The following is a 57,671-nucleotide window of genomic DNA, read 5'->3' as shown; positions in this document are numbered from 1 at the left end:
TGGAAACACGGACGAGTTCCTGCAGGTGACCGGCAACACCGGCGTGCTGTCGCAGGTGCGTTACGTGATCACCCTGGACACGGACACGCGCTTGCCGCGCGATGCGGCGCGCGAGTTCGCCGGCACGTTGTCGCACCCGCTCAACCAGGCGGCATTCGATCAGCATCATCGCCGCGTCGTGCGCGGCTACGGCATCCTGCAGCCCAGCGTCGGCACCAGCCTCAGCGGGCGGCCGAACTCGCGCTACGCGCGCATGTTCGGCAGCGAGCCCGGCATCGATCCGTACACGCGCACGGTCTCGGATGTGTACCAGGACCTGTTCGGCGAAGGCTCCTTCGTCGGCAAGGGCATCTACGACGTGGATGCGTTCGAGCACGCACTCGCCGACCGCTTCCCCGACAACCGCATCCTCAGCCATGACCTGCTCGAAGGCTGCTATGCGCGTGCCGGTCTGGTCAGCGACGTGCGCCTGTTCGAGGACTATCCGTCGCGCTACGCGGCCGACGTGAAACGGCGCTATCGCTGGATCCGCGGCGACTGGCAGTTGTTGCCATGGTTGCTGCCCTGGGTGCCGCGCCACGGGGGCGGGCGTGAGCGCAACCCGCTGTCGTGGCTGTCGCGCGGCAAGCTGCTCGACAACCTGCGCCGGAGCCTGGTGCCGGCGGCGACATCGGTGCTGCTGGTGCTGGGCTGGCTCTTCTCGCCCGATCCGCTCGTGTGGACGGCATGGCTGCTGAGTCTCTGGGCACTGCCCGTGCTGGTTCCCGCCCTCCGCGATGTCTTCGCCATCCCGGTGGACATGCCGCTGGAAACGCACCTGCTGCAGGTGGGCCGATCGAGCCTGCGGCAACTGCTGCGCGCCGCGGTGAACGTGGCCTGCCTGCCTTACGAAGCCTTCTTCAGCCTGGGCGCCATCGTACGCACGCTGTGGCGCCTGCTGGTCACGCGCAGGCATCTGCTGCAATGGAATCCGTCCAGCGAGGTGGAGCGCAGCCTGGGCAGCGGCATCAAGGCCGAACTGCTGAGCATGGCGCCGGCCCCTCTGATCGCCGCCGCCATCGCCGCGTTGCTGGCGTTGAAACAGCCGGCGGCGCTGTGGGTCGCAGCCCCGCTGCTGACGCTCTGGCTGGTGTCGCCGGCCATCATGGCGTGGCTGGGGCGCCCGCCCGGCCAGCGCGACGGGAAGCTGTCCGCCACGCAGCTGGTGTTCCTCGGGAAGCTGTCGCGCCGCACCTGGGCGTTCTTTGAAACCTATGTGCGCGCGGAGGATCACTGGCTCCCGCCCGACAACGTGCAGGAACATCCCACGCTGGTCGTGGCGCGGCGCACGTCACCCACCAACATCGGGCTGTCGCTGCTGGCCAACCTGGCCGCCCACGATTTCGGCTACCTGCAGACCGGCGGCGTGATGGCGCGTACGCGCCTGGTGTTCGACACACTGGATGCGCTGCCACGCCATCGCGGGCACTTCTACAACTGGTACGACACCGCGACGCTGCAACCCCTGCCGCCGGCGTACATCTCGACCGTCGACAGCGGCAATCTGGCAGGCCATCTGCTGACGCTGCGCCAGGGCCTGCTGGCCTTGGTCGACGCGCCGGTGCTGGCGCCCGGCACGTTCACCGGACTGGCCGATACCTTGGCCGTGCTGGACGACGCGCGCCAGGGCGTGCGTGAGGAAGGCGACACGCTGCCTGCTGCCCTGGACGCATTCCGTACGTCACTGGCGCAGGCGCAACGGGAACCGCCCGCGACCGTCGAGGAAGCCGAACGCGTGCTGGCCCGGCTGGCGGCGCATGCCGATGACATCGCGCTGGCATGGCCGATGCCCGACACCGACGGTGGGCATCCCCATCACTGGCCGACGGCACTGGTCGAAGGCTGCCGATCCGCGCATGCGGAACTGCAGTTCCTGCTTCCCGACGCCGGTACCAGCGATGGCCAGCGCATTCCGACCTTGCGCGAACTGCAGGACGGGTCCGCCAGCCCGCTGGCAGGCCGGCGCGCGCGCGAACGGATCCATCAGCTGGAACGCCTGGCGCATATCGCCGGGCAGTTCTCGCTGATGGAATACGACTTCCTCTACGACCGCGCGCGCCACCTGCTCGTGATCGGCTACAACCTGGACGAACACCGGCTCGACAGCGGCTTCTACGACCTGCTCGCCTCGGAGGCGCGCCTGTGCAGTTTCGTCGCGATCGCGCAGGGCCAGTTGCCGCAGGAAAGCTGGTTCGCGCTGGGCCGTCTGCTGACCGAGGTCAACGGCGACGCCACGCTGCTGTCGTGGAGCGGTTCGATGTTCGAATACCTGATGCCGCAGCTCGTCATGCCCAGCTACCCGGACACGCTGCTGGACCAGACGTCGCGACATGCCGTGGACGCGCAGATCGCGCACGGTGCGCGGCATGACGTGCCGTGGGGCATTTCGGAGTCGGGCTACAACACCGTCGACGCACGCATGAACTACCAGTACCGTGCGTTCGGCGTGCCGGGGCTGGGCCTGAAGCGGGGGCTGGGCCAGGACCTGGTCATCGCGCCGTACGCCAGCATGATGGCATTGATGGTGGCGCCGGAAGCCGCGTGCCAGAACCTGCAGCGGCTCGATGCGCTGGGGTTCGGTGGACACTTCGGACTGTACGAAGCCATCGACTACACGCCGGCCCGCGTTCCGCCCGGACAGGAGTGCGTGGTGGTGCGCTCCTTCATGGCCCATCACCAGGGCATGGGGTTCCTTTCGCTCGTCCACCTGCTGCGCCAGCAGCCGATGCAGCGGCGCTTCGTCGCCGATGCCGAGTTCCAGGCCACCCTGCTGTTGCTGCAGGAACGCATCCCGCATACGGGCGTGTTCCACCCGCACGAAGCCGAAACGCTCGGCACGCGCGCCGCGCCGACCGAGTCGGAAACCCAGCTGCGGATCTTCCGCGACCCGGGCACCTCGCGCCCCGCCGTGCAGTTGCTCTCCAACGGGCGCTACCACGGCCTGCTGACCAGTGCCGGCGGCGGGTACAGCCGCCATCGCGACATGGCGGTCACGCGCTGGCGCGAGGACGGCACGCGCGACAACTGGGGCAGCTTCTGCTACCTGCGCGACGTGGAGAGCAGCGAGTACTGGTCCACCTCGCTGCAACCCACGTGTGTGCCGGTCGACCAGTACGAAGCGATCTTCTCCGATGCCAAGGCCGAGTTCCGCGGACGCAAGCGCGGCTACGAAAGCCATCTGGAGATCGCCATTTCCGCCGAGGACGACATCGAACTACGCCGGTTGCGCCTGAGCAACCGCAGCCGGCGCACGCGCACCATCGAGATCACCACGTATGCCGAGGTGGTGCTGGCGCCCGCCATTGCCGACGAACTGCACCCGGCCTTCAGCAACCTGTTCGTGCAATCGGAGATCGTGCGCGAGAAGCAGGCACTGCTGTGCACGCGCCGGCCGCGCGCGCACGATGAAGTGCCGCCGTGGATGTTCCACCTAGTGGCGGTGCACGATGCCGACATCAGCACGATCTCGTACGAGACCGACCGCGCACGCTTCCTGGGCCGTGGCAACACACCCCGCTCGCCGCATGCGCTCACGGATCAGGAGGCGCTCTCGGACAGCGGAGGCTCGGTACTGGATCCCATCGTGGCGATCCGCTGCCGGATCGAACTCGCGCCGGGACAGACCGCCATGATCGACATGGTCCACGGCGTGGGCCTGGACCGCGATGCGTGCACAGACCTGATCGACAAGTACCGGGACCGCCGCCTGGCCGACCGCGTCTTCGACCTGGCATGGACCCACAGCCAGGTGGTGAGGCGCCAGATCAACGCCTCCCAGGCCGACGCGCAGCTTTACGAGCGGCTGGCCGGCCTCATCGTGTACGCACATCCGTTGCTGCGCGCCGATGCCGACGTGCTGCTGCAGAACCAGCGCGGCCAGTCCGGGCTGTGGGGCCACGCGATCTCCGGCGACCTGCCCATCGTGCTGCTGCAGATTTCCGATGCCGACAACATCGACCTGGTCCGCCAGATGGTGCAGGCGCACGCCTATTGGCGTCTGAAGGGCCTGCGCGCGGACCTGGTGATCTGGAACGAGAGCCAGGCCGGCTATCGCCAGCAGTTGCAGGACCAGATCCTGGGCATGATCTCGGCCGATCCGGAGGCGAACGTACTGGATCGACCGGGCGGCATCTTCGTGCGCCCCGGCCACCAGATGTCGCAGGAGGACCGCATCCTGCTGCAATCGGTGGCGCGGGTGATCGTCAGCGACCAGTCGGGCTCGCTGGCATCCCAGATCGGCCGTCGCGAACCGGCCGAACGCCTGATGCCGACGCTGTTGGCCGAAGGTCCGCGGGAAGAACGCGCAGCGCTTCCGGAACTGGAAGCCGCGACCGGACTGCCACCGCCCGCCGATGTCGACGAAGGCGACGATGCGTGGCCATTCGAAGCGGTGGCCACCGCCTTCCTGCACGACAACGGCACCGGCGCGTTCGCTGCCGATGGACGCGAGTACGTGATCGTCACGCGCGAAGGCAGTCCGACACCGGCACCGTGGTCCAACGTACTCGCCAACGACCGGTTGGGCACGGTCGTCAGCGAAAGCATGGCCGGCTACACGTGGTTCGAGAACGCCCACGAATTCCGTCTCACACCGTGGCACAACGATCCGGTCGCCGACAGCGGTGGCGAAGCGTTCTACCTGCGCGACGAGGACACCGGGCAGGTGTGGTCGCCGCTGCCGCTGCCATGCCGGGGGCGCGGTGCATACCGCACGCGCCATGGCTTCGGCTACAGCGTGTACGAGCATGTCGAGGACGGGATCGCCAGCGAACTGTGGGTGTACGTGGCGGTCGAGGATGCGGTCAAGTACTCGGTACTGAAGGTGCGCAACCTGTCCGGCCGCGCACGCCGGCTTTCCGCCACCGGTTTCGTGGAATGGGTGCTGGGCGACCTGCGCGTGAAGTCGCAGATGCACGTCATTACCGAACAGGATGCCGGCAGCGGCGTACTGACCGCGCGCAACCCTTACAACACGGAGTTCGGCGGCCGGGTCGCCTTCTTCGACACCGACGCCAGCGGCTGCAGCTTCACCGGCGACCGCACGGAGTTCCTCGGACGCAACGGCAGCATGGGCGCTCCGGCGGCGATGCAGCGCGAGCGCCTGTCCGGCCGCCTGGGCGTGGGGCTCGATCCTTGCGCCGCCATCCAGGTGCCGTTCTCCCTGCTCGATGGCGAAGCGTCGGAGACGGTGTTCCGGCTGGGCATGGGCAAGGACCACGAAGAAACCCTGCAACTCGCGCGGCGTGTGCAGGGCGTGCAGCGCGCACACGATGCCCTGGACGCCGTGCGTATCCACTGGCGCGGGCTGCTCACCTCGGTGCAGGTCAGCACGCCCGACCCCAGCGTGGATGCGCTGGTGAATGGCTGGCTGATGTACCAGACACTCGCATGCCGCTACGTGGCACGCAGCGGCTATTACCAGTCCGGCGGCGCGTTCGGCTTCCGCGACCAGCTGCAGGACACCATGGCGACGCTGCATGCCAGGCCCGCGTTGACCCGCGCGCACCTGCTGCTGTGCGCCGCCCACCAGTTTCCGCAGGGCGATGTGCTGCACTGGTGGCATCCCCCGCAGGGACGCGGCGTGCGAACGCGCTGTTCGGACGATTACCTGTGGCTGCCGTTCGCGATCTGCCGCTACCTGGAAGTGACGGGCGATGCCAGCGTGCTGGACGAGGACGTGGGCTTCGTCGACGGACGCCCGGTCAATCCCGACGAGGAGTCCTATTACGACATGCCCGCGACGTCGTATCTGCGGCAGTCGTTCTACCGGCATTGCGTGCTGGCGCTCCGGCGTGGCTGCAGCCTGCTCGGCGAGCGCGGCCTGCCCCTGATCGCGACCGGCGACTGGAACGATGGCATGAACCGCGTCGGCGAAGCGGGACGTGGCGAAAGCGTATGGCTGGGCTTCTTCCTGTACGACACGCTGCAGCGCTTCATCGCCGTTGCGCGCCTGCGCGGCGATGAGGCATTCGCCGACGAATGCGCGGAGCACGCCGAGCGCCTGCGCGGGAACCTGGAAGCGCATGCCTGGGACGGCGAGTGGTACCGGCGGGCCTGGTTCGACGATGGCACGCCGCTGGGCTCGCGCCAGAGCGATGAATGCAGGATCGATTCGATCTCGCAGAGCTGGTCGGTCCTGTCGGGTGCGGCGGATGCGGCCCGCGCCACGCAGGCCATGGCGTCGCTGGACCGCTACCTCGTGAAGCGCGAGGCGGGCCTGATCCAGCTGCTCGATCCTCCCTTCGACAAGACGCCGAAGGATCCCGGCTACATCCGCGGCTACGTGCCGGGCGTGCGCGAGAACGGCGGCCAGTACACCCACGCTGCGGTGTGGGCCGCGATGGCGTTCGCGCGCCAGGGCGACACGGAGCGCGCATGGGAACTGGCGCGCATGATCAACCCCATCAACCACGCGCAGGATCCCGCCTCGACCGCCCTCTACAAGGTGGAGCCGTACGTGCTGGCCGCCGATGTCTACGGCGTGGCGCCCCATGTGGGCCGCGGCGGCTGGACCTGGTACACCGGTTCCGCCGGCTGGATGTACCGCCTGCTGACCGAGTCGCTGCTGGGACTGCAGCGCATCGGTGGCGAGCTTGCACTCGCGCCCTGCCTGCCACGCGACTGGCCGGCGTACGAACTTCGCTACCGCTTCGGGAGCAGCCTGTACATCATCTCCGTGCAGCAGGTCGATGGCGGCATGGCGACGTTGCGGGTGGACGGCGCAGAGCAACCCGGTGTCCGGTTCGCGCTGGTGGACGACGGCACCGTGCATCGCGTGGAGGCGCGCTGGCCGCGCGCACCGGCATGAAATCGCGCGCGCAACTCGACGCGGACCTGGATCGCCTGGCGGCAATGCTGCCGCCCTGGCTGCAGCACCTCCGCCACGAGGCGCAGTTCTGGCCGCAGTTCGAAGCGCTGGCGCTTGACATCCTGGGCGACGCCACCCACCACGACCGCCACCATGTGCAGCAGCGACTGGATGCGATGCTTGTCGCCCACGGCAAGGCGACGCCCGATCGAGGCGCACGCGGAACATCGCCGCGGGAAGGGATACGGTAGGCGCCACGGCGCGAACGCCGCCAACGCGTGGCATCGCGCGGCAGCGGCTGCGACACTGTGCACCCCACGGTCGCGGAACCCCCGCCATGCGATGCCTGAGCAACCTCCTGCTCAACACCGACAGCTACAAGGCCAGCCACTGGCTGCAGTACCCGCCAGGCACCGACGCCACGTTCTTCTACGTGGAATCGCGCGGCGGCATCCATGACCGCATGGTGTTCTTCGGCCTGCAGGCAATCCTGAAGGAGTACCTGGCGCACCCCGTGACCCACGCCGACGTGGACCAGGCGCGCGACGTCTTCGCCGCGCACGGCGAGCCGTTCAACGAGGCCGGCTGGCGCGACATCGTGGACCGCAATGGCGGCCACCTGCCCCTCCGCATCCGCGCCGTGCCCGAAGGCACGGTGGTGCCCACGCACCAGGCGCTGATGACGATCGAATCCACGGATCCGCAGGCATTCTGGGTTCCGTCGTACGTCGAGACGATGCTGCTGCGGATCTGGTACCCGATCACCGTGGCCACCATCAGCTGGCACGCCAAGCAGACGATCCGGCAGTTCCTCGAACGCACCAGCGACGATCCGGCCGGCCAGCTGCCCTTCAAGCTGCACGACTTCGGCAGCCGCGGCGTCTCGAGCGTCGAGTCCGCCGCCCTCGGCGGCGCGGCGCACCTGGTCAACTTCCTCGGTACCGACACCGTGTCGGGCCTGGTGCTGGCGAAAGCGCATTACCACGAGCCGATGGCCGGCTTTTCGATCCCGGCGGCCGAACACAGCACGATCACCAGCTGGGGCCGCGAACACGAGGTGGATGCCTACCGCAACATGCTGCGGCAGTTCGCGAAGCCCGGCGCGATCGTGGCGGTGGTGTCGGACAGCTACGACATCTTCCATGCCATCAGGGAACACTGGGGTACCACGTTGCGGCAGGAGGTGATCGCATCGGGCGCGACGGTGGTGATCCGCCCCGATTCCGGCGACCCGGTCGCAGTGGTGCACCAGTGCCTGGAACTGCTGGACGACGCCTTCGGCCACACGGTCAATGGCAAGGGCTACCGGGTGCTCAACCATGTGCGTGTGATCCAGGGCGACGGCATCAACCCCACCAGCCTGCGCGCGATCCTGGAACGCATCACCAGTGCCGGCTACGCCACCGACAACCTCGCCTTCGGCATGGGCGGTGCATTGCTGCAGCGTCTCGACCGCGACACGCAGAAGTTCGCGCTGAAGTGCTCCGCCGCGCGCGTCGACGGTGCATGGATCGACGTCTACAAGGATCCCGTCACCGACAAGGGCAAGCAGAGCAAGCGTGGCCGGATGACGCTGCTGCTGCACCGCGAGTACGGCGGCTTCCGTACCGTGCCCGTGCCACCGGCCGCCGCATCGCTCGATGACGTGGAAAAACCCGCCGGCTACGAGGACGCCATGGTCACCGTGTGGGAAGACGGCCGCCTGCTGCGCGACTGGACCTTCGCCGAGATCCGCGCCCGCGCCGAAGCCGCGCGGCTGTAGGCCATCACCCCTGCGGCACGCCCGTCATGTCGGGCAGGTGGTGCGCGACGCCCTTGTGGCAGTCGATGCAGGTTTTCTTGCCGGTGCCGAGCCACAGCTTGTGCACCTGCGCCGCGCGCGAGCCCTGGCGGGTCAGGTCCATCGAATCGTAGTCGTGGCAGTTGCGGCACTCCAGCGAATCGTTCGCCTTCAGCCTGTTCCACTCGTGCGTGGCCAGGATCAGGCGCTCGTCCAGGAATTTCTCGCGCGTGTTGATGGTGCCGAAGAGCTTGCCCCAGACCTCCTTCGATGCCTGCATCTTGCGCGCGATCTTGTCGGTCCAGTTGTGCGGCACGTGGCAATCGGGGCAGGTCGCGCGGACGCCCGAGCGGTTGGTGTAGTGGATGGTGGTCTTCAGTTCCTCGAAGACGTTGTCCTGCATTTCGTGGCAGCTGGTGCAGAACGCCTCGGTGTTGGTCGCCTCCAGCGCGGTGTTGAACCCGCCCCAGAACATCACCCCCGCCAGGAACCCGGCCACCGTCAGGAAACCCAGGCTGTAATGGCGGCTGGGCAGGCGCAACGTGCGCCACAGGCCCGACACCCGCTGCTTGGTCCGTGACCACATGGGCTACTCCTTCGCGGCCGGCGGCGGCGACAGCACGCTGTCGATGTCGCGGAACTGGTTCGCCACCAGCACCGGCGCATCGGTCTGCACGACATGGCACTGGTTGCAGAAGTAGCGTCGCGGCGAGATGGTCGCCAGGAACTGGTCGTCGCGATCCATGTAGTGCGTCACGCTGACCGGCGGCGCCTGGAAGGTGGCCGCGTTGGCGCGGGCGTGGCACAGCATGCAGCGGTTGCTGTTCCTGTCGACCTGGTAGCCGTCGATCGCATGCGGGATGGTCGGCGGCTGCATCGGGTAGGCGCGCGCACGCTTCAGGTCGGCGTTCTCCACGTGCGCCATCGGCGGGGGATGGCCCTCCTTGTCCACCGGCACGCCGCGGCGGAGGGCATCGATCTGACCCGCGCCGGGCACGAAGACCGCGCGCGCGTCCACGGGCGTGGATACCGCCGCCACCGGCGCTTCGTGCCGGTCCGGGCGACCTGTCATCCATCCCGCCACGAAGACCAGCGCCATCAGGGCGACGGTCAGCCCAACCGCGATCCAGAGATGCTTGTTCTGCACGGGCGTACTCCTAGGCGGCCACGACTCTGACGGCGCACTTCTTGTAGTCGGTCTGCTTGGAAATCGGATCGGTCGCGTCCAGCGTGACCTTGTTGATCAGCTGCCCGGCATCGAACCACGGCACGAACACCAGCCCGCGCGGCATCCGGTTGCGGCCGCGCGTCTCCACGCGCGAGCGCATCTCGCCCCGCCGCGACGCAACGATGATCTCGTCACCGCGCTTGAGCCCGCGCGCCTTCGCATCGTCCGGGTTCATGAACACCACCGCCGCCGGAAACGCCTTGTACAACTCCGGCACGCGCATCGTCATCGACCCCGAATGCCAGTGCTCCAGCACGCGGCCAGTGACCAGCCACAGGTCGAACTCGTCATCCGGCGATTCGGCGGCCGGCTCGTACGGCAGCGCCCAGATCACCGCCCTGCCGTCCTTGTTGCCGTAGAACTCGAAGCCCTTGCCCGGCTTGACGTACGGATCGGCGCCCTCGCGATAGCGCCAGCGCGTCTCCTGGCCCTTCACCACCGGCCAGCGCAGGCCGCGCGCCTTGTGGTAGTCGTCGAACGGCGCCAGGTCGTGGCCGTGGCCGCGACCGAACGCGGCGTACTCCTCGAACAGCCCCTTGTGCACGTAGAACCCGAACAGCGCGGATTCGTCGTTGGCGTAGCCGGCTTCGATGTCGGTCGTGGGGAACCTGTCCACGTTGCCGTTGCGGTACAGCACGTCGAACAGCGTCTTGCCCTTGTACTGCGGGTTCGCGGCCAGCAGGTCGGCTGGCCAGCACTCGTCGGTGGTGAAGCGCCTGGAGAACTCCATCAGCTGCCACAGGTCCGAGCGCGCCTCGCCGGGCGCCTTCACGAGTTGATGCCAGAACTGGGTGCGTCGCTCGGCGTTGCCGTAGGCACCCTCCTTCTCCACCCACATCGCCGCCGGCAGGATCAGGTCCGCCGCCTGTGCGGTCACCGTGGGATAGGCATCGGACACGACGATGAAGTTGTCCGGGTTGCGGTAGCCCGGCCAGGTCTCCTCGCGCAGGTTCGCGGCGGCCTGCATGTTGTTGTTGACCATCACCCAGTACGCGTTGAGCTTGCCGTCCTTCAGGGCGCGGTTCTGTTCGACCGCGTGGTAGCCAACCTTCGGATTGACGGTACCGTGCGGAAGCTTCCAGATCTCTTCCGCGTGCCTGCGATGCTCGGGATTGGTCACCACCATGTCGGCCGGCAGGCGGTGGCTGAAAGTGCCCACTTCACGCGCGGTGCCGCAGGCGGACGGCTGGCCGGTCAGCGAGAACGGGCTGTTGCCCGGGGTGGCGATCTTCCCGGTCAGCAGGTGGATGTTGTAGACCATGTTGTTGGCCCACACACCGCGCGTGTGCTGGTTGAAGCCCATGGTCCAGAACGACATCACCTTCGTCTTCGGGTCCGCGTACAGCTCGGCCAACTGTTCCAGCCAGCCACGCTCCGCGCCGGTCATCTCGACGGCCTTGTCCAGCGTGTATGGCGCGACGAAGGCGGCGAACTCCTCGAAGCTGATCGGCTGCCCGCCGTTCGGGTCCTTGGCATTCTTCGCCTTGACCTCCAACGGATGTTCCGGGCGCAGGCCGTAGCCGATGTCGTCGTTGCCGCGCTTGAACGTGGTGTGCCTGTCAACGAACGCCTGGTTGACCTTGCCGGTGCGGATGATGTGGTTGGCGATGTAGTTGAGGATGACCAGGTCGGTCTGCGGCGTGAAGATGATCGGAATGTCGGCCAGCTCGAAGCTGCGGTGCTCGAAGGTGGACATCACCACCACCTTCACGTGCGGGTGCGAAAGCCGCCGGTCCGTCACCCGGGTCCACAGGATCGGATGCATTTCGGCCATGTTGGAGCCCCACAGCACGAACGCATCGGCGGCCTCGATGTCGTCGTAGCAGCCCATCGGCTCGTCCATGCCGAAGGTCCGCATGAACCCCGCCACGGCCGACGCCATGCAGTGGCGCGCGTTCGGATCGATGTGGTTGCTGCGGAACCCGGCCTTCATCAGCTTGTTGGCGGCATAACCCTCGAAGATCGTCCACTGGCCCGAGCCGAACATGCCGATGGCGTCGCTGCCTTTCTCCTTGAGCACGCGCTTGAACTGCGCGGCCATCACGTCGAAGGCCTCGTCCCAGCTCACGGCGGTGAAGTCGCCATCCTTGGCGTACACGCCGTTCTTCTTGCGCAGCAGCGGCTGGGTCAGGCGGTCGGCGCCGTACAGGATCTTGGACAGGAAGTAGCCCTTCACGCAGTTGATGCCGCGATTTACTTCCGCATGCACGTCGCCGTGGGTGGCCACCACGCGCCCCTCCTTCACGGCGACATTCACCCCGCAGCCCGTGCCGCAGTAGCGGCACGGCGCCTTGTCCCACTTCAGCGTCGTCCGGTCGCCTTCGGTGACCACGTTGCTGCCGCTGCCGGCAAGCGGCAGCCCGGCAGCCGCCGCGGCCGTCGCCAGCGCGCTGTGGCGGATGAACTCGCGGCGTGTGCTCATGGCGTGGCTCCGGTCGCGGACAGGATGGAGAGGCTGGGAAGGGGCTCGTCGAGCGCATGCGCGGGCTCGGCATGGTGGTAGACCAGCAGCACGTTCAACACCCCCGGCACCGACTGCAGCTGGTCCACGCGCTCCATCACCGCATGGCGGTCGGCGGATTCGCAGATCACCACGCTGCGCGTATCGCCGGCCAGTGCGAGTTCGAGATCGTCGTGCGTGTCGATCATTGCGGCGAGCGCCTTGGATGCGCTTTCGCGGTGCTGGACCACGAAGCTGGCGATGTGGATTTCGGGTTCAGGGCCTGGCGGGCTCATGCGATGGCCTCCGTGGCCTGTGCGTGCTGCAGGGTGATGGCATCCACGGGACACGTGCCGACGCAGGCACCGCAGCCCGTGCATCGTTCCGCGTCGACGGTGGCCGCGCCCCGGGCCGCGGGCGGCACGTGGATGGCGGACGCGGGACACACGTCGTGGCAACTGGCACAGACCACGCCGTGCGCGGACAGACAGCGATCCGCCACCTGGGCCAGGAGGATCCACGGGGGATCGAGGGAAGGAGCGAACGCGTCGCTGTCGCAGGCGGCCACGCATTCGCCGCAGAACGTGCATTCGCCCGCCGTCGCGTCGAAACGCGGCAGGCCGTCCGCGCCACGCACCAGCACCTGCTGCGGGCACTGCCGCACGCAGGCATCGCAGCGCGTGCAGGCACGCGTGAATTCAGCCTCGGGCCTGGCCCAGGGCGGACGGAAGACGACGGATGCCGGTATGGGCGCCGCGCGGCCGAACAGCAGGGCACGACGTGAAATCGAGCGGACATCGTCCATCGCTCAGGGTCCCGTCGGCGGACCGGCGAACAGCAGCTGCCACATCCACACGAGGAAGCCGTATCCCGCCACGATCAGCACGGCCATCAACGGGAAGATGACCAACGTCAGCAACAGGAACGCGGTGCGCTCCTGCTGTTTGCTCGCAACGGCTGATCCTTCGCTCTGCTCCATGTTGCCTACCTTGCGGGTGGGTACTGGTGCGACGATGCTGCGGCTGCAGGCTATCACATTCGCGTAGTGGCCCTGTCCCGGTCATCGGAAGGCGATACTCAGGACATCGGATGCTGCAGCGCAACCCAGTCTTCCGGCGTATTGCAGTTGCGCAGCACCTGCTTCCATGGCGATGACGGCAGATGGACGGTGTGCAATCGCTGCTGCAGCGCGCGCAGCGAGCACGCACGTCCCGTGAGGCCACCGATCTCCTCCAGCGTGGCGCGCACGCCGGCATCCAGGCGCAATGCCATCGGCAGGGCATGCGCTTCCACGCAGGCGCAATCCGCGTCCGTTCGCATCAGCGCCTGCAGCAATCCAGACGACAGCAGCGGCATGTCCACCGGCACCACGATCCAGGCGCCGTCCCGCAGGCGGGGAGCGAGTTGTGCCAGTGCGCCCATCGGACCGGTATCGGGCTGCGTGTCCGGCACGCTGTCGAAACCGGGACGATCGCCACTGACGATGACCTCGCGTGCGCCCGCCGTCCGCAGCACTGCATGCATGTGCGTCAGCAACGTGCCGTCGCCCCATGGCAGCAGTGCCTTGTCCGTGCCCATCCGCGACGATCGCCCACCTGCAAGCAGGACGGCACGCCACGTGGGCAACGGCCGATTCATGCCGGGATCCACGGCGGGGGCCGCAGATGGCTGTAGCCATGCACCTGCACGAGCGTGCCTGCTTCGACGTGCTCCGCTTCGGCAGGCAGGCTGATCCATGCGGAAGATCGCGAGAAAGGCAGCAGACGGAACGAGGCCTGCGCCACGTCGACATGCACGCGCATGCATCCTTCCCCATCGCAGCGCAGCGTGGCATGGAAGGCGGCATGCACCCCGGCACGTTTGCTGCATGCGGTGGCGAGCGGCAACCGGCATTCCTGTTCCACGGACATGCCCAGCCATGCGCGCAGCAGTGGCTCGACCAGGAAGCGGAAGCCCACCGCCGTCGACAGCGGATTGCCCGGCAGGCCGACGAACAAGGGCCCCTCGCGCAACCGCGCACAGAACACCGGCTTACCGGGGCGCAACGCCACGCCGTGGAAACGCCGCTCCGCGCCGCGCGCATCCAGTGCGGACGGAATGAAGTCGTAGTGGCCCTTGGACACCGCGCCGGTACTCAGCACCAGGTCGACACCGTCCGCCAGCGCCGTATCGAGCGCAGCCAGGAAATCCGCCACTTCATCGCCGACGCGCACGACGCGGACGGCTTCCGCGCCCGCAGTCGCCAAGGCAGCGGCGAGATAAGGCGAGGTCGCGTCATGGATGCCGCCCGGCGGCAACGGCTGGCCCGGCGCTACCAGTTCGCGGCCCGTCGCCAGTACCGCAACGCGCGGACGGCGCGCCACGTCGACCCGATCGATACCGAGCCCGGCGAGCAGCAACATCTGTGCGTCGCCGACGAACGTGCCCTGCTTCAGCACCACGCATCCCGCCGGTACGTCTTCGCCCCGGCGCCGGATGTTCGCGCCCGGCTCGGCCTGCGCCAGCAGACGGATGCGCGGTGCCCCTGCGTCCCGCACGGCGAGTGCCTCGATGCGCTCCACCGGCACCACGATGTCCGCGCGCGCAGGAAGCGGCGCGCCGGTCATGATCTCCCATGCGGATGCCGCATCGTCCCGCGGCATGTCGCCCGCGCCGATGCGTGCCGCGATCTCCCACTCGCTCCCGGCGGCCTGTGGCTGTCCGCCCGCTGCAAGCGCAACGCCGTCCATCGCCGCATTGTCGAACGGCGGCAACGCGATGGCGCTCACCACGTCACGGCCCAGCACGCGACCTGTCGCTGCGGCGAGCGCGACCTGCTGTACGGCGAGCAGGCGCGCGCCCTCCCGCATCCGCGCCAACGCCTCGTGGTATCCGATCACTGCGCCTCCCTGTCCATGCCGCGACTTCGTCGGCCGTTCCCTGAAGGCCGACGGCGGATCGTCGACAGCCTAGTGCGCGCGCGCGGCGATTGCCAATCACCGCCACACAGGCATGCGGTGCTCAGCCGCAGACCGCCATCGCCCCGGCGGCAGGCTCCACGTGCCCCGCGACGTGCAATGCCTCCGCCAGTGCGGGCCCCACCAGGACCACGCCGGGCTGCCGCGCGTCGAACACCGGCGGCGCATCACGCAGGGCCTGCAATGTGGTCAGCTCGCGCCGTTCATCCCCGCGGCTGGCGCCCTGCACGATGGCGACGGGCGTGTCCGCGCGCAGGTGCGGCAGCAGCCCCGCCGCCAACGATGCGAGCCGCGACATGCCCATGTAGATGGCCAGCGTGGTACCGCTGCGCGCCAGCGCCGCCCAATCCGGCTCGCCGTGGTCGTGCGTATGCGCGGTGACGAAGGTGACCCCGTGGCAATGCTCCCGATGGGTCAGCGACACGCCCAGCGCCGCCGCCGCCGCGAAGGCCGCGCTGACGCCGTTGACGATACGCACGCCCACATCCGCCGCACGCAGGAATGCGATCTCTTCGCCCGCGCGCCCGAACATCAACGCATCGCCGCCCTTCACGCGCACCACGTTCAAGCCCTGCAGTGCGTAACGGCGCATCAGCCGGCAGATGAAGGCCTGCGGGGTGGAACGGCATCCGGCCCGCTTGCCCACGCGCACCACGCGCGCGTACGGCGCGAGCGTGACGATCTGCGGGTCGACCAGTTCGTCCAGCAGCAGCACGTCCGCGGCGGCCAACGCCTTGACGGCCTTGAGGGTCAGCAGGTCCAGGTCGCCCGGACCTGCCGACAGCAGCACCACTTCGGCCGGTTGGCGCATGCGAAGGGAGTCGTTGTGCATCGGCATCCTCAGAGGGTGGTTGATGTCACGCGCGTGCCGGCACGGCGGCAAGGCGATGGAGTTGCGGCAGGCAGGAGCCGCACACGGTTCCGCACCCGAGCTCACGCTTGAGGTCCGCGACATCCGCGCCGGCTTTCACTTGCGCGCGGATGGCGGATTCGCCCACTTGCCGGCAGACGCAGACGATGGGGTCGCGTGCCTGCACGGGGGCGCCGGCGAACGCGGACAGGCGCGTCGCCTGCCAGGACTGGCCCGCGATGGCCGTCGCCAACAGCGACGCGGCCTGTGCGGCGGGTTGCGTGTCGATCCACTGCAGACCATCGATGAAGCTGTCCTGCACGTGCTCGCGCCACGCGACGCGGCGCAACAGGCCGCGTCGCGCATCGCGGTATTCCAGCGTGTCCGGCCCGGTGCGGAGCGCCAGCGCCGACTCCAGCGCCGCCAGCCATGGCTGCGGAAAAGCAGACGCGGACGCCGCGCGCACCACCAGCCATGCAACACCGTCGGATGCGTTGGCCTCTGCCTGCAGGCTGAGCGCGGCGTAGCCGCATTGAGTGAGCAGGGGCTGCACGGCGGCGCGCATCGCCAGCGCATCGCCGCGGCGCGCGGCGAGCAGGTGCCAGCCGAAGTCCGCACGCTCCACGCGCACCGCCGCATGCTTGAGTTCCGGCTGCCGCGAACGTGCATCGACGGCGGGCAGGCTGACTTCGTTGATGCCGCCGCTGGACAGGAACTGGCCATTCCAGTGCATCGCCGCGAACACCGTGCCCGAGCCCATCTCGTCGGACAATTCCAGCGGCAGCACCAGTTCGCCGCGCTTGCTGGCCACGCGCACCAGCTCGCCTGTCTTCAGTCCGCGCCGCGCCGCGTCCTCCGGATGCATGCGCAGACCCGGCTCCGGCGCATGCGCGAACAATGCCGGCACCCGACCGGTGCGCGACATGCCATGCCACTGGTCGCGCAGGCGGCCGGTGAGCAGGCGCAGCGGAAAACGCGCGGACGTCGGCTCGGCGACCGGCCTGTACGGCGTGGCATGGAAGCGCGCGCGTCCGTCCGGCGTGGCGAAGCGGCCATCTTCATAGCGGCGCGCCTGTCCCTGCACGGCACCGGCGGGGAACGGCCACTGCTGCGGCCCACCGGCATCCAGGCGCGCATGATCCAGGCCGCTCATGTCCAGATCACGCCCTGCGGTCAGGCGGCAGTGCTCGTCGAACGCAGCGCCGGCATCGTCGAAATCGAACAATGCCGGCGCGCCCGGCATCGTCAGCCTCGCCTCCAGCCGGCGTGCGACTTCGCGTGCGATCCAGAAATCCGCCTTCGCCTGCCCCGGTGGCGGCACCGCGGCGCGCACGCGCGTCACGCAGCGCTCGGAGTTGGTCACCGTGCCGTCCTTTTCGCCCCACGTCGCCGCCGGCAGCAGCACGTCGGCGAAGGGCACGGTGTCCGTGCCGCGGAAAGCGTCCTGCACGATCACGTACTCGGCGCGCTGCAATGCTTCGCGCACGCGGCCGATGTCGGGCATGGAGTGCACCGGATTGGTACAGGCGATCCACACCGCCTTGACCTTCCCGCTGCGCAGGCCCTCGAACAGCTCCACCGCCGCGAGCCCCGGCTGCGCGGACAAGTGACCGGCCGGCAAGCGCCACAGCGCTTCCAGCTCGGCACGGTCGCCATCGCTGGCGATCTCGCGGTGCGCCGCCAGCATCGTGGCCATGCCGCCGACTTCACGGCCCCCCATCGCATTGGGCTGGCCGGTCAGCGAGAACGGACCCGCGCCGGGACGACCGAGCTGCCGCGTGGCCAGGTGCAGGTGGATCAGCGCGAGATTCTTGTCCGTGCCGTGGACCGACTGGTTCAGGCCCATGCAGTACAGCGACAGCGCCGCGCGGCTGCGACCGAACCATTCGGCCGCAGTGACAAGGTCGGCCACCGGAATACCGCAGATGTCCGCGGACATGCGCGGCGTGTAGTCGCGCAGCAGCTGCTTGAGGTCGGCGAAGCCCGTGGTGTGCGCGTCGATGAAGTCCGCATCGATGCAGCCTTCCCACACCAGGTGATGCAGCATGCCGTTGAACAATGCCACGTCCGTGCCGGGCTGGATCGCCAGGTGCAGGTCGGCCATCGCGGCGGTATCGGTGCGGCGCGGGTCCACCACGATCCAGCGCACATCAGGGTCGCGCGCGCGCGCCTCTTCCAGACGCCGGTACAGCACCGGGTGCGCATACGCCGTATTGCTGCCGGCGAACAGCACCGTCTTCGCCGCTTCCAGGTCGTCGTAGCAGGTGGGCGGGCCGTCGGCGCCGAACGCCAGCTTGTAGGCCGTCACCGCACTGGACATGCACAAGCGCGAATTGGTGTCGATGTTGTTGGTGCCGATGAGTCCCTTCGCCAACTTGTTGAAGACGTAGTAGTCCTCGGTCAGCAACTGGCCCGACAGATAGAACGCCACGCTGTCCGGCCCGTGCCGCGCGATGATGTCCGCCAGCCGGTCGGCGACCGTGTCGAGCGCGAGACCCCAGTCGACCGGACGACGTTCCTCGCCGCGGTGATGGCGCAACTCCGGCAGCAATGCACGCCCCTGCGAGCTGCGTGCGCTGTCGGCCAGCGCAAGGCCCTTGCTGCAGAGGCGACCCCGGTTGGCCGGATGTGCAGGATCGCCTTCCACGCCGATGATGCGTTCGCCGCCGGCATCATGCTCCGTCTGGATCAGCACACCGCAACCGACACCGCAGTAGCAGCAGGTCGAACGCGTCGTCCGGCGCACACTGAACGTGCCGGCGCCGTCCATCAGGCCAACGCCTCCGCCGCTGCAGCCTGGATGTCGGACGCTGCCGCCAGGCAGAGCCAGACCATGCCGTCACGCACTTCCGCGTCGAAACGGCGCGCGCATCCCACGTCGGGTGCGCATGCCTGGCCACTGTCCAGCGCGATCTGCCATGCGTGCAACGGACAGGTCACGGTGTCGCCGGCCACGATGCCCTGCGACAGCGGTCCACCCTTGTGCGGGCAGCGGTCGGCGAGCGCGAACACGCGGTCCTCGGCGGGGCGGAACAGGGCGATGTCGTCCTGCCCTGCGCGCACCAGCACACGCGCGCCCAGCACCGGGATGTCATCCAGCGCGCACACCTCGACCCACGACATGATGACGCCCATGTCAGTCCTCCACCATGACGGGGATCTGGCGATCCAGCCGCAGCGGTGCATACTCGCGCGCCTGCGTGCCGGCGATGCGTGCGGCCCACGGATCCGGCAGCCCTTCGAGCGCGAACAGCAAGCGCTCGAACAGGGCGCGGCGGTTGGCCGCGTCGTCGACCACCTGCTGCTTCACGTAGTCCAGCCCCACGCGGTCGATGTAGTGCACGGTGCGGTCGAGGTAGTAGGCCTGCTCGCGGTACAACTGCAGGAAGGCGCCCGTGTACTCCTTCACCTCCTCGGCGGTCCTCACTTTCACCAGGAAGCGTGCGACTTCGGTCTTGATGCCGCCGTTGCCACCCACGTGGATTTCCCAGCCTGATTCCACCGCGATGATGCCCACGTCCTTGATGCCCGATTCGGCGCAGTTGCGCGGGCAGCCGGACACCGCCAGTTTCACCTTGTGCGGGCTCCACATGTTGGCCAGCACCGTCTCCAGGTCGATGCCCATCTGCGTACTGTTCTGCGTGCCGAAGCGACAGAACTCGCTGCCGACGCAGGTCTTCACTGTGCGGATCGACTTGCCGTAGGCGTGCCCGGACTTCATGTCGAGGTCGCGCCACACCTCGACCAGGTCCTCCTTCTTTACACCCAGCAGGTCGATGCGCTGGCCGCCGGTGACCTTGACCATCGGGATGGCGTACTTGTCGGCGACGTCGGCGATGCGCCGCAACTCGGAGGCGTTGGTCACCCCGCCCTTCATCTGCGGGATCACCGAGAACGTGCCGTCCTTCTGGATGTTGGCGTGCGCGCGCTCGTTGATGAAGCGGCTTTGCGGGTCGTCGACCGCTTCGCGCGGCCACGTCGAAAGCATGTAGTAGTTGATCGCGGGCCGGCAGGTGGCGCAGCCATTCGGCGACCGCCAGCCCATGAACGCGTAGGCCTGCGCGTGCGTCACCAGCCGGTGCTCGCGGATCGCCTGTCGCACCTCGCCATGGCTCAGGTCGGTGCACCCGCAGACGGCCTTGGTCTTCGGCGTTTCCTGGAAATTGGAACCTAGGCAGTTCATCAGGATCTGCTCCACCAGCCCCGTACATGAGCCGCAGGAGCTGGCCGCCTTGGTGTGCTTCTTCACCTCGTCGACGGTGAACAGGCCCTGTTCGCGCACCGCCTTGACCAGCGTGCCCTTGCACACGCCGTTGCAGCCGCAGACTTCATCGCTGTCGGCCATGCTGGCCGCACGGTCCTGGCCTGCCGTGCCGGCGTCGCCCAGTGCCTTCTCGCCGAACACCAGTTGGTCGCGGCGATCATCGATGCCAGCGCCGTCCTTGATCAGCTTGAAGTACCAGCCGCCATCGCCGGTGTCGCCGTACAGGCAGGCGCCCACCAGCTTGTCGTCGCGGATCACCAGCCGCTTGTACAGGCCACCCGCCGGATCGGACAGCACGATCTCCTCGGTGCCCTCGCCGCCCATGAAATCGCCGGCCGAGAACAGATCGATGCCGGTGACCTTGAGCTTGGTCGACACCGCCGAGCCCTTGTAGATGCCGATGCCGTAGGTAGCCAGGTGGTTCGCGCAGATCTTGGCCTGCTCGAACAGCGGCGCGACCAGCCCGTAGGCGATGCCGCGATGACTGGCGCACTCGCCTACCGCATACACACGCGGATCGAACGTCTGCAACGTGTCGTTGACCACGATGCCGCGATTGCAATGGATGCCTGCCGCCTGCGCCAGCGCCGTGTTGGGGCGGATGCCAGCCGCCATCACCACCAGGTCGGCAGGGATTTCCTCGCCGTCGGAGAAGCGCACGGCGACGACCTCTCCATCGGCATTCCCGATCAGCGCACTGGTCGAGGTATCCAGGCGGAACTGCAGGCCGCGCGCCTTCAACGAGGTTTCCAGCAACGCGCCCGCGACCGGATCGAGCTGGCGCTCCAGCAGCCAGCCAGCCAGGTGCACCACGGTCACGTCCATGCCGCGCAACTTCAGTCCATTGGCAGCCTCCAGCCCCAGCAGGCCGCCGCCGATCACCACCGCATGCCGCTTCACCTTCGCGGCATCGATCATCGTCTGCGTGTCGTGGATGTCGCGATAGCCAATCACGCCCTTCAGGTCCTTGCCGGGAACCGGAAGGATGAAGGGCAGCGAGCCGGTCGCGAGCAGCAGGCGGTCGTACTCGGCCTCCGTGCCATCGGCCGCGACCACGCAACGGCGCACGCGGTCGATCTTCACCACTTCCTTGCCCAGGTGCAGGCGGATGCCATGTTCCGCATACCACGACAGCGGATTGAGCACGATGTCGTCGAAGTCCTGTTCGCCCGCGAGTACCGGCGACAGCAGGATGCGGTTGTAGTTCGGATGCGGCTCCGCACCGAACACGGTGATGTCGTACATGTCCGGCACCAGCTTCAGCAGTTCTTCCAGTGTGCGGATGCCGGCCATCCCGTTGCCCACCACCACTAGCCGTGGCTTCTTCATCGTCGTGCTCCTCAGACGCGCGCAGCGCCAAGCGCCGCCCACTGGTTGCGCCACTGCTGGGTGACCCCACGCAGCAATCCCCATGCGAGCAGGGCGATGCAGGCGAAACCCCACAGGCCAAGCCCGTATCCGCCGGTCTGCTGCTTCAGCACGCCCAGGCCGGCGGCAAGCAGGAAACCGCCGACGCCACCGGCCATGCCGATCAACCCGGTCATCACGCCGATGTCGGCACCGAAGCGCTGCGGCACCAGCTGGAACACCGCCCCGTTGCCCGCCCCCAGGCACAGCAACGTCAGCACGAACAGGCTGACCGCGCCCAGCGGTCCGCCAATGCCGATGCCGGCCGCCGCGACCAGCAACGCCACCGACAGATACACCGCCAACAGCGTGCGCGTGCCGCCGACGCGATCGGCGATCACGCCTCCCAGTGGACGCATCGCCGACCCGGCAAGCACGCAGGCCGCAGTCGCCCAGCCGGCCAGCTTGGGATCGAAACCGAACTCGTCGTGGAAATAGCCGGGCAATGCGCTTGCGAAGCCGGCAAAGCCGCCGAAGGTGATCGCGTAGAAGAACATGAACCACCACGCATCGCGGTTTCCGACCAGCACGCGGCCATAGTCGGCCCACCCTTTGCGCACCACCCGCCCGGGCGCCTCCTTCGCGCATGCGGCGAACACCAGCAGGGTCAGCGCCAGCGGAATGCATGCCAACCCGAACACGGCCTGGTAACCGAAGGCCGCAGCGAGCGCGGGTGCGAACAGCGCCGCCAGCACGGTGCCCGAGTTGCCCGCACCGGCAATGCCCATTGCCGTGCCCTGGTGTTCTGGTGGATACCAGCGCGATGCCAGCGGCAATGCGACCGCGAACGATGCGCCCGCGACACCCAGCATCATCCCGAGCAGCAGCACCTGGCGGACGTCATGCACGCCCAGTTTCCACGCGCACAGCAGCGCGGCGATCACCAGCGCCTGCGCCAGCAGGCCGGTGCGCTTGGCGCCGATACGGTCCGCAAGGATGCCCAGTACCAGGCGCAGCAACGCACCGCACAGGATCGGCACCGCCACCATCAGGGCGCGCTGCTGGGTGTCCAGTTGCAGTGCTTCGGCGATCTGCACCTGCATCGGCCCCAGCAGGTACCACACCATGAAACTCAGGTCGAAGTAGAGGAAAGCCGACAACAGCGTGGGCGTGTGCCCGGCCTGCCAGAACGATCGGTTCATTCACGCCATCTCCAGGTGGGGACGCGGACGGTGGACACCGGCCGCGGCAAGGTGGACGACTGCAGCGAGGGAACAAAAAACGGCGCCTTCCGGTTCGCACCGGAAAGACGCCGTTGTCTGCGCGATCGGACCGCCATTGGCCCTACCGCGATATCGGGTTGTGATGGGCACGCCGTTGTGCCCATGTGGACTACCTACGCAAGCGCCGTGCCAATTCCGTGGCTTGCGATGTCGCGGCGTGAATGATGAAAGAATTCAATCCGTTAGCGTTGAACTCCGCTTGGACACGCCACGCGCCATCGATCCGGTAACCCGCGCGACGCACTCCGCAAGTGCAAAGGCGCACCGCGATCGTGCGCCGCGACAAACGTGTCGGGGCTCAGCCCCAGGGCGCGCCGTCGAACAACACACAATGGCGCTCGTCGCCCGCGGGCACCGTCACGCCAAGCGTGCGTGCCGCCTGCCGGTAGGTATCCAGGCGATGCACGTCGTGCAGCCAGTCGTCGTCGCCGGCATGGCGTGCCGAGGGCAACCAGCCCCAGCGCCGGAACTGGCGCAGGAAACCGCGGCCATCGGACAGCCACGGGAAATTCGCGTCTCCATCCGCGTGGAAGCGCAAGCCTTCGCCGGGTTGTTCGCCGTCGCGTGGCCGCAGGCAGGCCGCGATGCGGTCAGCGGGCAGGCCGATCGCATCGGGCTCCGCCAGCCATGCCACGACATCGGCATGGTGTGCGGGATCGTCCAGCCAGCGGCAGGCTTCCAGCACCGTGGTCGTCAGCGCCAACGCCACCTCGGGCTGCAGCGCAGCGAAGTCGCGCCGGCACGCGAGCACCTTCTCCGGGTGCCCCGGCCAGAGCTGTCCGCTGCGGATCACGCGACGTCCCGCGCCGATGGCTTCGGCCTGCGCGCCCCACGGTTCGCCCGCGCAGAAGCCATCCAGTTCGCCGCGCGCCAGCGCATCGGGCATCTGTGGTGGCGGCAGCGTCACCACGTCGATCCCGTGCATGGGGTCGACACCCTGCGCGGCGAGCCAGTAATACAGCCACACCGCATGCGTGCCGGTGGGAAAGGTCTGCGCGAACACCGGCGTGCGCGGCAGCGCGCGCACGGCATCCGCCAACGGACGACCGGCCGCGACCGCCTCGGCCAGCAGCGGCGACAGGGTGATCGCCTGGCCGTTCTGGTTCAGGCCCATCAGGATGGCCAGGTCGGCGCGCGGTCCGCCGATGCCGGTCTGCACGCCATAGACCATCGCCGCCATCGCGTGGACCGCATCGAATTCGCCCGACAGCACGCGATCGCGGATCGCGGCCCACGAGGCCTGCCGGTGCAGGCGCAGGTGCAGCCCGTGCCGGTGGTCCAGGCCCAGCCGCGACGCGGCGATCAGCGGCGCGCTGTCGATCAGCGGCATGAAGCCGATGTCGAGCGTGCGGTGCCCCGGGGCGGTGGTCGGTGTCATCGTCGTGCCTTCATCGATATGTCTTCATCCCAGCAGGTCGGCCATCGCGATGATCCGCCGCGCCACATCGGCCAGGCGGAGGCCCTGTTTCATCGCCTGCTGGCGCAAGGCGGCATACGCGTCGGCCTCGCTCATGTTGCGCTTGTCCATCAGCAGCCCCTTGGCGCGATCGATGTCCTTGCGGTCGCGCAGCTGCTGCTCCAGGTCGTCCAGCTTCTGCCGCACGTGCGACTGCTGTTCGAAGCGCGCCATCGCCACGCGCAGGATCGGCGCCAGCCGCGCGGGTGCGAGGCCGTCGACGATGTACGCCGCCACGCCCGCACCCAGTGCATCGCGGATCAGGCGGTCGTCGCCGTCGGACGCGAACATCACCACCGGCTTCGGTGCCTCCCTGTGCAGCATCGCGAGCTGTTCCAGCATGTCGCGCGACGGCGAGTCGACGTCGAGGATGATCACGTCGGGCTGCTGCAGCTGGACCGCCTTCAGCAGCCCGGCGGCGGTCGCCACCTGCGGCAGCACGTCATAGCCGACCGCCAGCAGCGCCTCGCGCAGTTCCGCGATCGGCTTGTCGGTGTCGTTGACCAGCAGGACGCGCAGCATCGTGGGTGATGGCTCGGTGGCTTGACGTGGCTCTCGCCCGCATGTTGCCATGCAACAAACGCCACCGCGAGCCCCTTCGCCGGGAAGATGCCGATGCCGCTGTATCCGCTGTTCGCCGACCTGGACCAGCGCGACGTGCTGGTGGTGGGCGGCGGTGACGTCGCCACGCGCAAAGTGGAAGCGCTGCTGCGCGCAGGCGCTCGCGTGCGCGTGTGCGCGCGGCGCGTGTCCGCGCAACTGGCCGACTGGATCGCGACCGGGCGCGTGCAGCATCTCGCGGATGCGTTCGAGCCCGACTGGCTGGACGACGTGTGGCTGGTCGTCGCTGCGACCGACGACGGCGTGCTCAACGCCCGGCTCGCCGGCGAAGCCGCGGCGCGCAAGCGGCTGGTCAATGTCGTGGACGATGCGGCGTTGTCGACGTTCCAGGTGCCGGTGGTGGTCGATCGCGATCCGCTGCTGGTGGCGATCTCCTCCTCCGGCGCGGCGCCGATGCTGGCGCGGCGACTCGGCCGGCAACTGGAATCGCAGCTCGACGACGCCTGGGGAGACCTGGCGGCCCTGTTCGCGCGCCACCGCGAAGCGATCCGCCAGCGCTTCCCCGACCTGGCCGAACGACGGCACTGGTACGACGCGCAGATCGACGGCGAGGTGATGGCGCGGCTGCGCCACGCCGATACCGGGGGGGCGGAACGGGCGCTGCTGACGGCGCTGCAGTCGAGGGACGCACCGCCACCGCGCGGCACCATCACGCTCATCACGCTGCCCGGTGGAAATGCACCCCAGCTCACGCTGCACGCATTGCGCGCGATGCACCAGGCCGACCATGTCCTGTTCCACGACAGCATGGGGGACGCGGTCGTCATGCTGGCACGCCGCGATGCCGTGCGCAGCGTCGCGGCAACGCTGGACGGCGACGTGCCCGGTTCGCTCGGCGCCCAGGCGGCGGCGGGCAGGCGTGTCGTCGTGCTGTGGCCGGACACGTCCCCGCTGTCCGTGCTGGATGACGCCACCGCCGACGCGATGCTGGAACTGATCGAATGCGGCGGACAGGCGCGGCGCCTGCGCTGATCCGCCGAGGCGTGCCCTCACGACCCTGAAGCCTGCGACGGAAAGCCGCGGCCGATTGACCCATATCAAGGACAGCCCCGAGGCGCTTGCCTAGGCTGCACCCATGGCCAGCCTGTCCTCCCTGTTCGATCCCGAGCTGCTGCGGCGTTACGACACGCCGGGGCCGCGCTACACCTCGTATCCCACCGCGCCGCAGTTCTCGCCGGGCTTCCAGGAAGCCGACCTGCGCGAGATGGCGGCGATCACCAACGGCGATCCGATCCCGCGCCCGCTGTCGCTCTACCTGCACATTCCGTTCTGCACCAGTCCGTGCTTCTACTGCGGCTGCAACCGCATCATCACCCGCGACACCGCGCGCGGCGCCGCGTATCTCACCCGGCTGTACCGCGAAGTGGCGATGACGTCGGCGCTGTTCGACCGCGACCGCGACGTGGAGCAGGTGCACTTCGGCGGCGGCACCCCCAACTTCCTGTCGCCCGCGCAGATCGCCGAAGTGATGGACGTGCTGCGCCGGCAGTTCTCGTTCGCGCCCGCCTCCAGGCTGGACTGCTCGATCGAGCTCGACCCGCGCTTCATCACGCCGGACGAGGTGGGCGAACTCGCCGCCGCAGGCTTCAACCGCGCCAGCCTGGGCGTGCAGGATTTCGATCCGGACGTGCAGCGCGCCGTCAACCGCATCCAGAGCGTCGAACAGACGCTGGCGATCATCGACGCCTGCCGCACGCATGGCCTGCAGTCCGTGAACGTGGACCTGATCTACGGCCTGCCGAAGCAGAGCCTGGAGGGCTTCTCGCGCACGCTCGACATCACCCTCGAGGCACGACCCGATCGCCTGGCGATCTACAGCTACGCGCACCTGCCGTCGATGTTCCGCCCCCAGCAACGCATCAACGCCGACGACCTGCCCTCGCCCGAGGTGAAACTGGGCCTGCTGCAATGCGCGATCGACAAGCTGGGCGAAGCCGGCTACGTCTACATCGGCATGGATCACTTCGCCCTGCCCGGCGACAGTCTGGCGCTGGCGCAGCAACGCGGCGACCTGCACCGCAACTTCATGGGCTACACCACCCACGCCGAAAGCGACCTGCTGGGGCTTGGCGTCAGCGCGATCAGCCACATCGGCCCGAGCTTCAGCCAGAACCCGCGCGATCTGGGCAGTTGGGAGCAGGCCATCGACCAGGGCCATCTGCCGGTGTGGCGCGGCATGCGGCTGGAAGAAGACGACGTGATCCGTGCCGACGTGATCCAGCGGCTGATGTGCGACGGCGCACTGGACTACCGCGACCTCGGCCGGCGCCACGTGATCGACTTCACGGCCTATTTCGTCGACGCCCTGGCGCACCTGCGCCCGCTCGAAGACGACGGCCTGGTGGAGCTGGCGGCCGACGGACTGCGCGCGACCTCGCACGGGCGGTTGCTGTTGCGTATCATCGCGATGTGCTTCGACCGCTACCTGCCCACCGCCGCAGCCTCGACGCCCCGCTTCTCGCGCACGGTGTGACCTCGACGGGAGTATCCGCATGACCTCGCCGCTGGTCTTCCCGCGCACCGACGCGAGCGTGGTTGCCGACGATGGCGATGCCCTGCACTTCTGCTCCACGTGTGCGTTCTCGCAGGCCTGCCTGTCCGAGGGCATGGACAAGCGCGCGCTCATGGACCTGCACGTGCTGGTCGAACACGTCGGCCCGCTGCGCGCGGGCGAGCACGTGTTCCGCGAAGGCGATCCGTTCGGCGCCATCGCCGCGGTGCGCGCGGGCACGGTGAAGACCTACCAGATCGACCGCAACGGGCACGAACAGGTGCTCGGCTTCCACCTGCCCGGCGAAGTGATCGGCCTCAACGCCATCCACGGCGACCGCTACCCGTGCAACGCCATCGCGCTGGACACGGTGATGCTGTGCCGGTTCTCGTTCCCCAAGATCGCGCTGCTGGCCGCGCGCCTGCCCAACCTGCAGCAGCACCTGTTCAGGCTGATGAGCCATGACATCGGCGTGGCCTCGCTGTTCGCGCGCGACAACACGGCCGACGAACGCATGGCCGCGTTCCTGATCGGCCTGTCGCGCCGGCTGGCCGCACGCGGCTTCTCGCCGCGCCGCTTCCAGCTGACCATGGCACGCACCGACATCGCCAACTACCTGCGCCAGGCCCCGGAAACCGTCAGCCGCGTGCTGCGCCGTTTCGAGAAGGACGGCCTGCTGCACATCAAGCAGCGCGACGTCGAGATCCTCGACCTCCCCCGCCTGGAAGCCCTCGCGCTCGCCGTGCTGCGGGATTGACCGCAGGTGTACCCCGGCGCATTTCGCGCGCCCATCCCATTTATCGCGACACCCAGCACACGGCGATGGTGTGCCGAGGCACACCCTACGTGGCACCGGCCGCGCCAATTCCTCTCCGGCTTGACCTGCGTCATGGAGCCCCCGGGCTGGCGCGCCGATGATGCGGCCGTTCCTTCAGGAGAGCCGCATCATGAATTCGACACGCAAGTTGTGGGTAGGGTTGGCGGCCCTGCTCATTGCGTCGTTCGCCGTCCTGCTCTGGGTCGGCAGCGAAGTGCATCGCCAGGCGCCACCATTGCCCGAGCAGGTCGTGGCGGAGGACGGCCGGGTGATCTTCACCCGCAAGGACATCGAGACCGGCCGCCAGGTGTGGCAGTCGATCGGTGGCCAGCAACTCGGTTCCATCTGGGGCCACGGCGGTTACGTGGCGCCCGACTGGGGCGCGGACTGGTTGCACCGCGAGGCCGAGGCCATCCTGGATGGATGGGCGAAGCGCGACGCCGGCGCGGACAGCTACAAGCAGCTGGATGCCGCCACGCAGGCGGCGTACGCCGCGCGCGTGCAGGCGCTGATGCGGCCGAACACCCATGACGCCGCGACGGGCACGATCACGCTGTCGAACGATCGCGCCGACGCCATCGCCACGGTCGGCCTGCACTACCAGAGCCTGTTCTCCGCCGATCCGGCCACCGGCGACCTGCGCGAGGCCTATGCCATGCGCAACGACACCGTGCCCGATGCCGAACACCGTCGCCAGCTGACCGCGTTCTACTGGTGGGCCGCCTGGTCGTCGGTGACTGAGCGTCCCGGCGAGAAGATCAGCTACACGGCGAACTGGCCGGCGGACGAGCTGGTCGGCAACACGCCGCCGCCGAGCGCCTTCATGTGGACGGTCTTCAGCGTGCTGTTCCTGATCGCCGGCATCGGCCTGCTGGGCTGGCACTACGCGGTCAACCACGGCGACGAGATGGCGCCGGTGCTGCCGAAGAGCGATCCGCTCGCGAAGATCAGGATCACGCCCTCGATGCGCGCGACCGCGAAGTACTTCTGGGTGGTCATCGCCCTGTTCGTGGTGCAGATCCTGCTGGGTGCGATCACCGCGCATTACCAGGTGGAAGGCCAGGAAGCCTACGGCTTCGCGCTGGCCGACATCCTGCCGTACTCGCTCACGCGCACCTGGCATACGCAGCTCGCGGTGCTGTGGATCGCCACCGCATGGCTGGGCATGGGCCTGTACATCGGCCCGGCGATCTCCGGGCATGAACCGAAGTTCCAGCGCCTGGGCGTCAACTTCCTGTGGGCGTGCCTGTTGATCATCGTGGTGGGCGCCTTCACCGGCCAGTGGTTCGCGGTGATGCAGAAGCTCGGGCTGGAGCACAACTTCTGGTTCGGCCACCAGGGCTGGGAATACGTCGACCTGGGTCGCTTCTGGCAGTGGTTCCTCTTCATCGGCCTGACCCTGTGGCTGGTGCTGGTGGGCCGTGCGCTGTGGCCGGCCATCCGGAACGGCGGCGAATCGCGTAGCATCGTCAGCCTGCTGTTCCTGTCCACCGTGGCGATCGGCCTGTTCTACGCGGCCGGCCTGATGTGGGGCGAGCACACGCACCTGTCGATGGTCGAGTACTGGCGCTGGTGGGTGGTACACCTGTGGGTGGAAGGCTTCTTCGAAGTGTTCGCGGTGGCGGTGATCGCCTTCCTGTTCACCCGCCTGGGCCTGCTGCAGACGAAGACCGCCACGGTGGCGGTGCTGTTCGCCACCATCGTGTTCATGGCTGGTGGCGTGCTGGGCACGCTGCACCACCTGTACTTCACCGGCACGCCGACGGCGGTGATCGCGCTGGGCGCGAGCTTCTCGGCACTGGAAGTGGTGCCGCTGGCCTACGTGGGCTTCGAGGCGTACCACAGCTGGAAGATGGGCAAGGCCACGCCATGGATGCAGCGCTACCGCTGGCCGATCCAGTTCTTCATCGCGGTGTCGTTCTGGAACCTGGTGGGCGCGGGCCTGTTCGGCTTCCTGATCAACCCGCCGCTGCCGCTGTACTACATGCAGGGCCTGAACCTGACGCCCAACCATGGCCACACCGCATTGTTCGGCGTGTACGGCATGCTCGGCATCGGGCTGATGCTGTTCTGCCTGCGTGGTCTGAAGCCGGACGTGGTGTGGAACGAGAAGCTGCTGAAGACCGCGTTCTGGTCGCTCAACATCGGCCTGGCCGGCATGTCGCTGCTGACCCTGCTGCCGCTGGGCATCCTGCAGCTCAATGCGGCGCTGGAGCATGGTTACTGGTTCGCGCGCTCGGCGGAGTTCATGCAGCAGCCGATCGTGGACATGCTGGTGTGGATGCGCGTCCCGGCCGACACACTCTTCAGCGTGGGCGCGCTGGCGCTGGTGTGGTTCGTGGCCAGCCTGTGGCTGGCCCCGCGCCGCGAACCCCTCCCCGCCGCGCAACCGAGCGAAGCCTGACCCTGGAACCGGCCTCTCCGGGTGGGGAGGCCGGGCCACCTGCTGCAGGTTGCAGCCCAAGAGCCGCGCACGCGGCTCTCGTTCTTTCGGTTGACGTCCGCGCTATCGCGCCGTCATCCTGCGTCGTCATCGCAAGGACCGCCGATCATGCTGCTACGCGCTGTCGCCCTGACCTGCCTGCTGCTCGCCGCGACCGGATGCAGCGAGGCCACCCCCTCACTGGAACAGCGCAAGGAAAGGATCCGCGCCATCGAGGGCGCGGCGACCGGCGCGGCTCTGGCTCGCAAGGCACGATCGGATGCACGGCTCGCTGCCGAACAAGTGCCGGTCAATCCGCACCTGCCCGTGATCGAAGACGGTCGCCAAGGCTCGCGCCGCGACAGCGAGACCGTCGCATGGCGGGCCATGGCGCTGCTGGTGGTTGCATTGAAAGGCGAAGGGCTGGATCAGGCCACGGTTGACGAGATCATCAAGGACTATCGTCTGGGACCCCACTTCACGCCGGACGAGGCGCGCTTCATCACCACCGCTGCGCCTACCGATCACGACCGGATCCAGTTCTCGTGGCGCTACGAGGCCGCCTGGGCGTTGCTATGGTCGTTGGGCTACGTGGATGCGCTGGGCAAGCCCACCGACACCTGCGACGTACCGCGTGCAGTTGGCTTCCTGCGCGACCGCAGCGCACAGCAGTTCCTCGCCGACGCAAAGCTGCGCCCGCTCGACACGATCCTGGATGAAGCCGACCTGATCTATCGCTATCACTGGGCAGTGAGGGATGCCGAGATCAACAACAGGCCGGTGCCCGCCGGCCTGTCGTCCAGCGTGATCATCGAGAGGCATTACGCATTGAACTGGTTGATCGGTTACATGGACCAGCCGTGGGACGACATCACCACGGATACGTGAGGCCTGAAAAGCGGGGTCCAGCGCGCGCACCTACGCACCGACACGCAAGAGGCTTCATGACGAACGAGAATCAGGCTGTAGGGTGCGCAGGCTCACCCTAACCCATGGACTGCAAGGAAACCACGGCACTGCCCACCCACAACGACAAACTCCCGTGTCCGCATGACTAATTACATCACCCCGACGCCACGCCAACGCCTGATCGCGCTCGCCAAAATCTCTCTTCCGCCGCTCGGCGGCGGGGCACTGTTCCTGACGGCGCACCTCTATGATCGACATGCGGCCGAACTGCCTTTCTGCGAGCAGCTCCCCTGGATGTGGGTCGTCGTCATGATGGCCACGGCAGTGCTGGCGAGCTTCGCCTGTCTGTCCGATCGGAGTGCCTTCAGGATATGGCGGTCCGGACAGTATCCCGCACCCGGCACATCGGTATCCTTCCGCACGCGCGTGCACACGGGCTGGTGGGCGCGTACGAACGCGATCGCCTACGCGATTGTTTCGCTCGTTTTTGCCGCCTTCCTGGTGGCGTTTCTCAGCATGTTTGTCTTTCCCGAGGCGGGGCTGTTCGGCCTCTGGCTGCGTGGCTGCGAGCCCTGATCGAGCGGGCTCGCGTAAGAGCCAGCGTAGCCCGGGTAAGCGCAGCGCACCCGGGGCGCTCCACACTGATGCGTTACGTTTCCCCGGGTGCGGCCTTTGGCCTTACCCAGGCTACTTGCTCCACCCCATCCACATTCCGTTATCCACGAAATCTCCGGAGATCCCATGGCATTCGCAAGGACGGCGTTTTTTCTGCTCGCGATCTCAGCGACATGGTGGGTAGCGGGTTGCACCCGGAACGATACTGCCGTGATCGTCGATCACCAGACCGAAGGCAACCTTGAGTCGAAAAATTCACTCGGTTGCATCGACTCCGCCGCCGCCAGAAGCACGTATACGCCGGCAGATCTCTACCAAGGAGTGGCCGCTTGCGTCGCTGCCGGCAACCTGGAGAACGCCACGCTGCTGTACGCGCTTGCAGGCACTTACGGGCGCTTCGACATGCTTCGCGTGACCGACAGAAGCGCGCACCAAGCGATCACCGTACTGAAGATGCAGGCGCTTGGCCCCCTCCCCAAAGAAAAGAAGGACGGATTCCAGCAAGCCACGATGAAGATGAAGGAAGATCCGGCACGTCTTGCCGCCTTGTGCGCCGAAATCCGCCGGATCGGTCCGCCTGACTACGTGCCCCGCTACATGATCCAGCACGGCATGGGCGCCTTCTTGCGGGACAATGGCAGCGGACTCGATGAAGCCTTCGACGGAGCGACGGCTTGGGAGCAGACCCTCACGTCCTACCTGAACTGCCCAGCAGGAAACGCGGGAAACTGATCGTCCGTCGGGGGGCCGCAAGCGGCCCCACACGCCGCCGGTAAGCAAGGCGGCTTCACGAGCGCGCGTAGTTCAATGCGAACACCCACCACAGCATTGCCCCGCCTTGTGGCCGCGCGATTCGTTCTCGCTGGCTTCCGCATGTTCGCCGGCCTCCTTGAGGATGGCGATCACGCGTTCGGTGGGCAGCGTGGTCATCACGACCAGGCGGCCGGTGCCGGATTCCATCGTCACTTCGGCTTCCGGGTCCCAGGCGCGAAGCGCCTCGGTCATGGCCTGCTGACGTTGCGCGGAGGATGGGTGGGCGTGGTCGGACATCGGGCTTCCTGTCGTCGTGGGTGCGCGCTTGCGCGGGTGACGGGACTGTAGGCGCTTGCCGTTCGCCGGGCCTTGACCCGAATCAAGACAGCGGCAGCCACTGAATCGCGGCCCGCCTGACCCATGTCAAGGCGAGCGCATGCGGGCGCGGGCAAGCTGCCTGCATGAAGATCGACATCGTGCCTCCACCCCGCCCGCGTGCCACGCCACCGATGCCCGGCCTGTCGCCCGCGTGGCTCGCGCACGCGCCGCACCGGCTGATGTTCTTCGTCGGCGCTGGCAACGTGCTGCTGGCGATGCTGTGGTGGACGCTGTGGCTGGTGGCCACGCGCTGGGGCCTGTGGACGATGCCCGAGACCGCGATCTACGCCGGCTGGCTGCACGCGTTCCTGATGCAGTACCTGGTGCTGCCCAGTTTCATCTTCGGTTTCCTGCTGACCGTGTTCCCGCGCTGGATGGGCATGGCCGACCTGAAGCGCTGGCACTACGTGCCGGTGGGGCTGGGCCTGATGGGCGGGCAGTTGGCGATCCTGCTCGGCGTCGCAGGCTGGCAGGCGGGGCTGACCGTGGGCCTGTGGATGGCGCTGGCCGGCTGGACCGCCGCGCTGCTGACACTCGGCCGGTTGCTTGCCGACGACAGCGCGAAGACCTGGCATGCGCGCTCGTGCTTCGCCGGGCTGCTGCTGGGCTGGCTGGGACTGGTGATGTTCATCGCCTTCGCCTTGGGTGCATCGCCGACGTGGGCCTTCGCCAGCATCAAGCTGGGCGGCTTCGGCCTGCTGCTGCCGGTGTACGTGACGGTGGCGCACCGCATGTTCCCGTTCTTCGCCGGCAACGTGGTGCCGGGCTACGTGCCGTGGCGCTCGCTGCCGTGGCTGGGCGTGGTGTGGGCGCTGCTGATGCTGCATCTCGCCCTGGAGCTGGTGCATGCCTATGCGTGGCTGTGGCTGGCCGACGTGCCGCTGCTCGTGCTCACCGCATGGGCGGTGCATCGATGGTGGCCGCGCGGCAGGATGCCGGGCCTGTTGGCCGTGCTGTTCATCGGCACCGCGTGGTTGCCGGTGACGTTCCTGCTTTACGTGGTGCAGAGCGTGACCTTCCTCGCCACCGATGAGTTCGTACTCGGGCGCGCACCGATGCATGCGATGTTCATCGGGTTCTTCGGCAGCCTGCTGGTGGCGATGGTGACGCGGGTGACGCAAGGCCACTCGGGGCGGCCGCTGGTGATGCCGAACGTGGCGTGGTTCGCCTTCGTCGCGATCCAGGCGGTCGCGGTGATGCGCATCATCGCCGACCTCGCACCGGACGCGATGGCGTGGCAGGCCGCCGCCGCAGTGGGCTGGCTGCTGGCGCTGGCGCCGTGGGTGGGACGGATCGGCGGCATCTACCTGCGTCCGCGCGCGGACGGGCGGCCAGGATGAGCGCCATGATGACGTTCTATCCCGACATCAAGCTGGTCCACATGGGCGCCGCGATGACCAGCGGCACGCTGTTCGCGCTGCGTGCGCTCGCCCTGCTGGCCGGCATGCACTGGCCACGCGCGGCGGCGGTGCGCTACCTGAGCTACAGCATCGACACGGTGCTGCTGACCGGCGCGATGATGCTGCTGACGATCCTCCCGGCCGGCCTGTTCGCCAATGGCTGGCTGGTGGCGAAGATCGCCTTTCTTGTCGCGTATGTCGGGCTGGGCATCGCGGCCTTCCGTCCCACCCGCGCGGCTGGTGCGCGTGCGCTGCTGGTGGGCGCGGCCGTGCTGTGCTTCCTGCAGGTCTACGGCATTGCGCGCGCGCATGACCCGTTGGGCTGGCTGCTCTGGCTGGGGAATTGAACGCCATGGACACTTCACTGGACACCTCGTTGCTGCCGGACGCCTTCGGCACCTGTGCGTGCTGCGTGCGCGAATCGCTGGATGCGGCGGGGGTACTGCTCGATTGCGCATCCACCCGGGACGAAACGGAGGACGACGCATGGCACATGCCGTGACCCTGCTGCGACTGGATCTGCGCGACCTGGCCGCACCCGAACCGATGCAGCGCATCCTCGACTGCCTGCGCACACTGCGGCGCGGCGAACGGCTGGTCGCACTGACACCGCATCCACCCGTGCCGCTGCTGCCGATCCTCGATGACGAAGGCTTCGCCTACCACGTCTACGCGGGCACCACGGGCAGCGCCTGCATCGCGATCTGCCACGCAGAGGACAGGCACGCACTGGAACCGCCGCGCGCGGCATGAGCGGGCTGGCGTTCGCGCAGGCGCCTCTGCCGCTGGTGCCGATGCGTTTCCTGCAGTCCGCGCTGGCCTGGGGCCTTGTCGCCGGCCTGTGGCTGGCGTGGCAGGGCGAGGTGGCGTTGCTCTCGCGCTGGACGCCGGCCACCCTCGTACTGGTGCACATGCTCGCACTGGGCCTGCTCGGCAACGCCATGCTGGGCAGCCTGGTGCAGTTCCTGCCGGTGGCGGCGGGCAGTCCGCTTCCCTGCCCTCGCCTGGTGCCGTGGCTGCACGCGATGTTCAACCTCGGCGTCTTCCTGCTGTTGGTCACCCTGGCATCGCAGGCGCGTGCGTGCGCCGTGCCTGCCGGCGTGCTGCTCGGCGGATCGCTTGCGGTGTTCACGGTGCTGGCGCTGGTTGCCGTCCTGCGTGGCAACGGGCAGCGCGTCGTCCGCGATGGCATCGGGCTGGCGCTGGTCGCGCTGGCGATGACGACGGCGCTGGGATTGCTGCTGCTCGCTGCACGCACCGGCTGGCGCGTGCCCGCGCCACCTGGCCTGGTGGATCTGCACGCGATGTTCGGCTCGCTGGGCTGGGTCTTGGGCCTGCTCGCCGCCGTGGGCAGCATCACGCTGCCGATGTTGCAGGGCACGCATGCGGTGCCGTCCGCAGGGTCACGCGTATGGCAGGTCAGTCTGCTGGCAACGCTCGGCGTCGTGGCCGCCGCACAGATGAAGCTGCTGCCCGAGGCTGCGTGGCGTGTGGCGGCATGGCCCTTCGCCGTCTTCGGCATCGCCGTGTTCGTATTGCAGGCACGCGCACCGCATCGCCGCTATCCCACGTTGCGCCGCTTCTGGCAAGCGGGCTGCACAGCCCTGCTTGCCGCGAGCGTCACCGCCTTGTGGCCCGGCACACCGTTGTTGCTGGTCGGCATGCTGGTCCTCGGCGTCGGCCTGCCACTGCTGGTCGTGGGCATGGCACTGGAGATCACCGGCTTCCTGACCTGGATCGCACTGCGCCAGCGTGTCCCGCGGGGCCTCCGCGTACCGGGCGTGGGCAGCCTGTTCGCGGAAGCGGACAAGCGGCGCGCGTTCGCCGTGCATGTCATCGCGGACTTGCTGCTGGTGATGGCCGCGCTCGCACCCGCCGTGGCCCGCACCGCCGGCTTCGTGATCGCGCTCGCCTATGCGGTGAGCCTGCATGGGCAATGGCGCTGCTGGCGGCAGGCAGCGACGTGGCGGCGCGATGATGGCTGATTCTCCGGCACGGCTCGCGTGCGGGAAGTTCTGAACAACGGACCCCGTTCGTGGTGAGTCTGTCGAACCGCGCCTTTCAGGCAAACGCAGGGCGATGGTGACCAGATGATCCTTCGCAAAGAGCGTGGTTCGACAGGCTCACCACGAACGGCATTGAGGGACCGCAACAGCCCGCTCAACGGTGCCTGCCGATTCCCTCGCGTCAGTAGCGCAGGTTGAGCTTCACCCAGGCTGTGCGGCCGGGTTCGTTGATGCGTACCGGATCGGCCGGATAGCCGAAGGCGCTGTTCCCGCCGAGGTTGAGGTGTTCGCTGTAGGCGCGGTCGAACAGGTTGTCGATGCCGGCGGTGAGCTGCGCGTATTCGCTGAAGCGGTAGCCGCCGTTGAGCGAGAACACTGCGAAGCCCGCGCTCGGCCCGAGATCGCGTCCGACCACGTTGCCCTGCGTGGTGCTGACGCGGTCCTGTGCCGCCACCACGCGCCACAGTGCGCCCCATGTCCACGGCCCGTGTTCGCGGCTGGCGGCCAGGCGCGCTTCCAGCGGCGGCATCTGCGGCAGTGCGGTGCCGGTGTCGCGTACCTCGCCCCACGCGTAGGACGCCGAACCGGAGAGCTTCCACCCCGGCACCGGGCGCCAGTCGATGCCGGCTTCGCCGCCACGGATGTTCGCGTCCACGTTGTGGGCGCGGGTGGTGCTGCCCATCATCCCGGCGGCGTAGTCGAACAGGATGAAGTCCTGCACGCGCCCGGCATACAGCGACGCCCACGCATCCACCTTCGCGCCCTTGTACTGCGCACCGATGTCGAGCTGCGTGGTGCGCTCCGGCTGCACGCCGGCGAAGGCATTGGCGGAACCCACCGGGCCGCGCGTGGGCGAGAACAGTTCCCAGTAGTCCGGCATGCGCTGCGTGTGGCCGAGGCCGGCATACGCGCCCCAGCGGCCGCCCATGTCGTACTCGTAGCGGACGAACGCGCTGGGCAGCGATTCCCTGCGTGTCATCCCGGCGGTGGGGTTCGGCACCGGCATCATGCCGGCGGTGGTGGCACGCAGATCCTGGGCCTCCGCGCGATCGATGCGCAGGCCGCTCATCAGGTGGTGCTTGTCGGTGATGTGCCAGTGCGATTCGGCGAAGGCGCCGAAGCTCTGGAACTTGGCGTCCACCGACCACGGCATGGCGAGATAGGCGCCGCGTCCCATCGCGCTGCGCTTGCTGTGGCGGCTGGCGCGCAGGTCCAGGCCGGCGGTCACTTCCCAGCGATCCTTCTGCCAGGTCGTCGCCACGCGGCCGCCGCGCGTGCGGTGCGCCACGTTGCTGGCCATCGGCATCGGCATGCTGCCGGTGGGGTCGGGATCGCGCAGCGTGTAGTTGTCCATCACGTGGTCCACGTCGTTCTGGTAGACGTTGGCGACCACGGCGTCCAGCACGCCCCCGATGTGCTTCTTCTCGAAGCGTAGCCCGAGGCTGTCGCGCTCGAACTGCGCGCCGTCCATCCCGCGCCCGGCATAACGGGCCTCCGCATCGCCGATACCTGCGCTCAGCTCGAGCACGGTGTCCGGGTCCGGTGTCCAGCCGATCGCGGTGTCGGCATTCCACTTCTTCCATGCGGAAGGCACCCGCTCGCCGTTGCCGTCTTCGTAGTCATCGGCTTCGGAACGGTTGGCCGAGACGCGTGCGTAACCGCGCGGCGTACCGGCGCTGAGGTCCAGCACCTGGTCGTTGCGACCGTGGCTGCCCGCGAGCACGCTGCCTGAAGCCTGCATGCCGGGCTCGGCGAAGTACGGGATCTCGCGCTCGAAGCGCACCGTGCCGGCAGAGGCGCCACCGCCCCACAAGACGGTCTGCGGCCCCTTGATGACGACCAGGCGGTCGTAGGTTTCCGGCGCGATGTACGACAGCGCGTTGTCCATGCGCGACGGGCATGCGCCGCTCATCGCGCCATCGTTGGTCATCAGGTTGATGCGCGAGCCGAACATGCCGCGCAGCACCGGATCGCCATTGGTGCCGCCGCTGCGCAGCGTGGAGAAGCCGGGGATCGTCTTCAGGTAGTCGGCACCGTCGCTGGCGGGCACCGGTTGGCGCGGCAGCTTGGGATCGGTGATGAAGGTGGTCGCCATCGCCGGCGCGACGCCCACCACGACGATGCCGTCCAGCGTGGTCGTCGGCATCGCATCGGCGTGGGTCGCGGCGTGCGGTTCGCCCGCATGCGCCAACGGCATGTTGGCGAGCGCGCCCAACAGGGCCACGGCAAGCAGGTTACGGGTCATGGCGCATCTCCCTTCGTGTGATGCGCCCATTCTCACGACGCACCCTGGAGTGCAGATGCGACGCGTTGTCGCAGCCCCCGCCGCGCTTGACCTTGGTCAAGCCGATGCGCGAATTCCCGCTTCCGGCCGTCGACGATTGATCCAGATCAACGTCGGCGTCGCAGTGCATTTCCACCATGGATGCACACCCACCACGACCCATCAAAGGAAAGCGCCATGAAACGCCTGCACCCCCATGTACTCCCCTGCGCCCTCGCCAGCGCGCTCGCTGCGATGTTCGCCATTCCCGCGCTCGCCAGCGACAGGATCGCCCCGGCCGGCGAGACCATCCATGCCGTGCTGACGGCGCCGCCGATGGTGCCCGCGCCGCTCACGCGCAAGACGCCGGCCCATGTCGTGGTCGACCTCGAGATGATCGAGAAGGACATGCGCATGGCCGATGGCGTCACCTACAACTTCTGGACCTTCGGCGGCACGGTGCCGGGCAGCTTCATCCGCGTGCGCAAGGGCGACACGGTGGAGTTCAAGCTGAAGAACCGCCACGACTCGCACATGTCGCACAACATCGACCTGCACGCCGTCACCGGCCAGGGCGGCGGCGCCGAAGCCACGTTCACGCTCCCCGGCCACGAAACGCAGTTCACCTTCAAGGCGCTGAATCCCGGCCTGTACATCTACCACTGCGCGATGGCCCCGGTCGGCATGCACATCGCCAACGGCATGTACGGCTTGATCCTGGTGGAGCCGGAAGAAGGCCTGCCGCCGGTCGACAAGGAGTTCTACGTGGTGCAGGGCGACTTCTACACCGAAGGTGCGTATGGCGAGCCCGGCCTGCAGCCCTTCAGCCTGGAGAAGGCGATCGACGAGCACCCGACCTACGTGGTGTTCAACGGCTCGGTCGATGCGCTGCAGGGCGACAACGCGCTCAAGGCCAAGGCCGGCGAGACGATCCGCATGTTCGTGGGCAATGGCGGCCCCAACCTGGTGTCCAGCTTCCACGTGATCGGCGAGATCTTCGACAAGGTCTGGACCGAGGGCGGCAGCAAGTACCAGGAGAACGTGCAGACCACGCTGATCCCGGCGGGCGGTTCGGCCATGGTCGAGTTCAAGGCGGACGTGCCGGGCAACTTCGTGCTGGTCGACCACAGCATCTTCCGCACGTTCCACAAGGGCTCGCTGGGCATCCTGAAGGTGGAGGGCGAGAAGAATCCCTCCATCTACACCGGGCAGCAGCACGACATCGAGTATCCGGAAGCCAAGCCGGCCGACAAGAAGTGAGGACCGGATGAAACGGACGCTGCCACAGACGGCTTCGATCCTCGTGCTGGCCCTGGCGTCGGCGCTTGCCGTCGCCGGGGACGCGGCGAACGGGTTCCTGCCGGTCGAGGGCGGCGATTTCCGTTCCTCGGTGCGTTACGAGGAAGCCACCCGCCAGACGCGGGTGGCTTCGTTCTCGCTGATGGCGCGGCCGGTCAGCAACGGCGAGTTCGCCGGTTTCGTCGCGCGCCAGCCGCAGTGGCGACGCGACCGGATACCGGCGGTGTTCGCCAGCCCCGGTTACCTAGGCCACTGGACCACGGCCGATGCGCCCGGGGCGGCGGTCGATGCCGATGCCCCGGTCGTGCACGTGAACTGGTACGCCGCCGATGCCTACTGCCGCGAACAGCAGGCGCGCCTGCCCCGCTTCGTGGAGTGGGAATACGCGGCGGCGGCCGATGCGACCCGGCGTGACGCCCGCGGCGATCCGCGATGGCGGATGCGCCAGGTCAACGACGGCACGCCGCATGCGATGGATGCCGCCGCCGATGCGCCAGCCAATGCCTACGGCATCCAGGGCCTGCACGGCGCGTACTGGGAATGGAGCGAGGACTACGCCTCGCTGCTGGGCGACGGCGACCGCCGCGGCCAGCAGGATGGCGACAGCCTGCGCTACTGCGGCGCCACCGCGCTGGCCTTCAACGATCCCGGCGACTACGGCGTGGTCAAGCGCTTCGTCCTGCTGTCGGCACTGCAGCCCGGGGCCACCCTGGGCAACCTCGGTTTCCGCTGCGCAAGGAGCACTCCATGAAATGCATGTCCTTCTTCCTGTCCGCCACGCTGGCCCTTGCCGGCAGCCTGCACGCGCAGTCGCTGCCGGGCGAATCGGTCTACCACCTGCAGGCGACAACGCAGGATGCCGGCGGACGACCCGTCGCATGGCCGTCGCTGCACGGCCAGCCGCGCGTGGTGTCGATGTTCTATACGAACTGTCACCTGATGTGCCCGCTGATCATCGAGAACGCCAAGAGCGTGCAGAAGCAGCTCACGCCGCGCGAACGGGCGAAGCTGGGCATGGTGATGGTCAGCCTGGACCCGGTCCGCGACACCCCGGACGCCCTGCAAGAGGTCGCCAGGCGTCATCGCGTGCCGGCAGGCTGGCAGTTCCTGGCGCCCGCCGGCAACGACGTGCGCGCGATCGCCAGCGTGCTGGACGTGCGCTACCGCTTCCGCGACGACGGCAGCATCAACCACACCAGCGTGCTGGTGCTGCTGGACGCCGACGGCCGGATACGCGCCCGCAGCGAAGTGACCGGCGCCGCCGCCGACCCCGCGTTCCTGATCCAGATCAAGGCGCTGCTCGCCGGACCGTGATGACATGGCACCCACACCCCTTCCCGATCCCCACCATCCCCAAGGAGCCTCTCCATGAAACTGTCCCGTACCCTCGTCGCCATCGCCCTGTTCAGCGCCGCCGGCATGGCGCAGGCCGCCGCCAACTGCACCGTCAGCCTGAAGGGCGACGATGCGATGAAGTTCGACCTGAAGGAAGCCACCGTTTCCGCCAGTTGCCCGACCATCACCATCGAGCTGACCCACAGCGGCAAGCTGCCCGTGACCGCGATGGGCCACAACGTGGTGGTCTCCAAGACGGCCGACCTGGCCGGCGTGGCACGCGATGGCATGAAGGCCGGCGCGGCGGGTGCCTACGTGCCGGCGGGCGACGCACGCGTGATCGCGCACACCTCGCTGGTGGGCGGCGGCCAGAAGACGAAGATCACCTTCCCCGGCAAGAAGCTCACCGCCGGTGGCGACTACAGCTTCTTCTGCAGCTTCCCCGGCCACTCCACCCTGATGAAGGGCAAGCTGGTCGTCACCAAGTAATCCGCCCCGATCCACGATGCGCCGCCTGCGGGCGGCGCATCCCTTTGTGGAGCAGGCCATGGAATACGTCATCCGCCTGGGCGATGCTCCCATCGACCTGGCCGTCATCGAACGCCACCTGCAGGATCTGGATCCTGCGGCGGTGCTGGACCTGGATGCGCGCTCGGGATGCCTGCGGTGTTCCACCAGCGCGCTCGCAGTGGAACTGCTGATGGCCCTCGCGCAGGCGGGCCACCACGTCACGCCCGACACCATCGAACGCCTGCCTTCGGTGTGCTGCGGTGGCTGCAGCGGGTGAGGCAGGACTACCTGCCGTCAGCCTCATCCCGGAGACCAGCCCCCGTGCCGATCCGTCCGCTCATGTGTCGAGCGGGAGTTCCACGCGTGCGACCAGGCCACCCAGGCGCGCCGAACCACCCAGATGGATGCGCCCACCGTGGGCCGTGACAGCCTCTGAGGCGATGGCGAGCCCCAGCCCGCTGCCGTCGCTCCCCCCGCCCAGGCGCCGGTAGAAGCGGTCGAAAACCCGTTCCCTTTCATCCTCGGGGATGCCCGGGCCACTGTCTTCCACCGTCAGCACCGCATGCGTGCCCGTGCTGGAAGTCCCCACTTCGATCACGCCCCCTACCGGCGTATAGCGCAGTGCATTCTCGATCAGGTTGCGGACCAACAGGCCCAGCGCGAACTCGTCTCCCCACAGCTGCGCGCCTTCCAGCGTCAGCTGGATCTCCTGGTTCTTTCGCTCCGCCAACGGCCGGAGTTCCTCCATCTCCGTCCTCACCAGCGCATCGAGATCGAGCCTTGAATGCGCGCGCGCGCCGCCCAGGCTCTCGGCGCGGCTGAGCGAAAGAAGCTGGGATGCCAGCCGTTCCACGCGTTCGATGCTGATGCCGAGCAGTTCCTGGGACTGCGCCCGATCCTGTTCGTCGATGGCATGGCGCGCATTGTCCGCATGCACCTTCAATGCGCTGATCGGCGTCCGCAGTTCGTGGGCGGCATCCGCAACGAAGTTCCGCTCGCGTGCGAGCGCGACATCCAGCCGCTGCAGCAATCCGTTGATGGCGCTTACCAGGCCCTGCGCCTCGCGCGGCACATCGGCAGGATCCAGCGGCAGCAGCCGCTCCGGATGGCGTTGGCCGATCTCCATCGACAGGCCACGCAGCGAGCGTGTGGCCAGGGCAACGCTCCACCAGATCACCAGCGCCATCAGCGGAAGCGCGAGCAGCAAGGGAAGCAATGTCCCTCCCGCGATATCGGTGGCCAGCTCCTGTCGGATGTCGGCAAGCTCGGCAGACTGGAACCAACGGCCATTCGACGAGCGCAGCGTGAACGTGCGCCAGCGTGCGCCTTCGATCACGACATCGGAGAACCCGGGTTCCGCCACCGCCAGGGGTGTCGTCGGAGCGCTGTCCGAACGCAGCAGCAAGCGCTGCTTCGTATCCCATACCTGGAACGCAAGCTTGTTCTCGTACGCGTGGCCGTCATCGAAAGCGAGCGCTTCGCCGACGCCCTGTGCTTCGCCGTGCCAGCCGCGCAGGACGATCGGTTCACCCGGATAGGCATTGAGCTCGCTCAAGGGCTCGTCGACCAGACTCACCAGTACACGGGTGGATTGCACGAGCCTGGCGTCGAACATTTCGCCAGCTTCCTGCAGGCCCGCACGGTAGCTGAGCCAGCCGGCCGCCGACATCACGACGCCGAGCGTGCCGAGCAACATCAGCAGCAGCGTCGCACGCATCGATCTCATGCGGTGTCTCCGGCAACGTCGCCAAGGGCATAGCCGATGCCACGCACCGTGCGGATGGCCGCCGGTTCCAGCTTGCGACGGAGCTGGTGGACATGCACGTCCACTGCGTTGCTGGCGACATCCTCGTTCCAGCCGTAGAGATGCCGCTGGATCGTGTCGCGCGCCATCGGGCGGCCACGTTGCTCCATCAGGACACGCAGCAATGCGAATTCACGCCGGGTGAGATCCAGGCTTCGTCCTTTCCATGTCGCGGTGAGCGTGGCCGGATCCAGGCGCAGAGGGCCCGCTTCCAGCGAAGGGGTCGCCCTTCCGGAACTGCGCCTGATCAGCGCACGTACCCTGGCCAGCAGTTCGGCGGTATCGAATGGCTTTCCCAGGTAGTCGTCCGCCCCGACATCCAGCCCCAGCGTGCGATCGGATGGCCGTTCGCGGGCGCTCAGCACGAGGATGGGCACCGGGTTCCCGACGGCGCGTACCTGCCGGATCACCTCGATGCCATCCATCCGCGGCAACCCCAGGTCCAGCACTACGAGGTCGAACTCGCCATCGCGCATCGCCATGAGTCCGCTTGCACCATCCTGCACCCAATCGACCGCGAAGGCACCGCGCCGCAAAGCGATGCAGATGCCTTCGCCCAGCAATGGATCGTCTTCCACCAGCAGGATGTGCATGCGGTCAGTCTGGTGTGCCCCCCCTCAGTTGGCAAGGTGCTCGGCGACGTCCTTCAGCTTGCTCTCCGCCTCGCGTCGGCGACCCGCATCGGCCACCTCCCGACCCGGCCGGGCCGGTGCCGCCAGCGCTTTCTGGAAGGCCGCGCGCGCGCCTGTCCAGTCCTTCTGATCGAGCAGGAAATCCGCATAGAAATAGTTGGCGTCGATGCCATCCGGATCGATGGCCAACCCCTTGCGGAGCATGGCGCGCGCCTTGTCGTCGTCGCCGAAGCCAAGCGGCCAGCCCGGTACCTGGTAGTACAGCGCGCCCAGGCTGGTGTAGGCCGCACCATCGAGCGCATCAGGCGCGATCCGGATGGCCGCCTCGAAATCGGCACGCGCACGCTTGACCAGCCCCAGCGCCCCCATCCCGCCCTTCTCGCCCGCCAGGCTCGACAGCACGATGCCCTCCCAGATCAGGGCGGACGCATCGCGCGGGTGCGTCTCCCGGATCTTCGCGGCCTGGCGCGCGAGCTCCTCGAAGGCCGATTCGCGCTGTGCCTTCGGTACCTGGTAGTTGATCTGCGCCCAGCGGTCACGCACCTGGCCGGTCGTGGTGGCACCGGGCTCACCCGCCAGGGCAATCCCGACCAACAGCGTGGTGGACATGAGGATCAGGAAGAGCATGGACTTACCGTAAGCGTGGTTCATGGTGGATGTTCTCCTCGGTGGATGATCGTGGTCGTCGCGCATGCCGGCGAACGATGGGCAGGCTGTCGCGCAGATTGCGATCGACCAGTCCGGGCACCAGCCCATTGATGCGCGCGAAGAATTTTTCCGGCCAACCGATCTGCATCCTCGACCGGCCCTGCACGATGGCCGCGACCAGCTGGCGTGCGACTTCGGCGGGCACGTCGCTGCTGACCTTGAGTTCGGCATTCAGCGCATCGACGGCCGGCGTGTTGAACGGCGTGCGGGTGGCGCGCGGCGACAGGTACTGGAAGCGCAGGCCGGTATCTGCGTATTCCCTTGCCAGCGCTTCGGTCAGTCCGCGCAGGCCGAACTTGCTGGCGCTGTAGGCCGCGAAGCCGGGGAATGCCAGACTGCCGAAGGTGGAGCCGACAACGACCACGGTGGCCGATGCGTGCGTCCTCAGGAGTGGCAGCAACGCATGCGCGAGCAGCATCGGCGCCACCAGGTTGGTCTGCACCAACCGGTCCATGTCGACAGGATCCTGCTCTTCGAACAGACCGAATGCCGCCTGCGCGTGAGCCAGCACCAGCACCGAGGGCAGCGGGCTCGCGGCCTGCGCCGCGCGCAGCAGATGGGCGCGCCCCTCCTCCGTCGCCACATCGGCGACGACCCACGACGTGCTGCCGACAGGCATGTCCCGCGCGACCCGGCGCAGCTTGGCCTCGTCGCGCCCCACTGCAAGCACGCGCGCACCGGCGGCGACCAGCGCCGCGCACAACGGCTGGCCGATACCGCCGCTGGCACCGGTCAGGATCACGGTTCTCCCTGCGAGTTCCATCACGCCGCCTCGGCCAGGCGCGTGCCATCGGCACGCAGGGTGCGGAAGATGTCGCCATAGAGCACGTAGAAGCGTCGTGCGGCATGGATGACTGCCGCCTGGTCGCCCAGGTCGTCCAGGCGATCCATCAGGCGCTTGAAGAAGCCGACATGTTCGATGTCCAGGTCGCCATGCGACAACAGGTAGCCGAATGCATTGCGCGGCAGGTCGAGCGAGGTCTGCAGCGTGTTGGCGGCGCGCGTGGCGAGCGCCACGCTGGTGCCCTCCAGCACCAGCACCATGCCGAAGAAGCCGACCGGGTTGCCGCGCTGGATGGTGTCGTAGGCGTAACTGACCATCAGCTCCGTGGCCAGTGACGGCGACGACATCGCCGCCGCCGCACGGTCCTCGCCACATGCCGCGATATCGTCCAGCACCCACTCGTGGTGCCCCATCTCTTCAGCGATGTACTCGCCGACCGCCGTGCGCAGCCATTCCAGGCGTGCGGGCAGGCGCGCACCGCAGGCCATCAGCAAGGGCACCGTGTGGCGGACATGGTGATAGGCCTGGACAAGGAAGGCCACGTAATCCTGGCGCGCTATCCTGCCCGCCAGCGCGGACTGAATGAGGGGAATGGAAAGCAGGCTGTCGCGTTCGCGCATGGTCTGCGCGACCAGCTCGTCATGGAAACTCATGCGGTGACTCCGGAGGGGGAAACGTTCGGGGGAAGGCGATAGCAGGCGTCGACGTCGGCCTGGTAGCGGTCGAGGATGGCGGCGCGGCGCGGACGGCCGTTCGCGGTCATCAGGCCCGCGTCCGCGGTGAAGGGTGCAGCGCGCACGAAACGCGCGACGCGCGCATAGTCGGGTAGCCCGGCGTTGACCTCGTCCAGCGCACGCATGATCTGTGCGTCGCCCACGTCGGGACGGCGCGGCACCAGCACCGCGACGTTGTCCGCCTGGCCCTCGCCCCAGACCACCGCCTGCGCGATGGCCGGATGCGCCAGCAGTTCGCTCTCCACCCACTCCGGCGACACATTCCGCCCGAAGGCGGTGATGAAGACATTCTTGCGGCGTCCGGTGATGTGGACAAAACCTTCGTCGTCGCGATAGCCCAGGTCGCCCGTGCGCAACGGCCCCTCTTTCAGCGGGTCGCCCCCGAGGTAACCCAGTGCGCGTGCGCCCTCGACGCAGATCTCGCCATCCACGATCGAGACACCGGTATGCGGCAAGGCCTGGCCGACGCTGCCATCACGCGTGGCGCCCGGGCGATTGAGGCACACCACGGAACCGCACTCTGTCAGGCCATAACCTTCGAACACGGGGAGGCCGAGCGCGCGCGCGCGAGCGAGCAGGCCGGGCCCCACGCGCCCACCGCCCACCGCGATGTAGCGCAACGAGGCGGGCAAGGGAGCGCCCTGCTCCGCCGCCATCACCAGTGCCAGCAGCAACTGGGGCACCAGGATCACGCTTTCGGGCTGGTAGCGGTGCAGGCAACGCAGCAGCGTGGGCACGTCGAGGCCGGTCGCGCCGGTGTAGCCGATCTCGGACAGCGACGGCAGTGCGATCTCCGCATCCGCCAGGAGGGCAGCGTACAGCCCGGCCACGTTCTCCAGCAGCGTTGCGAGCGGCATCAGGCACAGATGACGGCGGGGTGCGATCGCGGCGGCGGCATCGACCAGCGCCCCCGCCACGCCGAACAGCGTGTGCGCATCCAGGCACACGCCTCGCGGGCGACCCGTCGTGCCGGACGTATAGGTGATGCAGCCGGTGCGAAGCGGCAGCGCCGGTGCCGCCGCTTCGTCCACCTGCGCACGCCAGCATGCCAGGCGCTCGCCATCGAGGAACCCGGTCAGCGCCTCGACGCCGGGCGGCATGGCGTCCTCGCGGGAAGTGACAACGCATTGCGCACCGCTGTTGGCCAGCGCGTGCAGCACCTGCGCGTCGGAGAAGAACATCGGCAGCGGCACATGCACGCCGCCGGTTTCGCGGATTGCCATGTCCAGCACGAACCAGCTCGGCCCGTTGTCCAGGCGACTGGCGACGCGCCGGATGTCCATCTTCGTCATCCACTCGACGAGGTGCCCGATCCGTGCTGTAAGCGTCTGGTCATCCAGGGTGCCGTGCGCCGTGATCAGGCGGGGACGCCCGCTGGCTTCGGACGCGCGCAGGACGACATCCATCGGTGTCCTCATGGTGATCCCGCCAGACAAAGGTCGGGGGTGCCGCTGCACGTCCGGGGCATGTGCCTGCCCCGCAGATAGGCCACGCCCTCTGCGAGGTTGCCGCATATCAGGCGTGGTCGCGACGCGTAGTAGGAACCCCAGTCTCCACCGGCATCGCCGAGCCGTTCGGCACGCGCTTCAGCCAGTTCGATCATCGGCAGATGCAGGCGCTCGAACGCATTGCGCAACTGTCGGGTGGCGACCAGCAGGACCCATGTCATGCCCGCCGACTGCAGCGTCAGCGCAAGCTGCAGGATGAGTTCGCGCGCGATGCCGGGCGTGGTGGCGGCGAAGTTGCCGGCTTCGACGATCAGGCGGCGGTCGATCTGCGCGATCTGCTGGTGCGCCATCACCTGTTCGACCGGCGCATCCAGGTAGTGCTCGACGAACAGCGGCCCCTCCCCTCCGGCACGCACGCCGACGGCAGCGGCAAGCCGGCCATCGCTGTCGCGATAGGCGAGCAGATGGGGGAAGAAGCTCCGCAGTGCTGCGCCGTAGCGTTCGCGATAGACGTCGCTGATGAACGACTCGACTTCGTCCCGGTCAGGATCGTGGCGATCAATCAGCTGGACGCTGGCGAAGCGTCCCGGCAGCGGGGCAAGTACGATGTGGGAGCGGATCCAGTGCATGGCGTGCATGCTGGAATCGCTCGATTAAGGGTCAATTAGCTCGAAGTTAAGCGCTCATTAGATTCCCGGCACGAATTCGTGAGAATCCGCACCGCGTCACCGCGGGGCTAAACCCGCTCTGAACGTCGCGCAACGGACATCACCAGAACAGCGTATACAGCGCCACGAGAATGGCGAGCACGGCAACGGCGCCGATGTTGAAGGCGCCGCTGGTGCGGTAGTCCACGTCGCGGGTCTGGATGATGTCCTTCTCCGGCGCGTGCGGCGTGGCCAGCGAGACGACCACCGCCAGTGCCAGCGCCAGCAGGAACACCAGGCCGACGCGGTCGATGAAGGGCAGCGCCGGCCACGCCAGCTTCAGCACGATGGACAACACGAACGAACCGATCGCCGCCGCCAGCGCGCCGGCTTCGTTGGCGCGCTTCCAGAACAGGCCCAGCACGAAGATCACCACGATGCCCGGGGTGAAGAAGCCGGTGTATTCCTGGATGTACTGGAATGCCTGGTCGAAGCTGCCCAGCAGCGGCTTGGCCGCCAGGATGCCGAGCACCACCGTGACCACCGCCGCGATGCGCCCGACGCGCACCAGCTTCGTTTCACCGTGCTGGCGCTTGCCCTTGGCGTAGAAGTCGAGCGTGAAGATGGTCGCCACCGAATTGATCTTCGACGCCAGCGACGCGACGATCGCGGCCACCAGCGCGGCGAACACCAGGCCGAGGATGCCGGTGGGCAGCAGGCGCATCATCGTCGGATACGCCTGATCGGGCTTGTCCAGTCCCGGCGCCAGCATCACTGCGGCGATGCCCGGCAGCACCACGATCACCGGCATCAGCAGCTTCAGGAACGCGGCGAACAGCACGCCCTTCTGCGCCTCGCCGATGTCCTTCGCCGCGAGGGCGCGCTGGATGATGTACTGGTTGAAGCCCCAGTAGCTGATGTTCATGATCCACATGCCGCCGATCAGCACGCTGATGCCCGGCAGGTCCTTGTAGAACGGGTTGTCCTTGTCGAGGATCATCTCGAAGTGGCCCGGCTGCGCTTCCCACAACCGGTGGAAACCCGCAACGACACCCGCGCCGTCGCCGAGTTCGTTGAGCGTCAGGCCGGCGACCAGCAGCCCTCCCAGCACCAGCAGCGACACCTGCACGATGTCGGTCAGCGCGACGGCCTTCAGGCCGCCGTACAGCTGGTACAGCAACGCGAACACGCCGATCAGCACCACCGCCAGCATCTGGTCCATGCCCGTGACCTGGCTCACCGCGATGGCGCCCAGCCACAGGATCGAGGTGACGTTGACGAACACGTACAGGCCCAGCCAGAACACGGCCATCAGGGTGCGGATGCGCGCGCCGTAACGCTGTTCCAGGAACTGCGGCATCGTGTAGATGCCGTTGCGCAGGAATACCGGCAGGAACCACTTGCCGACGATCAGCAGTGTGGCCGCGGCCATCCACTCGTACGAGGCGATGGCCAGGCCGATGGCATAGCCGGAACCGGACATGCCGATGATCTGTTCGGCCGAGATGTTGGCCGCGATCAGCGACGCACCGATGGCCCACCACGGCAACGACTTGCTGGCGAGGAAGTAGTCCTTCGCATCCTTGGTGTGTCCCGCTTTCTCGCGCGACACCCATTGCGCCAGCACGAAGATGCCGGCCAGGTAGGCCAGCACGATGCCGATATCCAGTCCCGACAGTGTCATCCCGTTCCCCTATCCCAAAACGACAAGCGATGCCGTGATGCATTCCCGGACGCCTGCGCGCCCGGGAATGCGCTCACCCTCAACGCGGGCAGTCGACCGCCTGCTCCGCCTGGTCCAGCGACCCGAGTGCGACGCGCGAGACCGAGATCGTCATCGTCCCTGCAGTACCGACGGACCACGGACGATCCAGCTTGGCGACATCGGCACCCGCCTTGGCCAGGCACTTCAGCGGCACGCCGACCCGCGTCCACTGGCCCACCGGCAGCTTCGCCAACGTCGGCGCCAATGCCACGCGCGCGGTGCATCCGGTGCCGCAGCCGACCGACAGCCAGGCGTCGCCGCTCGGCGCGGTATCGACACGCAAGGTGGTCAGCAGCATCACATCGCCATTGCTTTCACGCTGCAGGTCCAACGCGGTGTGCGACTGCAACGCGGCCGCCGCTTCGCCCTTGCCCGACCACGCGAGGCGGCGTCCGTCTTCCTGCGCCAGGTGGTCCACGCCAGTGACGCGCAGCAGATCGCCCGCCAGTGCTTCCGGCACCTTGGTGACGGTCACGCCCTGGCCGTCGGCGGTCTCGAGCCGCAACGCCATGCCGGAACCGGCATCGCCGCGCGCGAAGAACACGCCGCTCGCGCCCTCGTCGCCGCTCACGCCGGATTCCTCCGGCAATGCCGCCAGGTCGCCCTTGTCGGCGTAGGTCAGGCCATAGCCGAACGCGAACAGCGGGTCGTAGTTTTCCTGACCCACGTTGTTGGCGTACTGCGTGGCGGTGCGCGGCCAGCTGAAGCTCAACTTGCCCTTGAAGTCGTGCTGCACGCTGCCATCGGCCTTGCGCAGCAGTACGTCGGCGATGCCCGCGCCTTCCGAACCTGGCAGCCATGCCGCCACGAACGCATCGGCCGCATTGATCTCGCGGTTCATCCACAGCGGACGCCCGCTCAGGAACACCGCCACCACCGGGATGCCTTCCGCCTTCAGGCGCTTGATCAATTCGAGGTCGGCGTCATCACCCGGCTTGTAGAGCAGCGTCTGCAGGTCGCCCTGGAATTCCGCGTACGGGTTCTCGCCGAACACCACCACCGCCACGTCGGGCTTCTGCGTGTATTTGCCATCGACCGACAGCAGCGCCTCGCCACCGGCGGCCTTCGCCTGTTGCGCGATGCCTTCGTAGATCGAATCGGCGTTCGGGAAGTCCTTGCGCGTGGTGCCGGTGCCCTGCCAGTTGAGCGTCCAGCCACCGGCCTGCTTGCCGACATCGTGGGCGCCGTCGCCGGCCACCAGGATGCGCTGCTTCGGCGCCAGCGGCAGCACGCCACCCTGGTTCTTCAGCAGCACCAGCGATTCGCGCACCGCCTGGCGCGCCACCGCGCGATGCTCCGGCGAACCCAGCAGCGCGAACTGTCCACCCACCGTGCGCGCCGACGGCTTGCCCGCTTCGAACAGGCCCAGGCGGATCTTCACCCGCAGGATCCGCCGCACGGCGTCGTCCAGCCGTTCCTGGCTGATCGTGCCGGCCTTCACCGCCGCCAGCGTGGTCTCGTAGAACCCCTTCCAGCTATCGGAGGCCATCGCCATGTCGAGGCCGGCGTTGATCGTCGCCGGACAATCGGTATTGGTGCAGCCCTTCACCTGGCCATGGCCGTTCCAGTCGCCGACCACGAAGCCACCGAACTGCATGCGACCCTTCAGCGCATCGGTCAGGTACGGCTTGTGGCCGTGCATCTTCTCGCCGTTGACACTGTTGAACGAGGCCATCGCTGTCTGCGCGCCGGCCGCGATCGCCGGCGGATAACCGGCGGCGTGGATGCGTACCAGCTCGGCTTCGCTGATCTTCGTGTCGCCCTGGTCCTTGCCGTTGGTGGTGCCGCCATCGCCGAGGAAATGCTTTACCGAGGCGATTACGTGGCGGCCGTCGAGGAAGCCGGGCGTGCCGACCTTGCCCTGCAGGCCTTCCACCATCGCGCCAGCATAGCTGGCCACCACGTCGGGTGATTCCGAATAGCCTTCGTACGTGCGGCCCCAGCGGTCGTCCTGCGGCACCGCCACGGTCGGCGCGAACGTCCACTCCATGCCGGTGGCGCGCGTTTCCAGCGCGGTGATCTCGCCGATCCGGCGCAGCAGCTCCGGATTGCGCGCCGCGCCCAGGCCGATGTTGTGCGGGAACAGCGTAGCGCCGACGATGTTGCTCTGCCCGTGCACGGCATCGATGCCGAAGATCACCGGGATCGCCTTGCCACCCTGCGAGGTGTCCATCGATGCTTCGTAGAAGGCATCGGCCAGCGCCAACCACTCGGCCGGCGCGGCGTCATAGCGGCCACCCGGATCGGAATTGCCGCCGGCCAGGATCGAACCGAGCCGGTACTTGCGCACGTCGTCCGGGGTGATGCTGGCGATGTCGCCCTGCACCAGCTGGCCGACCTTCTCCTCCACCGTCATCGTGGCCATCAGGTCGGTGATGCGCTTCTCCAGCGCGGCGTCCTCGGCCAGCGGCCAGGCGACCTGCGGCCATGGGTTGGACGCGGCCACCGTCGCCGGGGCCTCGGTCTTGCCGTCGCCCTTGCAGGCGCCGAGCGCCAGCGCCACGGCCGCGATCAGCACGCCGCCACGGGCGCGCAGGGAATTCCGCTTCGTCATGGTCTTCATCCTTCCATCTGCTCCAGTTCCTTGCCCTTGGTCTCGTGAACATACTTCAGCACGAAGAAGACCGAGATGATCGCCGAAACCAGGTAGATGCTGTAGGTCGCCGCCAGGCCGATGGCCGCCAGCAGGATCGGGAAGGTCACGGTGATGGCGAAGTTCGACGTCCATTGCGCCGCCCCGGCCACCGCCAGCGCCGAGCCGCGGATCTGGTTGGGGAACATCTCGCCCAGCATCACCCACATCACCGGGCCCCACGAGATGTTGAAGAACACCACATACGCATTGGCCGCCACCAGCGCCAGCGTGCCCATGCCCTCGGGCAGCTGCAGGTGGCCGTCGACCAGCGAACCGCTGGCGAACGCCACCACCACCAGGGCCAGCGACACCGCCATGCCGGCCGAGCCGATCCACAGCAGCGGCTTGCGGCCGATGCGGTCGATCAGCAGCACGGTGACGATGCAGGCGCCGATGCTGAGCGCGCCGGACAGCACGTTGATCGCGAGTGCATCGTTCTCGGAGAAGCCGACCGCCTGCCACAGCACCGCGCCGTAGTAGAACACCACATTGATGCCGACCAGCTGCTGGAACGTGGCCAGGCCGATGCCCACCCAGACGATGGGACGGATCCTGCCGGTGGTCTTGTTCTTCAGGTCGGAGAGCCGCGGACGATGGTGGTCCTCCGACAGCGAGGCATCGATCTCGGCGAGCTTGGTCTGCGCTTCGGCACCCCCGAACAGCCGCGTCAGCACGCGCAGCGCTTCGTCCTTGCGCCGCTTCACCACCAGATAGCGCGGACTCTCGGGAATGGTGAGCAGCAGCCCCAGGAACAGCAGCGACGGCACCGCCTGCATCCAGAACATCCAGCGCCACGCCGCGTGCCCGCCCCACAGCGCCTCGGTGGAGGCACCGGCTTTCGCGGCCAGCAGGTAGTTGGACAGGAACGCCGCAGTCAGGCCGCTGATGATGGCGATCTGCTGCACCGTCGCAAGGCGCCCCCGGTAGCGCGCCGGCGCGACTTCGGCGATGTAGGCCGGCGAGATCACGCTCGCCGCGCCGACCGCGAAACCGCCGATCACCCGCGCGATGACGAACACCACCGACGAGGTCGCCGCGCCGGCACCGATGGCCGACAGCAGGAACAGCACCGCCGAGATGATCAGGACGTTGCGCCGGCCCAGGCTGTCGGCCAGCCGGCCGGCGCTGAAGGCACCGACCGCGCAGCCCAGCAGCATCGAGGCGACCTCGAAACCGAGACCCGCCTTGGTGGAACCGAACGCCTGCTGCAGGCCATCGACGGTGCCGTTGATGACCCCGCTGTCGAAGCCGAACAGGAATCCGCCGATCGTCGCCACCACGCTGATCAACACGATCAGCCGGGTGTTTTCGCCCCCGGTCATTGTCTGACTCATTACCTTCCCCTTCCTCGATCCGCTGTTGTCGATGCGACCTGCCGCGCTCAGCGCAGCAGGTACTGGTTGAGCAGGTTCTCGTAACGCTCCTGCTTGCCGCTGATCTGCTTCGGTTCGCCCTGCCCGGTCGCCAGCGCGGCCAGATCGGCCAGGCCCAGCGTGCCGTTCTTCTCGAAATCCTTGCCCTTGCCGCTGTCGAAGCTGGCGTAGCGTTCCTTGCGCCACTGCTCCCACGGCGAGTCGGTCAGCAGCGCGTGGGCGACTTCAAGGCCACGCGCGAACGCGTCCATGCCACCGATGTGGGCGATGAACAGGTCTTCCAGATCGGTCGACTCGCGGCGCACCTTGGCATCGAAGTTCAGCCCGCCCTCCAGCCCGCCCTGGCGCAGCACCACCAGCATGGCGCCGACGGTGTCGTACAGATCGGTGGGGAACTGGTCGGTGTCCCAGCCGTTCTGCGCATTGCCGCGGTTGGCATCGATGCTGCCCAGCAGGCCGTGGTCGCTGGCCACCTGCAGGTCGTGCTCGAACGTGTGGCCCGACAGCGTGGCGTGGTTAGCTTCGATGTTGAGCTTGAAGTCCTTCTCCAGCCCGTGCTCCTTCAGGAAGCCGGCCACCGTGGCGCTGTCGAAGTCGTACTGGTGCTTCATCGGCTCCATCGGCTTGGGCTCGATCAGGAAGTTGCCCTTCAGGCCGATGCTGCGGCCGTAGTCGCGGGCCATGGTCAGGAAGCGGGCGAAGTGCTCGACCTCGCGCTTCATGTCGGTGTTGACCAGCGAGGCGTAGCCTTCGCGGCCGCCCCAGAACACGTAGTGCTCGCCCCCCAGTTCCACCGTGGCCTCCAGCGCCGCCTTCACCTGCACCGCCGCGCGGGCGACCACGGCAAAGTCCGGATTGGTCGATGCGCCGTTCATGTAGCGCGGATGCGAGAACAGGTTGGCCGTGCCCCACAGCAGCTTGATACCGGTGGCGTCCTGGCGGGCCTTGGCCAGGCCGGTCATATGCTTGAGGTTCTTCTGGTACTGGCCGATGTCCTCGGCATCCGGGGCCAGGTCGATGTCGTGGAAGCACCAGTACGGCACGCCGAGCTTGGTGAAGAACTCGAACGCGGCATCGACCTTGGCCTCGGCCGTGGCCATCGGCGAACCCGCTTCCCACGGGAAGTGGCGCGTGCCCGGGCCGAAGGGGTCATGGCCGGCATTGCAGAAGGTGTGCCAGTAGCAGACGGCGAAGCGCAGGTGCTCGCGCATGGTCTTGCCACCGATGGTCTTGTTGGCGTCGTAGACCTTGAACGCCAGCGGGTTGTCCGAGCCGCGGCCCTCGAACGGGATGCGGCCGATGCCGGGGAAGTATTCCTGGGCGCCGATGAAGGGCTGCGTGCTCATGGTGCGTGATCCTGTGGTTGTGCGTGATGTACGTGGGGGTGTCAGCCGCGCTGCAGCGGCGTGAGGGCATCGAGGTGCTGGAGGAAGCGGCGGTAGGCCGCGGCATAGGCCTGCGTACGGGTGGGATCGGGCGTGGCGGACAAGGCCGGCTCGGTGGCGACGTGGGCGCGTGCGATGTCGGCGATGGACGATGTCTCGCCACGCGAACGGCCCCATGCCCACAGCGCCTGCAGCGCCGCACCGAAGGCCGCGCCCTCGGCCTGCACCGGCACATCCACCGGCAGGCCGAACACATCGGCCACCAGCTGCCGCCACGCGGCGCTGTTGCTGCCCCCGCCGGTCAGCACGATGCGATCGAACTGCATGCCGGCGCGCACGAAGGCATCGAAGCCGTACTTCAGGCTGTAGGTCGCCCCTTCCATCGCGGCGCGGTAGACATGCGCCGGGGTCATGTTGGTCGTATCCAGCCCGGCCAGCACGCCCTTGCCCAGCGGCAGGTCGGGCGTGCGCTCGCCGTTGAGGAAGGGCAGCATCACCAGGCCGTCTGCGCCGGGCGGCGTGGCGTGCAGGTGGGCATCGCCCTCGCGCGTGCTGAAGCCGAACGCCTTGGCCACCTGTTCGGTGGCCACGGTGCAGTTCATCGTGCAGATCAGCGGCAGCCAGCCGCCGGTGGAGGAACAGAACGCGGCCCAGGCGCCGGCCGGATCGACTACCGGGGTATCGGAGTAGGCGAACAGCGTGCCCGAGGTGCCCAGGCTCATCGCCAGCCGGCCCTCTTCCACGCAGCCGGTGCCGATGGCCGCCATCATGTTGTCGCCGCCGCCGACGGCGACCTTCGCCGTCGCCGGAAGGCCCAGTCGCGCGGCTGCGGTGGGATCGATGTCGAACAGGGCATCGGGTGCAGCGATCGGCGGCAGGCAGGCGGCCAGGTCGCGATCCGGATCGGTGGCACGCAGGAGCTCCGCCGACCATGTCCGCGTGCGCACGTCGAGCCAGCCGGTGCCGGAGGCATCGCCGTACTCGCAGAAGCGCTGGCGGGTCAGCACGAAGTTGAGGTAGTCGTGCGGCAGCAGGATGCTCGTCAGCTGTGCATAAGCCTCGGGGCGGTGGGTCTTTGTCCACGGCAACTTGGAGGCGGTGTAACCGGCCAGGATCGGGTTGCCCGCCAGCGCAATCGTCGCTGTCGAACCGCCCACCGCGTCCATGATCTGCGTGCACTCGGCCGTGGTGCTGGTGTCGCACCACAGTTTGGCCGGTGCGAGTACCTCACCCTGCGCATCCACCGGCACGAAGCCGTGCTGCTGGCCCGACACCGACAGCGCCACGATGCGCGCACGCAGTGCCGGATCGATGCGCGTGAAGCACGCCTGCATCGCGGCCACCCAGTCGGCCGGGTGCTGCTCGCGGCTGCCGTCCTCGCCGCTGATCAGCTCCAGCGGCGCGCTGGCACCGGCCACCACCGCACGTGTGGCAGCGTCGTACACCACCACCTTCAGGCTCTGCGTGCCTGCGTCGATTCCGGCG

Annotated in this window: 49 protein-coding genes (1 of these 49 running past the window's edge); 20 read left to right on the top strand and 29 right to left on the bottom strand. The window is 67.9% G+C overall.

Annotated elements, in window-relative coordinates:
• From AC3DET_RS12125 to AC3DET_RS12115, 3 genes are all read left to right on the top strand, one after another.
• Positions 1-6,847, top strand: the 3' portion of a protein-coding gene (locus AC3DET_RS12125; protein WP_488391770.1) for a glycoside hydrolase family 94 protein. 1,856 nt of this gene lie to the left of the window's left edge; the window shows 6,847 of its 8,703 coding nt (coding positions 1,857-8,703); its start codon lies off the left edge, out of view; the stop codon is at positions 6,845-6,847.
• On the top strand, positions 6,844-7,098 hold the full coding sequence (locus tag AC3DET_RS12120) for a hypothetical protein (RefSeq protein WP_337731843.1): 255 nt from the start codon (positions 6,844-6,846) through the stop codon (positions 7,096-7,098). Before AC3DET_RS12125 ends, AC3DET_RS12120 begins: the two co-directional genes overlap by 4 nt.
• 86 nt (positions 7,099-7,184) lie before the next feature.
• Positions 7,185-8,609, top strand: a complete 1,425-nt coding sequence (locus tag AC3DET_RS12115) for a nicotinate phosphoribosyltransferase (protein ID WP_488391769.1) — start codon at positions 7,185-7,187, stop codon at positions 8,607-8,609.
• Between the two features lie 4 nt (positions 8,610-8,613).
• Here the strand turns inward: AC3DET_RS12115 and AC3DET_RS12110 are convergent, their stop codons facing one another.
• The 15 genes from AC3DET_RS12110 to AC3DET_RS12040 all read right to left on the bottom strand — a co-directional run bounded on the left by AC3DET_RS12110 (position 8,614) and on the right by AC3DET_RS12040 (position 24,971).
• Positions 8,614-9,213: a NapC/NirT family cytochrome c gene (locus AC3DET_RS12110; RefSeq protein ID WP_337731845.1), complete on the bottom strand. Its 600-nt coding sequence runs from the start codon at positions 9,211-9,213 to the stop codon at positions 8,614-8,616.
• 3 nt (positions 9,214-9,216) lie between these two features.
• Positions 9,217-9,774, bottom strand: coding sequence for a nitrate reductase cytochrome c-type subunit (locus AC3DET_RS12105; RefSeq protein WP_488391768.1), 558 nt, complete (start codon positions 9,772-9,774; stop codon positions 9,217-9,219).
• A 10-nt stretch (positions 9,775-9,784) separates the two neighbouring features.
• The gene (gene napA / locus AC3DET_RS12100; RefSeq protein WP_488391767.1) at positions 9,785-12,277 is read right to left on the bottom strand and encodes a periplasmic nitrate reductase subunit alpha; all 2,493 of its coding nucleotides are present in this window, start codon (positions 12,275-12,277) and stop codon (positions 9,785-9,787) included.
• The gene (locus AC3DET_RS12095; RefSeq protein ID WP_337731848.1) at positions 12,274-12,591 is read right to left on the bottom strand and encodes a chaperone NapD; all 318 of its coding nucleotides are present in this window, start codon (positions 12,589-12,591) and stop codon (positions 12,274-12,276) included. Before AC3DET_RS12095 ends, napA begins: the two co-directional genes overlap by 4 nt.
• Positions 12,588-13,100, bottom strand: a complete 513-nt coding sequence (gene napF, locus AC3DET_RS12090; protein WP_337731849.1) for a ferredoxin-type protein NapF — start codon at positions 13,098-13,100, stop codon at positions 12,588-12,590. The genes AC3DET_RS12095 and napF overlap by 4 nt, the downstream gene beginning before the upstream one ends.
• A 3-nt stretch (positions 13,101-13,103) precedes the next feature.
• On the bottom strand, positions 13,104-13,274 hold the full coding sequence (locus AC3DET_RS12085; RefSeq protein ID WP_488391766.1) for a periplasmic nitrate reductase, NapE protein: 171 nt from the start codon (positions 13,272-13,274) through the stop codon (positions 13,104-13,106).
• A gap of 98 nt (positions 13,275-13,372) precedes the next feature.
• Positions 13,373-13,933, bottom strand: a complete 561-nt coding sequence (gene mobA, locus AC3DET_RS12080) for a molybdenum cofactor guanylyltransferase (RefSeq protein WP_488391765.1) — start codon at positions 13,931-13,933, stop codon at positions 13,373-13,375.
• The gene (locus AC3DET_RS12075; RefSeq protein WP_337731852.1) at positions 13,930-15,174 is read right to left on the bottom strand and encodes a molybdopterin molybdotransferase MoeA; all 1,245 of its coding nucleotides are present in this window, start codon (positions 15,172-15,174) and stop codon (positions 13,930-13,932) included. The genes mobA and AC3DET_RS12075 overlap by 4 nt, the downstream gene beginning before the upstream one ends.
• Before the next feature lie 121 nt (positions 15,175-15,295).
• The gene (cobA, locus tag AC3DET_RS12070) at positions 15,296-16,045 is read right to left on the bottom strand and encodes a uroporphyrinogen-III C-methyltransferase (protein ID WP_337731930.1); all 750 of its coding nucleotides are present in this window, start codon (positions 16,043-16,045) and stop codon (positions 15,296-15,298) included.
• 64 nt (positions 16,046-16,109) lie between these two features.
• A complete protein-coding gene (locus AC3DET_RS12065) occupies positions 16,110-18,872 on the bottom strand; it encodes a nitrate reductase (protein ID WP_488391764.1) in 2,763 nt (920 codons plus the stop codon).
• Entirely contained in the window at positions 18,872-19,237 is a 366-nt protein-coding gene (gene nirD, locus AC3DET_RS12060) for a nitrite reductase small subunit NirD (protein WP_488391763.1), read from the bottom strand. The genes AC3DET_RS12065 and nirD overlap by 1 nt, the downstream gene beginning before the upstream one ends.
• A gap of 1 nt (position 19,238) precedes the next feature.
• Positions 19,239-21,695, bottom strand: coding sequence for a nitrite reductase large subunit NirB (nirB, locus tag AC3DET_RS12055; protein ID WP_337731854.1), 2,457 nt, complete (start codon positions 21,693-21,695; stop codon positions 19,239-19,241).
• 11 nt (positions 21,696-21,706) lie between these two features.
• Positions 21,707-22,876: a nitrate/nitrite transporter gene (locus AC3DET_RS12050; RefSeq protein ID WP_337731932.1), complete on the bottom strand. Its 1,170-nt coding sequence runs from the start codon at positions 22,874-22,876 to the stop codon at positions 21,707-21,709.
• Between the two features lie 418 nt (positions 22,877-23,294).
• A complete protein-coding gene (locus tag AC3DET_RS12045) occupies positions 23,295-24,374 on the bottom strand; it encodes a CmpA/NrtA family ABC transporter substrate-binding protein (protein ID WP_488391762.1) in 1,080 nt (359 codons plus the stop codon).
• A gap of 24 nt (positions 24,375-24,398) precedes the next feature.
• Positions 24,399-24,971 (bottom strand): ANTAR domain-containing response regulator, encoded by a 573-nt coding sequence (locus AC3DET_RS12040; protein ID WP_337731933.1) that lies wholly within the window; start codon positions 24,969-24,971, stop codon positions 24,399-24,401.
• A gap of 96 nt (positions 24,972-25,067) precedes the next feature.
• Here AC3DET_RS12040 and AC3DET_RS12035 point away from each other — a divergent pair, with 96 nt between their 5' ends.
• The 7 genes from AC3DET_RS12035 to AC3DET_RS12005 all read left to right on the top strand — a co-directional run bounded on the left by AC3DET_RS12035 (position 25,068) and on the right by AC3DET_RS12005 (position 33,059).
• Positions 25,068-26,045, top strand: a complete 978-nt coding sequence (locus AC3DET_RS12035; protein ID WP_488391761.1) for a precorrin-2 dehydrogenase/sirohydrochlorin ferrochelatase family protein — start codon at positions 25,068-25,070, stop codon at positions 26,043-26,045.
• Positions 26,046-26,148: 103 nt separating this feature from the next.
• Positions 26,149-27,546, top strand: a complete 1,398-nt coding sequence (gene hemN / locus AC3DET_RS12030) for an oxygen-independent coproporphyrinogen III oxidase (protein WP_488391760.1) — start codon at positions 26,149-26,151, stop codon at positions 27,544-27,546.
• Between the two features lie 19 nt (positions 27,547-27,565).
• Positions 27,566-28,321, top strand: coding sequence for a helix-turn-helix domain-containing protein (locus tag AC3DET_RS12025; RefSeq protein ID WP_337731858.1), 756 nt, complete (start codon positions 27,566-27,568; stop codon positions 28,319-28,321).
• Positions 28,322-28,511: 190 nt separating this feature from the next.
• Complete coding sequence (locus tag AC3DET_RS12020; protein WP_488391759.1) at positions 28,512-30,785, top strand: nitric-oxide reductase large subunit; 2,274 nt, start codon at positions 28,512-28,514, stop codon at positions 30,783-30,785.
• Between the two features lie 147 nt (positions 30,786-30,932).
• Positions 30,933-31,691 carry a DUF4272 domain-containing protein gene (locus tag AC3DET_RS12015; protein WP_488391758.1) on the top strand — a complete coding sequence of 253 codons (759 nt, stop codon included), beginning with the start codon at positions 30,933-30,935 and terminating at the stop codon, positions 31,689-31,691.
• A 162-nt stretch (positions 31,692-31,853) separates the two neighbouring features.
• A complete protein-coding gene (locus AC3DET_RS12010; RefSeq protein ID WP_488391757.1) occupies positions 31,854-32,288 on the top strand; it encodes a hypothetical protein in 435 nt (144 codons plus the stop codon).
• A gap of 249 nt (positions 32,289-32,537) precedes the next feature.
• Positions 32,538-33,059 (top strand): hypothetical protein, encoded by a 522-nt coding sequence (locus AC3DET_RS12005; protein WP_488391756.1) that lies wholly within the window; start codon positions 32,538-32,540, stop codon positions 33,057-33,059.
• Between the two features lie 72 nt (positions 33,060-33,131).
• Here AC3DET_RS12005 and AC3DET_RS12000 read toward each other — a convergent pair whose 3' ends face one another.
• Complete coding sequence (locus AC3DET_RS12000) at positions 33,132-33,377, bottom strand: hypothetical protein (RefSeq protein WP_446539578.1); 246 nt, start codon at positions 33,375-33,377, stop codon at positions 33,132-33,134.
• 164 nt (positions 33,378-33,541) lie between these two features.
• Here AC3DET_RS12000 and AC3DET_RS11995 point away from each other — a divergent pair, with 164 nt between their 5' ends.
• From AC3DET_RS11995 to AC3DET_RS11975, 5 genes are read left to right on the top strand one after another with little or no spacing between them, the layout of a single operon-like run.
• Entirely contained in the window at positions 33,542-34,798 is a 1,257-nt protein-coding gene (locus tag AC3DET_RS11995; protein WP_488391755.1) for an NnrS family protein, read from the top strand.
• 5 nt (positions 34,799-34,803) lie between these two features.
• Complete coding sequence (locus AC3DET_RS11990) at positions 34,804-35,205, top strand: SirB2 family protein (protein WP_192202339.1); 402 nt, start codon at positions 34,804-34,806, stop codon at positions 35,203-35,205.
• 5 nt (positions 35,206-35,210) lie between these two features.
• Complete coding sequence (locus AC3DET_RS11985; protein WP_488391754.1) at positions 35,211-35,360, top strand: hypothetical protein; 150 nt, start codon at positions 35,211-35,213, stop codon at positions 35,358-35,360.
• Entirely contained in the window at positions 35,345-35,611 is a 267-nt protein-coding gene (locus AC3DET_RS11980; protein ID WP_241045656.1) for a DUF2249 domain-containing protein, read from the top strand. The genes AC3DET_RS11985 and AC3DET_RS11980 overlap by 16 nt, the downstream gene beginning before the upstream one ends.
• Entirely contained in the window at positions 35,608-36,843 is a 1,236-nt protein-coding gene (locus AC3DET_RS11975; protein ID WP_488391753.1) for a hypothetical protein, read from the top strand. Before AC3DET_RS11980 ends, AC3DET_RS11975 begins: the two co-directional genes overlap by 4 nt.
• A 202-nt stretch (positions 36,844-37,045) precedes the next feature.
• On the opposite strand, the gene AC3DET_RS11970 is transcribed toward AC3DET_RS11975, so the two are convergent.
• Positions 37,046-39,109: a TonB-dependent copper receptor gene (locus AC3DET_RS11970; RefSeq protein ID WP_488391752.1), complete on the bottom strand. Its 2,064-nt coding sequence runs from the start codon at positions 39,107-39,109 to the stop codon at positions 37,046-37,048.
• A 216-nt stretch (positions 39,110-39,325) separates the two neighbouring features.
• Here AC3DET_RS11970 and nirK point away from each other — a divergent pair, with 216 nt between their 5' ends.
• The 5 genes from nirK to AC3DET_RS11945 are packed head-to-tail and all read left to right on the top strand — an operon-like array spanning position 39,326 to position 42,548.
• Positions 39,326-40,387: a copper-containing nitrite reductase gene (nirK, locus tag AC3DET_RS11965; RefSeq protein WP_192202344.1), complete on the top strand. Its 1,062-nt coding sequence runs from the start codon at positions 39,326-39,328 to the stop codon at positions 40,385-40,387.
• A gap of 7 nt (positions 40,388-40,394) precedes the next feature.
• Positions 40,395-41,177: an SUMF1/EgtB/PvdO family nonheme iron enzyme gene (locus AC3DET_RS11960; protein ID WP_488391751.1), complete on the top strand. Its 783-nt coding sequence runs from the start codon at positions 40,395-40,397 to the stop codon at positions 41,175-41,177.
• Positions 41,174-41,740 carry an SCO family protein gene (locus AC3DET_RS11955; RefSeq protein ID WP_488391750.1) on the top strand — a complete coding sequence of 189 codons (567 nt, stop codon included), beginning with the start codon at positions 41,174-41,176 and terminating at the stop codon, positions 41,738-41,740. Before AC3DET_RS11960 ends, AC3DET_RS11955 begins: the two co-directional genes overlap by 4 nt.
• A gap of 54 nt (positions 41,741-41,794) precedes the next feature.
• Positions 41,795-42,250, top strand: a complete 456-nt coding sequence (gene azu, locus AC3DET_RS11950; protein WP_488391749.1) for an azurin — start codon at positions 41,795-41,797, stop codon at positions 42,248-42,250.
• A 58-nt stretch (positions 42,251-42,308) separates the two neighbouring features.
• On the top strand, positions 42,309-42,548 hold the full coding sequence (locus AC3DET_RS11945) for a hypothetical protein (protein WP_488391748.1): 240 nt from the start codon (positions 42,309-42,311) through the stop codon (positions 42,546-42,548).
• Between the two features lie 60 nt (positions 42,549-42,608).
• Here AC3DET_RS11945 and AC3DET_RS11940 read toward each other — a convergent pair whose 3' ends face one another.
• From AC3DET_RS11940 to xylB, 12 genes are all read right to left on the bottom strand, one after another.
• Positions 42,609-43,976, bottom strand: coding sequence for a sensor histidine kinase (locus AC3DET_RS11940; RefSeq protein ID WP_446539597.1), 1,368 nt, complete (start codon positions 43,974-43,976; stop codon positions 42,609-42,611).
• Between the two features lie 17 nt (positions 43,977-43,993).
• On the bottom strand, positions 43,994-44,668 hold the full coding sequence (locus tag AC3DET_RS11935; RefSeq protein ID WP_488391747.1) for a response regulator transcription factor: 675 nt from the start codon (positions 44,666-44,668) through the stop codon (positions 43,994-43,996).
• 24 nt (positions 44,669-44,692) lie between these two features.
• A complete protein-coding gene (locus tag AC3DET_RS11930) occupies positions 44,693-45,358 on the bottom strand; it encodes a tetratricopeptide repeat protein (RefSeq protein ID WP_488391746.1) in 666 nt (221 codons plus the stop codon).
• The gene (locus tag AC3DET_RS11925; RefSeq protein ID WP_446539588.1) at positions 45,339-46,178 is read right to left on the bottom strand and encodes an SDR family oxidoreductase; all 840 of its coding nucleotides are present in this window, start codon (positions 46,176-46,178) and stop codon (positions 45,339-45,341) included. Before AC3DET_RS11925 ends, AC3DET_RS11930 begins: the two co-directional genes overlap by 20 nt.
• Entirely contained in the window at positions 46,178-46,852 is a 675-nt protein-coding gene (locus AC3DET_RS11920) for an iron-containing redox enzyme family protein (protein ID WP_446539589.1), read from the bottom strand. Before AC3DET_RS11920 ends, AC3DET_RS11925 begins: the two co-directional genes overlap by 1 nt.
• Positions 46,849-48,339, bottom strand: a complete 1,491-nt coding sequence (locus AC3DET_RS11915; protein ID WP_488391745.1) for an AMP-binding protein — start codon at positions 48,337-48,339, stop codon at positions 46,849-46,851. The genes AC3DET_RS11920 and AC3DET_RS11915 overlap by 4 nt, the downstream gene beginning before the upstream one ends.
• Before the next feature lie 8 nt (positions 48,340-48,347).
• Positions 48,348-49,010, bottom strand: a complete 663-nt coding sequence (locus tag AC3DET_RS11910; RefSeq protein WP_298120552.1) for a thermostable hemolysin — start codon at positions 49,008-49,010, stop codon at positions 48,348-48,350.
• A 139-nt stretch (positions 49,011-49,149) separates the two neighbouring features.
• A complete protein-coding gene (locus AC3DET_RS11905; protein ID WP_488391744.1) occupies positions 49,150-50,712 on the bottom strand; it encodes a sodium/sugar symporter in 1,563 nt (520 codons plus the stop codon).
• A 79-nt stretch (positions 50,713-50,791) separates the two neighbouring features.
• Positions 50,792-53,347, bottom strand: coding sequence for a glycoside hydrolase family 3 protein (locus AC3DET_RS11900; RefSeq protein ID WP_488391743.1), 2,556 nt, complete (start codon positions 53,345-53,347; stop codon positions 50,792-50,794).
• A 5-nt stretch (positions 53,348-53,352) separates the two neighbouring features.
• Positions 53,353-54,762, bottom strand: a complete 1,410-nt coding sequence (locus AC3DET_RS11895; protein ID WP_337731882.1) for a sugar porter family MFS transporter — start codon at positions 54,760-54,762, stop codon at positions 53,353-53,355.
• 47 nt (positions 54,763-54,809) lie between these two features.
• Positions 54,810-56,147: a xylose isomerase gene (gene xylA / locus AC3DET_RS11890; RefSeq protein WP_488391742.1), complete on the bottom strand. Its 1,338-nt coding sequence runs from the start codon at positions 56,145-56,147 to the stop codon at positions 54,810-54,812.
• A gap of 41 nt (positions 56,148-56,188) precedes the next feature.
• On the bottom strand, positions 56,189-57,671 hold a 1,483-nt coding region (xylB, locus tag AC3DET_RS11885; protein ID WP_488391708.1), incomplete at its 5' end, for a xylulokinase.

The sequence above is a fragment of the Pseudoxanthomonas sp. 97-1-1 genome, from assembly GCF_057773125.1.
This window is presented reverse-complemented; position numbering and strand designations above follow the sequence as displayed.

Excerpts from the sequence above, each read along its gene's own strand:
- AC3DET_RS11915 (WP_488391745.1), bottom strand. The coding sequence starts at position 48,339 with ATGGATGTCGTCCTGCGCGCGTCCGAAGCCAGCGGGCGTCCCCGCCTG.
- AC3DET_RS12015 (WP_488391758.1), top strand. The coding sequence starts at position 30,933 with ATGCTGCTACGCGCTGTCGCCCTGACCTGCCTGCTGCTCGCCGCGACC.
- AC3DET_RS11945 (WP_488391748.1), top strand. The coding sequence starts at position 42,309 with ATGGAATACGTCATCCGCCTGGGCGATGCTCCCATCGACCTGGCCGTC.
- AC3DET_RS12000 (WP_446539578.1), bottom strand. The coding sequence starts at position 33,377 with ATGTCCGACCACGCCCACCCATCCTCCGCGCAACGTCAGCAGGCCATG.
- AC3DET_RS11930 (WP_488391746.1), bottom strand. The coding sequence starts at position 45,358 with ATGAACCACGCTTACGGTAAGTCCATGCTCTTCCTGATCCTCATGTCC.
- nirD (WP_488391763.1), bottom strand. The coding sequence starts at position 19,237 with ATGGGCGTCATCATGTCGTGGGTCGAGGTGTGCGCGCTGGATGACATC.
- AC3DET_RS11925 (WP_446539588.1), bottom strand. The coding sequence starts at position 46,178 with ATGGAACTCGCAGGGAGAACCGTGATCCTGACCGGTGCCAGCGGCGGT.
- AC3DET_RS11970 (WP_488391752.1), bottom strand. The coding sequence starts at position 39,109 with ATGACCCGTAACCTGCTTGCCGTGGCCCTGTTGGGCGCGCTCGCCAAC.
- AC3DET_RS12110 (WP_337731845.1), bottom strand. The coding sequence starts at position 9,213 with ATGTGGTCACGGACCAAGCAGCGGGTGTCGGGCCTGTGGCGCACGTTG.
- AC3DET_RS12115 (WP_488391769.1), top strand. The coding sequence starts at position 7,185 with ATGCGATGCCTGAGCAACCTCCTGCTCAACACCGACAGCTACAAGGCC.
- AC3DET_RS11990 (WP_192202339.1), top strand. The coding sequence starts at position 34,804 with ATGATGACGTTCTATCCCGACATCAAGCTGGTCCACATGGGCGCCGCG.
- xylA (WP_488391742.1), bottom strand. The coding sequence starts at position 56,147 with ATGAGCACGCAGCCCTTCATCGGCGCCCAGGAATACTTCCCCGGCATC.
- AC3DET_RS12065 (WP_488391764.1), bottom strand. The coding sequence starts at position 18,872 with ATGGACGGCGCCGGCACGTTCAGTGTGCGCCGGACGACGCGTTCGACC.
- AC3DET_RS12010 (WP_488391757.1), top strand. The coding sequence starts at position 31,854 with ATGACTAATTACATCACCCCGACGCCACGCCAACGCCTGATCGCGCTC.
- azu (WP_488391749.1), top strand. The coding sequence starts at position 41,795 with ATGAAACTGTCCCGTACCCTCGTCGCCATCGCCCTGTTCAGCGCCGCC.
- AC3DET_RS12035 (WP_488391761.1), top strand. The coding sequence starts at position 25,068 with ATGCCGCTGTATCCGCTGTTCGCCGACCTGGACCAGCGCGACGTGCTG.
- AC3DET_RS11975 (WP_488391753.1), top strand. The coding sequence starts at position 35,608 with ATGAGCGGGCTGGCGTTCGCGCAGGCGCCTCTGCCGCTGGTGCCGATG.
- AC3DET_RS11895 (WP_337731882.1), bottom strand. The coding sequence starts at position 54,762 with ATGAGTCAGACAATGACCGGGGGCGAAAACACCCGGCTGATCGTGTTG.
- napF (WP_337731849.1), bottom strand. The coding sequence starts at position 13,100 with ATGGACGATGTCCGCTCGATTTCACGTCGTGCCCTGCTGTTCGGCCGC.
- nirB (WP_337731854.1), bottom strand. The coding sequence starts at position 21,695 with ATGAAGAAGCCACGGCTAGTGGTGGTGGGCAACGGGATGGCCGGCATC.
- nirK (WP_192202344.1), top strand. The coding sequence starts at position 39,326 with ATGAAACGCCTGCACCCCCATGTACTCCCCTGCGCCCTCGCCAGCGCG.
- AC3DET_RS12045 (WP_488391762.1), bottom strand. The coding sequence starts at position 24,374 with ATGACACCGACCACCGCCCCGGGGCACCGCACGCTCGACATCGGCTTC.
- hemN (WP_488391760.1), top strand. The coding sequence starts at position 26,149 with ATGGCCAGCCTGTCCTCCCTGTTCGATCCCGAGCTGCTGCGGCGTTAC.
- AC3DET_RS12095 (WP_337731848.1), bottom strand. The coding sequence starts at position 12,591 with ATGAGCCCGCCAGGCCCTGAACCCGAAATCCACATCGCCAGCTTCGTG.
- AC3DET_RS11910 (WP_298120552.1), bottom strand. The coding sequence starts at position 49,010 with ATGCACTGGATCCGCTCCCACATCGTACTTGCCCCGCTGCCGGGACGC.
- AC3DET_RS11935 (WP_488391747.1), bottom strand. The coding sequence starts at position 44,668 with ATGCACATCCTGCTGGTGGAAGACGATCCATTGCTGGGCGAAGGCATC.
- AC3DET_RS11955 (WP_488391750.1), top strand. The coding sequence starts at position 41,174 with ATGAAATGCATGTCCTTCTTCCTGTCCGCCACGCTGGCCCTTGCCGGC.
- AC3DET_RS11900 (WP_488391743.1), bottom strand. The coding sequence starts at position 53,347 with ATGACGAAGCGGAATTCCCTGCGCGCCCGTGGCGGCGTGCTGATCGCG.
- AC3DET_RS11985 (WP_488391754.1), top strand. The coding sequence starts at position 35,211 with ATGGACACTTCACTGGACACCTCGTTGCTGCCGGACGCCTTCGGCACC.
- AC3DET_RS12120 (WP_337731843.1), top strand. The coding sequence starts at position 6,844 with ATGAAATCGCGCGCGCAACTCGACGCGGACCTGGATCGCCTGGCGGCA.
- mobA (WP_488391765.1), bottom strand. The coding sequence starts at position 13,933 with ATGAATCGGCCGTTGCCCACGTGGCGTGCCGTCCTGCTTGCAGGTGGG.
- AC3DET_RS11905 (WP_488391744.1), bottom strand. The coding sequence starts at position 50,712 with ATGACACTGTCGGGACTGGATATCGGCATCGTGCTGGCCTACCTGGCC.
- AC3DET_RS11995 (WP_488391755.1), top strand. The coding sequence starts at position 33,542 with ATGAAGATCGACATCGTGCCTCCACCCCGCCCGCGTGCCACGCCACCG.
- AC3DET_RS11920 (WP_446539589.1), bottom strand. The coding sequence starts at position 46,852 with ATGAGTTTCCATGACGAGCTGGTCGCGCAGACCATGCGCGAACGCGAC.
- napA (WP_488391767.1), bottom strand. The coding sequence starts at position 12,277 with ATGAGCACACGCCGCGAGTTCATCCGCCACAGCGCGCTGGCGACGGCC.
- AC3DET_RS11960 (WP_488391751.1), top strand. The coding sequence starts at position 40,395 with ATGAAACGGACGCTGCCACAGACGGCTTCGATCCTCGTGCTGGCCCTG.
- AC3DET_RS11980 (WP_241045656.1), top strand. The coding sequence starts at position 35,345 with ATGGCACATGCCGTGACCCTGCTGCGACTGGATCTGCGCGACCTGGCC.
- AC3DET_RS12085 (WP_488391766.1), bottom strand. The coding sequence starts at position 13,274 with ATGGAGCAGAGCGAAGGATCAGCCGTTGCGAGCAAACAGCAGGAGCGC.
- AC3DET_RS12020 (WP_488391759.1), top strand. The coding sequence starts at position 28,512 with ATGAATTCGACACGCAAGTTGTGGGTAGGGTTGGCGGCCCTGCTCATT.
- AC3DET_RS12025 (WP_337731858.1), top strand. The coding sequence starts at position 27,566 with ATGACCTCGCCGCTGGTCTTCCCGCGCACCGACGCGAGCGTGGTTGCC.